The organism is Achromobacter sp. ES-001, assembly GCF_019448355.1.
In the GTDB taxonomy this organism is placed as follows: Bacteria; Pseudomonadota; Gammaproteobacteria; order Burkholderiales; family Burkholderiaceae_B; genus Achromobacter; species Achromobacter spanius_B.
On record NZ_CP079940.1, the window covers coordinates 113,413 to 169,683 of the forward strand.

Consider the following 56,271-nt stretch of genomic DNA (forward strand, 5'->3'; position numbering starts at 1 on the left):
AACATCGCCGCCGCGCACGGCTGCGAGGCCGACGTGTTCTTCGAACGCCGCTACCCGGCGCTGGTCAACACCGTGGCCGAAACGGAATTCTGCATGCAGGTCATGCGCGATGTGGTCGGCGACGAACGCGCGCTGACGATCGAACCCGCCATGGCATCGGAAGACTTCGCGTTCCTGTTGCAGGAAAAGCCGGGTTGCTATGTCTTCCTGGGCAACGGCGACGGCGAACACCGCATGGCCGGCCACGGGCTGGGCCCGTGCATGTTGCACAACGCCAGCTATGACTTCAATGATTCGTTGATTCCGGCGGGCGCGTCGTACTGGGTTCGCCTGGCGCAACGCTATCTGACGGCCTGACGGGCCTGTTCGCCCGACGCTTTACCTCACGCAGTGCTACGCAACATCACCAGGACAATATGAAAAAGAAGACTTTGCTGATCAAGGCCGCGGGGGCGGCTCTGGCAATCGTGGCAAGCGGCGCCATGGCCCAAGGCTGGCCCGCCAAACCCATCACGCTGGTGGTGCCGTACACGGCGGGCGGTAGCGCGGACGCCATCGGTCGCCGTTTGGGCGACGTGCTGCGCAAGGAAGCCAACGTTACGGTCATCGTTGAAAACAAGCCGGGCGCGGGCGCTTCGGTGGGCACTGACTTCGTTGCGCGTTCGCAGCCGGACGGCACGACGCTGCTGCTGGCGTCGACCAGCCCGCTGACGATCTTCCCGCATCTGGCCAAGACCAACTACGACCCGATGAAGGACCTGACGCCGGTGGCCAGCGTGGCCGTCGCGCCGGTGGCCATCGTTGCCACCAAGGCCCTGCCGGTCAAGGACTTTGCGGGCTTGATCGACTACGCCAAGTCGCATCCGGAAGGCGTGCGTTACGGCACGCCGGGCCAGGGCACCGTGGCGCATATCGGCATGGCCGCCGTCACCAGGCAGACCGGCACGCAGATGCTGCACGTGCCCTATCGGGGCAACAGTCAGGCGCTGACCGACGGGCTGGGCGGCGTGGTGGAATTGCTGGTGGTCAATAGCGACGTGGTCTTGCCGCACGTGGCTAACGGCGCGTTAAAGCCGCTGGCGGTGATGGCGCCGCAACGCCTGGCCGCATGGCCCGACGTGCCGACGATGGCCGAACTGAAGTTGCCGCAGGCGCAGTACTACTCGAACTTCGGCGTGTTTGCGCCCGCCAACTTGCCGCCCACCGTGTCCCAGCCGCTGCTGGCGGCGCTGACGCGCGCGGTGGCCAGCGCTGATTTCCAGGACCTGCTGGCCAAGTCGTATCTGCAACCGGGCACCGCGACCGGCGAGGCGTTTGCCAAGCAGGTGCAGGCGGAATTCACCAACAACGCCCGCCTGATCAAAGAAGGCAATATCAAGGCCGATTAAGCCTGGGCTTGTGGGGCAGCCCGCGGTCATCCACCGGCAGCCCCATGACCCGATAACGCATGGCGGCCAACGATTTGGCATTGGTGATGCGGGCCATGTGGGCGCACTGCGCGCACCAATGGCCCGCGCGAATCGACGCGAACGGCGCATGCCAATCGTGACCGCGATGACACAGCCAGTGCATTTTTCGGGTGGTGTTCAAGTACACGGACGTCAGGCATTCGCCACCGCGATCGCGGGCCGCCTGATGCGCGGCCTCGATGCCCAGCCGCTTGTTCAAGTTGGCGCAAACGCCGCACCAACTGCCCAGCAGAATTTTGCCGCCGGTGGTCAGCCATTCGTGGCCGTCGGCGCAGCGGAATCGATACCGCACGCCCAGCCCGCGATACGCGTCCGACAGGCACAGGCCGCCCCGCTCTTTGGCCTTGCGTTGCAGGCGGGCCAGGCCGTCGGGATGCCGATAGCCTTCGACCTTGCGCAGGCGCGCGCATTCCGGGCACCAGGTTCGACGCAGCACATCCGCACCCGCCGCTTCCCATTCGTGCCCCGCGCCGCAGCGGAACTGAAAGCTCTTTTGCCCGCGCGGGCTGGCGGTATCCAGGCACTGCCCGCCGCGCGCGATGGCGGTCTTCTGGATACGCACCAGCAGGTCGTCGCGCCGACGCCGGTAGCCCGCGTCGCGCCCACACACGGCGCAACCGATACGTTGCAGCGCCTTGTTGCCCTTGCGGTTCCAGGCGTGGCCGGCGTCGCATTGAAAGCGATGCGGTACATCCCAGCCCAGCCAGTGCGGCTCCAGGCAGGTGACCCCGTTCTTCTGCGCCAGTTCGCCCAGGCGTGTGAAGTTGGCCTCGGCCGCGCATAACGGGCATTTGACTTGCAGCGCGCGGCCGAAAGTTTGCAGCGTGCGCTGGAATTGGTGCCCTGCGGTGCATTGGAAACGGTACATCGCCGACAAGCCCCGCCAATGCGTATCCAGGCATTCAAAGCCGGCCGCGTCGGCGGCGATGCGCAATTGCGGTTGGCGGTCGAGGATGGGGTGTTGGGGCTTCGTGTGCATGAGGAATCCTGTTGCCAGAGACACCGCCATTGACCACCGTGCGCCGCCGCAAGAACCCGGCAAGACAGAAGCAAAGCCGAAGGAAGGCGCGCAAGGGCTTCGGGCAATCACGGCCGCGATGCAGCGGGGATGGCGATTGCCGATCTTGCCTTCCTGTCGGACGCAAAGATATTGGATAAGTCTTATTTTTGATCGGAACTTTCTGAGGCGCCGACGGGGGGAGGTCGGGCCGCGCAGGCTGGGCCGCGTCAGGCCGGGCCGCGCAGGCCGCGCCGCGTCAGGTCGGGCCGCGTCAGGTCGGGCGGGTTCCGAACATGATCACGAGCATGCCGGCCAGGCACAGGCCCACGCCCAGCCAGTCGCTTGCGCTGGGCCGCACGCCGTCAACCGCCCACAACCACATCAACGCCATGCCGATGTACACGCCGCCGTAAGCGGCGTAGACGCGGCCGGAGGCGGCGGGATGCAAAGTCAGCAGCCACGCGAAAAGCGCCAGGCTGGCCCCCGCCGGGGCAAGTAGCCAGATGGAATGGCCCTTGCGCAACCACAGGTATGGAAGGTAGCAGCCGATGATTTCGGCCAGCGCCGTCAGGACGAACAGCGCAAGGGTTTGCAGGGCCGCCACGTGCGCGCCCTCAGGGTTTTTGCGCCAGCAGCGCGCGGCATTCGCGTTCCTGCTGCGCAATTTCCTGCAAGGTGTCTTCGATGTCGCGGCGCTGTTGTTCCAGCGTGTCGCGGTGCTGCTCCAGCACGCTGAGGTACTGGCGCAATTGCACTTCGGTATCGCCGGGGCCGTCGTACATGTCGATCAGCGTCAGGATTTCAGACAGCTGCAAGCCCAGGCGTTTGCCGCGTAGCGCCAGTTTCAGGCGCGTGCGGTCGCGCGGGCCAAAGATGCGGTTGCGGCCCTCGCGCGCCGGGCTGACGATACCCTGGTCTTCATAGAAGCGGATCGTGCGAGGCGTGACGTCGAACTCGCGGGCGAGCTCAGAGATGGTCCAGGTTGACGAGGGCATGCGGCGTGTGGCAGTTTACGTAAACGTAAATTATGATGACTTGACGTCAACGTCAAGCGTGGAGCAAGAGGCAATGAACCCCAACGAACAGAAATTGCAGTACCCCTGGGCGGACTTCCAGCCCGAAGCCGGCCGGGCCCATGTGGTGGCGGAAGGCGTCAAGTGGATCCGGATGCCGCTGCCGTTCGCGCTGGATCATATCAACCTCTGGCTGCTGCGCGACCGCATCGACGGCCAGGACGGCTGGACCATCGTTGACTGTGGCATCTCGCGCGACGAGGTCAAGGCCTTGTGGGAAGACGTCTTCAAGAACGAACTGGAAGGCCTGCCCGTGCTGCGCGTCCTGGTCACGCATATGCACCCCGACCACATCGGCCTGGCGCATTGGCTGTGCGAACGCTGGAACGCGCGGCTGTGGATGACGATGACGGACTTCATGGTGGCCTCGTTGTGGTCGTCGCGCCGTAACGAAGCGGGCGGCGGCCCGGGCGGCCAATCCGCCGTCGAACACTTTGCGCGCCACGGCCTGACGGACCTGGACGCGCAAGAGCAGATCCGCCAGCGCGCCAACTACTACCCCAACCTGGTGCCGGCGGTGCCCGCCCGCTACACGCGCATCATGCACGGCGATCAGGTGCGCATCGGTGACCACGACTGGCGCGTGATCGTGGGTTACGGCCACGCGCCGGAACACGCCTCGCTATACAGCGCCGACCTGAACGTGCTGATCTCGGGCGACATGGTGCTGCCGCGCATTTCCACCAACATCAGCGTGTTCGATTACGAGCCCGACGCCAACCCCTTGCCGCTGTACCTGCGGTCGCTGGACGGCTACGCCGGCCTGCCCCGCGACGCGCTGGTGTTGCCCTCGCACGGGCGGCCGTTCAAGGGCCTGCACGAGCGCATTGCGCAGCAGCACGAACACCACCGCGATCGTCTGGCCGAAGTGCTTGAGGCATGCGCCGCGCAGCCGCAGTCAACGACGGACATCTTGCCGGTGCTGTTCAAGCGCAAGCTGGACCTGCATCAGCTGACCTTCGCCATGGGCGAAGCGCTGGCGCACCTGCATGCGCTGTATTTCGAGGGCAAGCTGCGTCGTGCCACCGGCGACGACGGCATTGTGCGGTTCACGGCTGCGTGATCGACAAGCGCGGCGGGTTCATGACCGGACCCGTCAGCGTGTCGCCGTGGCCAGCCTGACGGCAAGGCCCACGAACACCAGGGCGGCGATGCGATTGAGCCAACGCTTGGCCGTGACCGAGCGTTGCAGCAGTTCGCCGAACGCGCCGGAAAAGAACGCGATGGCGCCGAACACCAGCAACGTCGACACCATGAACACGGCGCCCAGCTGCATGACCTGCAAGCCGACCGGGCCCAGCGCGGGCGTGGTGAATTGCGGCAGGAAGGCGAAGAAGAACAGCAGCACCTTGGGGTTGGTCAGGTTCATGACGATGCCGCGCCGGTACAGCGCGCCGGGCTTGAGCGGTTCGGGCCGTTTGCCGTCTTCCGATTCCACGGGGGCGCGCAGGATCTGCCACGCCAGGTATGTCAGGTACGCCGCACCCGCCAGCTTAAGGGCCGTGAACGCCATGGGCGAGGCCGCGAACACGGCGGCAAGCCCGAGGGCGACGGCGGCCGTGTGGCCCAGCAGACCGGTGCACAGCCCCAGCACCACCAGCATGCCCGCCTTGCGTCCCCAGATAGCGGACTGCATCAGCACGAACACATTGTCCGGCCCGGGCGTCAGCGCCAGCAGCACGGCAATGCCGAAAAAAGCGATCAGGGTGTCGAAGGGCAGCATGGGACGTGGCCTGGTGGAGGTGGGCGCCGGGTAGCCCGGAGAATGGCATCATAAGGGCAAATTCCCCGCAGTTCAGCGCTGCCACGGAACCCCAAGGACAGAGAGAGACACGCCATGACGACAAACGCCGCGCAGGCATCGCAAGCATCGCAAGCGCCAGAAACATCGCAAGCGTCCCAAGCATCGCAAGCCGCCCCGGCCCGACATGCCTCCCACGCTGGCCCCGGCCTCGACACCGCAGCCGGCCCCGACGCCGCGCTGCACGCCCTGCTGCTGGCCCGGCACAGCTGCCGTGCCTTCCTGCCCGCGCCCGTGCCGCGCGACGTCATCGAACGCATCTTGACGCTGGCCCAGCGCACGGCGTCATGGTGCAACTGCCAGCCCTGGCGGGTCGCGGTGACCGAAGGCGCGGGTACCGATCGCTTGCGCGCCGCGCTGCTGGCGCGCGCGCAACAAGCCGATGCGGCGTCGGGCTTCACCCCCGACTTCCCCTTCCCCCGCGAATACCGCAACGAATACCTGGCGCGCCGCCGCGAATCGGGCTTTCAGCTGTACGGCGCGGTGGGCGTGGCGCGCGGTGATCGCGACGCCTATCGCCGGCAAGAGTTGCGCAACTTCCAGCTGTTCGATGCGCCGCACGTAGCCATCATCACCACCGACGAAGCGCTGGGCGAATACGGCGCGATGGATTGCGGCGGCTACGTCGCCAACTTCCTGCTGGCGGCGCAGGCCAACGGCGTGGCCACGGTGGCCCAGGCGTCGCTGGCGATGTACCCCGAGGTACTGCGCGACGTGCTGGGCATCGACGCCGACCGGCGCGTGGTCTGCGGCATTTCGTTCGGCTATGCCGACGCCGATCATCCGGCCAACAGCTACCGCACGCGCCGTGCCGACCTGCCCGAAACGGTCAGTTGGGTCACCGCCTAGGGACAGGCGCCGCCACGCCTGATATGGTTCACCCTGTTCGCCCCGAGTCCGGCCCTGTTCATTTCTCCAGCGTTCCTTCGAAGATGACCTCCAAACACATCGATACGGTTTTGCAGCACGCGGGCACCGCCCCGTTCGACCCCCAGACCGGTACCGCGCCCGTGCCGCTGCCGCCGATGCGCGCCAGCACCGTGCGGTTCCAGAACCTGGCCGCGCTGGAACAGGCGCAGCGCAGCAAGGCCGAAGGCGGTCGCGCCACCACCTATGGCCGCATGGGCATGGACACCCACGCCGCGCTGGAACAGGTCTTTACGCAGCTGGAAGGCGGCACGCATTGCTACCTGGCGCCCTCGGGCTTGTCCGCGATGACGATGGTCATGATGGCGCTGTGCTCGGCCGGCGACCACGCGCTGATCTCCGATTGCGTCTACGGCCCGATGCGGGAACTGGACGACGCCGTGCTCAAGCGCATGAACATCGACATCACCTACTTCGCGGCCGACGACGACCTGGACGCGCTGGTGCAGCCCAACACGAAGCTGCTGTACGTGGAATCGCCCGGCTCGCTGCTGTTTGAAATGCTGGACATGGGCGCCATGGCCGCCTTCGCCAAGCGCCACGGGTTGGTGCTGGCCACCGATAACACCTGGGGCTCGGGCTACATCTACCGTCCGTTGACGCTGGGGGCGCAGGTGTCGATCATTGCCGGCACGAAGTACGTGGGCGGGCACTCGGACCTGATGCTGGGCGCGGTGGTGACCAACGACGAAGGCATTGCCAAAAAGCTGAACCGCACGCAGTACGCGATGGGTTATTCCATCAGCGCCGACGACGCCTGGCTGGCGCTGCGCGGCGTGCGCACGATGCCGATCCGCATGGCGCAGCACGCGCGCCATGCCTTGCAGGTGTGCGAATTCTTCAAGAGTCGCCCCGAAACCGTGCGCCTTTTCCACCCGGCTTTGCCTGAAGATCCCGGCCACGCGCTGTGGCAGCGCGATTGCTCCGGGTCCAACGGCATGCTGTCGGTTGAGTTGCGCTTGTCCCCCGTCGCCGCGCGCGCGTTCGTGGATGCCCTGACGTTGTTCGGCATCGGCTTTTCGTGGGGCGGCTACGAAAGCCTGGTGCAGCTGGTGTCGCCCAAGGATTTGTCCAAGCACCGCTATTGGGGCGAAGGCGAGAACGCGGTGGTGCGCTTGCACATCGGCCTGGAAGCGCCCGAGGACATCATCGCGGACCTGACCCAGGCGCTGGAAAAGGCGGCGGCGGTCAGCGCATAGCGCCGCACGCTTATGTGACGCCGCCGCGGATCCACGCGCCGATGCGGGCGGCGATGTCGTCGCTGTTGTCGTCCATCATCGGCATGTGCGAATTGCCGGCGATACCCATGTCGGCCAGCCGCCACGTGTCCACCCGGGCGCCGTGGCGTGCCAACGATTCTGCATAGTCCCGCCCGCTTGCGCACAGGCGTTGCCATAGCGGCGTGGCGTCCAGATAGTCGCCATAGACGAACAGGAACGGCTTGTTCGCCACGGCGGCGGCCGTGACGTCGGCGGAGTAGCCTGACGGTTCGATGCCGATCACACCACGCACCAGATCGGGCCGCGCATGAAGCGCCCGGTAAGCGACCTCGCCGCCATGGCTGTGCGCCACGACCACGCAGGGTCCGATGCGATCCAGCGCCGCGCAGAAACCGTGCAACGCCGCCTCGTTGTTGCTCAGCCAGCGCGGCACCGCGTGCCGGATGAAATCGTCGAACGCACCCACCGGAAAGCGCTGCCCCGCGAAGGGGCGGCGCATCCCGAAATCCTCGGCGCGGCCCAGGCGGAACAACGACCAGCTTTCTTCGGCGGTACGCATGATGGGCGCCTCGGGCCACACCTGCTCAAACGGCGCCCAGCCGGCGCGCCCGCGCTCGACGTTGTCCACCACATACACCGCGTGGCCCTGGCGCAGAAAGTGCTGCATCCAGCCCGCGCGACCGTCCGGCGTCTGTTCCCACATCGCGCCCGTCATGCCGCCGCCGTGCAGCAGCACGATGGGCAGCGGATGCGCCAAGCGCGCCGGGATGAAGTACTGCACATACGCCTGCTCGAAGTGGTACAGGCCATTCGGGTCATACGCCAGCGACGCGCTTTTTGTGAAAGCAATCTCGCGCTGCGGCAGCCCGGCCATGCGCACCGGCCTGCCGCCCGCGTAGAAGCTGCCGAAGTCCGCCAGCGTGACGGCATCGCCCCGGGGCTGCGCGCGCGGGGCAGCCCCGGCGTCAGGCTTGGGCCGCGTCATCGCTTGACCAGCGGGCATTGGCTGTCCGACAGCGGCCAGGCCAGCGTGTCGCCGGGAATGCTGCGCACGATGTTGTAGTAGTCCCACGGGGCCTTGGACTGCGCGGGGGTCTTCACTTGCGCCAGCATCATGTCGCGCACCACCAGGCCGTCTTCGCGGATGCGTGCGTTCATGCTGAACGGGTCATCGATGGGCAGCGATTTCATCTTGGCCATCACTGCGTCCGAGTCCGCCGTGCCGGCCGCCTTCACCGCTTGCAGGTAGTGCCGCACCTGGCCGTACACACCGGCTTGCAGGAAGGTGGGCGGGCGGCCGACGCGCGCTTCGAACTTCTTGGTGAAGGCGCGCGTGCCCTCGTTCATGTCCCAGTACGACGGCACCGTCAGGTAGGTTTTCTGCGCCGCTTGCAGCCCCAGGCTGTGCACGTCCGTGATCAGCAGCAGCATCGCCGCCAGCTGTTGTGCGCCGCCAATGCCGAATTCCGCCGCCTGCTTGATGGCCGAAATCGTGTCGCCGCCCGCATTCGCAATGGCAATGATCTGCGCCTTGGAGCCCTGCGCCTGCAACAGGAACGACGCAAAGTCCGACGCGTTCAGGGGGTGGAACACGGTGCCTGCGACTTCGCCGCCATTGGCTTTCACGACGGTTTCCGTGTCCGCCGCCAGCTGCTTGCCGAAGGCGTAGTCCGACGCCAGGATGAACCAGCGCTTGTTGCCCTCGTTCACTACAGCGGTGGCGGTGCCGCGCGACAAGGCGTAGGTGGTGTACGTCCACTGCACGCCGTAAGGCGAGCACTGCGCCTGCGACAGCGCCGTGGTGCCGGGGCTGGAGAACAGCACCAGTTTTTTCTTTTCACGCGCGATGCCCTGCACCGCCAGCGCGACCGAGGAATTGGGCACGTCCACCACAACGTCCACGCCGTCGGTGTCGTACCACTTGCGGACCATGCTGCTGCCGATGTCGGGGCGGTGTTGGTGGTCGCCCGAGACCAGCGAGATGGGTTTGCCCAGCACCGTGCCGCCCATTTCTTCGATAGCCAGTCGGGCGGCTTCCACCGAGCCCTTGCCGGTGGCGTCGGCGGTAACGCCCGCCATGTCCGTCAGTACGCCGATCTTCACGCCGTCCGCCGTGTTGGCGTGCGTGGCGATGGCGGTCAATGCCAGGCACAGGCCCAGCGCTTGTGCCGCGCGTTTACGCAGGAATTGCTGCTTCATTTGTCTTCCACCCTTTTGATGCCGTCGTCGCGGCGAATTCTTGTGGCAAAAGTGTAGCCCCGGCAAATCAGAAAGAGGGAAGACTTTCTCAACGATTTCCCAAAGAAAAACGCCCCGGCCATGTGGCCGAGGCGTTTTGCACGATGAAGCGAAGGGGGGCGCGTGACTTACTTGTTGCGCGCCATCGGGACCAGCTTGTCGACTTCCTTCAGGGCGCCTTCATAGCTGTTGCCCGCCATGACCGGCGAGGTCATGAACTTGCCGCCAACGGCAAACGACGGGGTGCCGTCGATGCGGTAGGCGTCGGCCAGCTGCGTGGCGCGCTGCACTTGGGTCTGCACGCTGAACGAGTCAAACACGGAATCGAACTTGGCGCGGTCCACGCCTTGCGAGGCGGCCCATTCGCCCATCGACTTCTTGTCGAACAGGCGCTTGTTTTCGCCGTGGATGGCGGTGAAGAACTTGGCGTGCAGGTCGGGGCGTTCCAGGGCCATGAACGTGTAGTAGACCTGTTGCAGCGGTTTCATGCCGGCATTGAAGGCGATGGGCACTTGCTTGAGGACGACGTCCGACGGCGCGGTCTTGGCCCAGGCTTCGACCATGGGTTCCATGGCGGCGCAGTGCGGGCAGGTGTAGGCGAAGAATTCCAGCACTTCCACTTTGCCCGGGGTATCGGAGGGCAGCGGCGGGTTGATGGCCACGTAGGCTTGGGTGCCTTGGGCGTGGCTAACCGGGCTGAAGAACGCGGAGGCGGTCAGCGCGGCCGCGGCCATGATGCGAACGATCTTGGGGGACAACATGGATGAGAGGTTCCTGAGTAAAAAGTTACAGACAGGCCCGGGGCCGGATTAGTTCAATGAAAAAAATGGCGCCGCATCGCGCTACTGGCGCACCACGGCGGTTTCGATCTTGTTTTCGCCCAGGCGGCCGCGCGCCCGGTTCATGTCGTCCAGCCGCGCAAACGGGCCGACGCGCACGCGGTTCAGCGGCTTGCCGTTCACTTCGGCCTTTTGCACGGCAACCGGCAAGCCCAGCAGAATAATGCGGGCTTTGAGCGATTCCGCGTCGTTTTCGCCTCGGAACGCGCCGGCTTGCAGGTAGTACGTGCCGGTTGCGGCCGGCGCGGCGGCCTTGGCGGCAGGAGCCGGCGTGGGCGCTGGCGCGGGCTTGGACAGCGGCGTGGGGGCGGTGCCGGGGGCGCTGGCCGCAGGCGCGGCGGCTTGCGGTTTGGCGGTGGAAGGTAGCGTGGCGATCAGCGCGCCCAGATCGTCCAGCCGGGACGGGGTTTCGTCAGGCTTGGACGCGGCGCCCGAGCCCGTGCCGGCGCCCGGCAGCGGCGCCGGAGCGGTGGCGGTGGGGCCGGTGGGTGGCGCGCCCGCCGCGCCGTCGCGCCCGTACAGGCCGGCGTTTGGGTCCGGCGCCTGGCGCGGATCGGGCAGCTTGCCGGGGTCGCCCTGGCGAGTGGCCCGGTCCACGAAGGGGATCGGGGCCTTGGTGACGTAGAAGGCCACGACGGCGGCCACGATCAGACCGATGAGCAGGCCGGCGAGCGCCCCGTAAAGGGTGCTGCCGCTTTCGCCGGAGGAACGGCGGGTGGTTTTGCGCTTTGTTGCCATGAACCGATGTTACATCCGCTCGGGCGCGGATACGCCCATCAGTTCCAGGCCGTTGGCCAGGACCTGACGCGTGGTGGCGGCCAGGCGCAGGCGGGCCAGCTTCAGGGCCACGTCGTCCACCAGCACGCGTTCGGCGCTGTACCAGGCGTGGAAGTCCGAGGCGCAGTCGCGCAGCCAGAACGCGATGTGGTGCGGCGACAGGTCTTGCGCCGCCAACGCCACCACGTTGGGGAATTCGGCCAGGCGCTGCATCAGCGCGAATTCGGACGGCGCGGTCAGCAAGGACGTATCGGCGGCGGCCACGTCAGCGGCGGGCATGCCGGCGTTGTTGATCATCGTGCAGATGCGAGCGTGCGCGTACTGGATGTAATAGACCGGGTTCTCGTCGCTTTTCGACAAGGCCAGGTCCACATCAAATACAAATTCGGTGTCGGCGCGGCGCTGGATCAGGAAGTAGCGCACGGCGTCGCGGCCCACCCAGTCGATCAGGTCGCGCATGGTGACGTAGCTGCCGGCGCGCTTGGAGATCTTGACCTCTTCGCCGCCGCGCATCACCTTGACCATCTTGTGCAGCACGTACGACGGGTAATCCTTGGGGATGCCCTCTTCCAGCGCCTGCAAGCCGGCGCGCACGCGGGCCACGGTGCCGTGGTGGTCGCTGCCCTGGATGTTCACGGCGCGGTGAAAGCCGCGTTCCCATTTGGCCTTGTGATACGCCACGTCCGGCACGAAGTAGGTGTAGCCGCCTTCGCTTTTGCGCATGACGCGGTCTTTGTCGTCGCCCGTGCCCAGTTCGGTGGTGCGCAGCCACAGCGCGCCGCCTTCTTCATAGGTATGACCGCCGGCAACCAGCGCCTTGACGGTGGCTTCGACGCGGCCCGACGTGTACAGCGAGCTTTCCAGGTAGTAGTTGTCGAACGCCAGGCCGAACGCCTGCAAGTCCAGGTCTTGTTCGCGGCGCAGGTACGCTACGGCGAAAACGCGGATGTCGTCCAGGTTGTCGATGTTGCCGGTGGCGGTGACGGGTTCGCCGTCGGACGGCTGGATGGTCTTGCCGGCCTGGAAGTCGCGCGCGATGTCGGCGATGTAGTCGCCCTTGTAGCCGTCTTCCGGCCAGTCGGGGGATTCGGTGGTCAGGCCACGGGCACGCGCCTGCACGCTGATGGCCAGGTTGTGGATCTGGTTGCCGGCGTCGTTGTAGTAGAACTCGCGGGTGACGTCCCAGCCGATGGCGTCGTACAGGCGGCACAGGGCGTCGCCCAGCGCGGCTTGGCGCGCGTGGCCCACGTGCAGCGGGCCGGTGGGGTTGGCCGATACGAATTCAACCAGGATCTTCTCGCCGCTGCGCGGGGCGCGGCCAAAGCTTGCGCCCTGCTCGGCCACGGCGGCGATGACGGCCTGGCGCGCGGCGGCGGTGATACGCAGGTTGATGAAGCCGGGGCCGGCGATTTCAGCGCTGTCGACCAGATCTCGGGCACCGGGGGCGGCCATCAGCGCGTCCACGATGGCCTGGGCCAGTTCGCGCGGGTTGCGGCGGGCCGGCTTGGCCAGTTGCATGGCTACGTTGGTGGCGACGTCGCCGTGGGCGGCGACCTTGGGGCGCTCAAGCAGCACATTGGCCTGGGCGTCGGGAAGGCTCTGCGCAACGGCGGCCTGGATCAGGGAGATAAGCTGTTTTTGTTGCTCGGGGAGCATGGGCGTCTGAAGAAGTTCTGGGTGAGTGACCAAGGCGGGGATCAAACGGACGGTGTCCGGGCCGGCAGTGTCACGGGAATCATCCGGAATGATAGTTGATTTGGCGGCCCAATCGGGCGGATCGGGCGTGCAAACCGTCCGGCAAGCGTTCGCGCGGCGGGCGGAACTCTGAACAAAATCAAATGCCTAGCCAGCGGCGCGGGTGCCCGGTGTCCGGGCCGTGTCGCGCGCGCGAGGGCGCCAGTTGGCATCCCTGGGGCGTTGCGGTAGTGTATGTAACGTATTCAATAAGGGAGACCGCAATATGCTGATTACCTTTCACTCCAAGGTCGTGGCCGAGGTCCTGATGCTGTCCGACCACGCCGGTCCCATTCTGCAGGCAGCGGGCAAACCCATCGGCGACAAGATCCCCGAACGCGGCGTTTTCACGGTGGAGCAACTGGGCCCCGCCATCGCCGGCATCGAACACGCCATCGAGGTCGCCGAACGCCCGCTTGACGACGAAGACGACGAAGACAAGGCGCCCCGTGCGGCCATGGCGCGCACGGTGGGCCTGAAGGAACGCGCGTTTCCGTTGCTGGACATGCTGCGGCAATCGCAGGCAGCGGGCGTCGAAGTCACCTGGGAAGCCTCGCGCGGGTGGTAAGCAATGTCGCCGGGCGGACAATCCGACCGGTGTTTTTTGCCTTACCCTTGCGGCCTGACGCCCTTTCAAGGAAACCCTTATGCGCAGCGACATCACCATTGTTTTCGACCCCCGCCGGTCGCTGGACCTGACCGCCACGGTAGAGCCGTCCCCGCAGCGCCAGAGCGATGCGCGCGATTGGTTCGACGGCGCCTGGGAAACCCTGGGCTGCGAACCCTTGCGGCCCAGCGGCAAAGTGCTGTTGCTGGATAAGGTGCTGGGCGTGGCCGATGCCCTGGGTTACGACACCCTGTCCACCGACACCAAGGAAGCCCGCGAGTTCGCCGAGCACCTGGCGTTGGCGCTGGAACGCCCGCGCATCACGGTGGACCTGCCGGGGCTGACCGTCGGCTACTGACGGCGCGGCTCTCGGCAAGCGCCACAAAACAAATCCCCGCTCAAGGCGGGGATTTTTTCGGGTGCGCGGCGCCAGCCGCACAGACCGCAGACCACAGGCTAGCGGATCCCCGCCCGCATGAACGACTGCACGAATTGCCGTTGGAACAGCAGGAAGGCAATCAGCAACGGCGCCGCCGACATCAGCGTGGCGGCGGTAATGACCGACCAGTCGATGCCCTGGTCCGTGGACGAGAACACCTGCAAGCCCACCGTCAGCGGCCGGGATTCCACCGAGTTGGTGATGATGAGCGGCCACAGGAAATTGTTCCAGTGGTGGCTGACCGACACCAGCCCGTACGCCACGTAGATCGGCTTGGCCAACGGTACATACACCTTCCACAGAATCTGCATGGGGCCCGCGCCTTCCATGCGCGCCGCCTCTTCCAGTTCGCGCGGCACCGTCTTGAAGGTCTGGCGCAACAGGAAAATGCCGAACGCCGACGCGAAGTACGGCAGGCCGATGGCGAACACGGTGTCGCGGACGCCCAGCTGGCTCATGGACCGGTAGTTCTCTACCAGCAGCACGTCGGGCATGATCATCAGCTGTAGCAGCACCAGCATGAAGACGAAATCGCGGCCCCGGAATTCGAAGCGCGCGAACGCGTAGCCCGCCAGTGTGGACAGCACCAACTGCGCTGCCAACACCATCGTCACCAGCAGGAAGGTGTTCAGGAAATAGCGCGGAAACGGCGCCGCGTGCCAGGCACGCACGAAGTTATCCAGCGTCAACGGCGCGAACAGCTCGAAGCGGGTTGCGTAGGCGGGCGGGTGGAATGCCGCCCACATCGCGTAGGCCAGCGGCAGGATCCACAGCAGGCCAAGCGCCCAGGCGCCCAGGGTATCTAGCTTGTCTTTCATTGATAGTGCGTCCTGCGATCCAGCCAGCGGAACTTGAACAGCGCGGTCAGCGCCAGCACCACCAGCAACACGACGGTCAGCGTGGCGGCGTAAGCCGTGTCCCAGAAACTGAAACCCACCTGGTAGATGTAGTACAGCAGCAGGGTGCTGGCGTTATCCGGCCCGCCGCGCGTCATGACGACCACATGGTCCACCAGGCGGAAGGCGTTGATCAGCGCATTGATCAGCACGAACAGCGTGGTGGGCATCAACAGCGGCCACAGGATGCGGCGGAAATACTGCCAGCGCGAAGCGCCTTCCAGCATCGCGGCCTCGCGCAGCGACGGCGACACGGTCTGCAAGGCGGCCAGATAGAAGATCATGAAGAAGCCGGATTCTTTCCACACCGTGACCAACATCAGCGCGGGCAAGGCGGTTTCGCGGTTGCCCAGCCAGTTCGGGCCGGGCGAACCGAACCACCCCATCACCTGCGCGATCAGCCCGTACTGCGGCGTGTAGAAGAACAGCCAGATGTTGGCCACCGCCACCATCGGCAGCACGGTGGGCGTGAAGTACGCCATGCGCAAAAAGCCGCGGCCGCTCAGGTTGCGGTTCACCCACAACGCCATGATCAGCGCGATGCCGATGGACGTGGGGATCGTGCCCAGCGCAAACCACAGGTTGTTCCACAGCGACTGCCAGAACACCGGGTCGTCACGCATGACGGCGTAGTTCTCCAGGCCCACGAAACGCGCCGGACGCGCGCCCTTGGGCGTGGAAAAAAAGCTGTGCCAAAGCGTCGCCACCGCCGGGTAATGCGTGAAGGCGGCGAGCAGCACGATGGCTGGCAGCAACAGCAGCCAGCCATAAAGCGCATGTAAAGAGCGGCTCATCGTGCTTGTCGGTTTATTTGTAGGAACGCAGGATGCGGTCGGCCTCGCGCTGTGCGTCGGTCAGCGCCTGCTGCGGCGTCTTCGAACCCGTCAACGCCGCTTGCAGCGCGTCGTTCAGGGTCTTGGTGACGCGCTGGTTTTCATGCGTGGAAAATTCCGCCACGCTGACTTCCAGCTGGTCGCGCGCGACCGTGGCGGCCGGCACTTCCTGCGCGTACTTCTTCATCTTTTCGGTTTGCCAGGCGGCCGGCGTCACGGCCACGTAGCCCGTGGCGATGCTCCAGTCGGCCGCGCGTTCCGGCGTGGTGACCCACTGCGCGAACTTCAGCGCGGCCTGCTGCTGCGCCGGCGTGCCGCTCTTGAAGATATAGAAGTTGCCGCCGCCCGTCGGGCTGCCGCCGCGCTTTTGCTGCGGCATCATCGCCACGCCGAACGGGAAGTCGGCGTTCTTGCGGATGTTGGTCAGGTTGCCGGTGGTGGTCCAGACCATGGCGGCCTTCTTTTCCAGGAAGTCCTTGGGCGTGGTGCCCCAGTCAATGGTGCCGGTGGGCATGATCTTGTGCTTGGCCGACAGGTCGCGCCAGAACTGCGCGGCTTCCACCACCGCCGGCTTGTCCAGGTAGACCTCGTTACCGGCTTCGTTCATCAGGATCGCGCCGTTGGGCGTGGTCAGCGCCTGGAACAGCCAGTACGCAAACGCGCCGCCCGACGGGATCTCGATGCCCCACTGCGTGGTGTTGCCCGAGGCGTCCTGCTTGGTCAGCTTCTTGCCGTAATCGACCAGCTCGGCCCAGGTGGCGGGCGCGCGTTCGGGGTCCAGGCCCGCTGCCTTGAACAGGTCCTTGTTGTAGTACATCACGATGGTCGAACGCTGGAACGGCACGCCCCAGGTGTGGCCGCCCGAGCGGCTGTTCTGCATGAACGCGTCGTAGAAGCCGCCCAGCCACTTCTTGTCGGCATCGCTTTTCGCCAGCGAATCGATCGGCACGATGGCGTCTTCATCGATCAGCGTGAACATGTCGGTGGACAGCAGCACGGCCAGTTGCGGCGGCGTGCCGCCCTTGAGCGCCGTCAGCGCCTTGGCGATCGAATCCTGATACGAGCCGGCGTAGATCGGCTTGATCTTGATGTCGGGATTTTCCTTCTGGAAGTCCGCGACCATGTCGTCGACGATCTTGGTGATCGGGCCGCCGACGGCAACCGGATAATAGAACTCGACCTCGACGGGTTTGTTTTGCGCCTGTGCCGGCAGGGACAGGCAAGCGGCGGCCAGGCTGGCGGCCAGGGTCTTCAGTACGATGCGTCGCATGGTGGCGTTTCCTTTCCTGTGCAATGGGCGTCTTCTAGCGCCCGACGGTGTTGATCACCGCCGAATCGGCGGCAAAGAAATGCTGTTGCCCGTCCTGCCAGGACAGGTTCAGGGCCTCGCCGGCGCGGGCGCGCAAATGGCCGCCCACTCGCACGGCCACGCCGCTGGTGTCGCCTACCCGGCACACCACGATGGAATCCGCGCCGAAGTATTCAACGCTTTCGACAATGGCCGGTATGCCGGTGCTGTCGATGCGGATGTGTTCCGGGCGCACGCCCAGCTTGATGGCGCCGGCCGGTGCGTTGGCGATCACGGGGCCTTGCGTGCCGGCGATAACGGCGGCGCCGTTCGCGGCGGCAAGCCCGATCAGATTCATGGGCGGCGTGCCGATGAAACGCGCGGCGAACTCGGTGGCCGGCCGTGCGTACAGGCCGTCGGGCGTGTCGTGCTGTTCGATCTGACCGCCGCGCAACAGCACCACCTGATCGGCCATGCTCATCGCCTCGGTCTGGTCGTGCGTGACGTACACCATCGTGATGCCCAGGTCCTGCTGCAAGGCGCGGATCTCGCGGCGCATCTCGTGGCGCAGCTGCGCATCCAGGTTGGATAGCGGCTCGTCCATCAGGCACACCGGCGCTTCGGAAATCACCGCGCGCCCCAGCGCCACGCGCTGCTGCTGGCCGCCCGACAACTGCGACGGCTTGCGGTCCAGCAGATGCTCCAGGCCCAGCAGCCCGGCCACACGCTGCAAGCGGCGGTCGAAGTCGCGCGCGGGTTCCTTGCGGACCTTGAGGCCGAACAGGATGTTCTCGCGCACCGACAAATGCGGGAACAGCGCGTATGACTGGAACACCATGGATATGCGGCGCTTGGCCGGCGGCAGTTGCGTAACGTCGCGATCGCCGATGCGGATGGTGCCCGATGTGGGCGTGTCCAGGCCGGCGATCATGCGCAGGGTGGTCGACTTGCCGCAGCCGGATGGGCCCAGCAGCACCGTGAAGCTGCCCGCCGGCACCGTGAAGCTCACGCCGTGGATGGCGGCGGCGCCGCCGTACTGTTTGGTGAGGTTATCCAGAACGATGGATGACATGCTGTCTCGACGATCTAATTGTTAGATCCGCATTGTTGCCTGTTATGAAAACCTTTTCATTGTGCAGCGCAAACATGACGGATTCGTGGCAAGCCAAACGGCTACAAACAACGCTGCGCGCCCCTTCGGCGCAGCGCTCAGGCAAACGGATAAGGCCCGGGATATTCCCCAAGCACCGCGTGGTGCGTAACCAGGTTCGTGCCTTGCCACCAATGCAGCTGGTAGCCCGGCGGTTCCATGATGTATTGCAGCGTGGGACGCGGCCCCAGCTCCAGCGCCAACTGGTGTGCCGTGCCCGGGCAGGTTGACGCGATCGTGCCGCCGAAGCGCTGGAAGATGGTGCGATGCAAATGCCCGCACAGCACCCGTTCTACATTGGGAAAGCGCGACACCACGCGTTCCAGCTCTGGCGCGCCGGCCAGAAGGCCGATGGCATCCATGTGTTCGATGCCGGTCAGGAACGGCGGGTGGTGCATCAACACCAGCGTCGGCCGGTCCGGCTGTTCGGCCAGGCGCGCGGCTAGCCAGTCCAGGCGGTCCTGGCAAAGTTCGCCATGGCTTTTCATCGGCACCACCGTGTCCAGCGCCAACAGGCGCAGCGGATAGGTTTCGATGGCGTACTGAATGAACGGCCCGCCGCCTTGCAGGTAATCGTGGTCGGGAAAGGCGGCGCGCAGTTGCGCGCGGTCGTCATGGTTGCCGGGCAGCAGAAAGTACGGAATCTCCAGCGCTTGCAGATGGTCGCGCAGCACCTGGTATTCGTGCGGGCGGCCCAGGTCGGTCAAGTCGCCTGTGATCAGTACGCAGTCGGGGCGCGGCGTCAGCGCGTTCAGCGCGCGCACGGCCGGCGCCAGGAATGCGGCCGGGTCGATGATGCCGTAGGCCTTGTCGCCCGGGGTGCGCATGTGCAGGTCGGTGATTTGGGCAATGAGCATGATGCGTGCGTTGTCGTAATTGAAGAGATCAGCGGCGTACGGACGCCGCGGTACCGCCCACCACGATGCAATGCGGCAAGCGGTTCGATTGGGCAGGTCGGCCATGGATCTGCGCCAGCAGGTTCGAGCACGCCGTCTGGCCGATGCCGTCGCTGGGTTGCGCCACGGTCGTCAGCGGCGGCGTCAGCAAGGCGCCGAAGCGCATGCCGTCAAAGCCGCACACCGAAATGTCGGTGGGCACGCGCAGGCCCAGCGCCACCAGATCGGCGATGACGGCAGTGGCCAGCAAGTCGTTCGAGCAGAACAGGGCGGTAGGCGCCTGTTTGCCGCGCAGCGCGGCCTTGAGCACGTCGGCATCGCTGCCGGTGTGCGAGCTCATGGCGATGTGCTGCACGGTGTCCAGGTTCAGCTTCTTGGCGCAGGCGCGGGCGCCGGTCAAACGGCGGCGGGCGCGATCCGAGGCGGTCAGCGGCCCGGTCACCAGCGCAATGCGGCGGTGCCCCAGCGCGGCCAGATGCGCGACCATGTCGCTGGCAGCGGCGCGGTTGTCCACCGACGCAAACGGGTGCGTGGACGACTCGTTGTAGACCAGCACATATGGCATGCCGGCGCTGTCCAGATCGTCCAGCGTGGCGCTTTTGTTGACGTCGGCCACGGTCAGGATCAGGCCGTCGACTTGATGGTCGATCAGGCCTTGGACCGCGGCGGATTCAACGGCGGGGTCATACCCGGTGGCGGTCAGCATGACGCTGTAGCCCGATTCGCGCGCACGGCGCTCGGCGCCTTCAAAGCACTCGGCGAACACGGGATTGGACAGGGTGGGCAGAATCAACCCGATGGTGCGGGTGCTGCCGGAGCGCAGGCTGCGGCCAACGCGGTTCGGCCGGAACCCCGCGCGCTTGGCCACGTTGCGGATGTGCGCCAACGTGTCGGGATGGACGATCTCGGGTTGATTGAATGCGCGCGAAACCGTCGCCGGCGATACGCCTGCCTTGCGGGCCACTTCAATGATGGAAAAGCGGGGCGACGGGCGCGTAGCCATACCGGGATTACTGTCGATTTGCTGAAAACGTTTTCATCTTACAAGACAAATATGACCTTTGTGTTGCACGGGTTTGCGCTATGCTGGTGTGAACGCAACAACATAAAGCCTAGGCGCGGCGCAGTCGTTTTACCCGGGAAAACACGGTGTTTTTGGTGTTTTTCCTAATTGACGCGGCGCGCACAATGGCAGGGATCGGTCCGCATTGCCCCACGGCGCAACAACGCCGCCGGCAACGCAAGGGCAGACCCCTCGGTCAAGGGGACCGGGTGCGTAATCAGCTGCCACGCCTTGCGCGGCGCCGGTAAAGAGGAAAGGAAAATGTCTACTGCCTTAAACAGCCTTGGCGCGGTTCAAGCCGCGCGCAAGCTGCAACGGCGCGAGTTAACCGCGGTGCAATTGGTACGAGCCTGTTTTGCCCGTATCGAGCAGCGCGAAAATACCATCCACGCCTGGACCGCCCTGCAAAAACAGGCGGCGCTGGACGTTGCACAGGCCCTGGACGATGGCCCTTTGCAGGGTCCGCTGCATGGCCTGCCGATCGGCGTGAAAGACCTGTTCGACACCGTCGATCTGCCTACCCGCTACGGCTCGCCTATTTATGAGCGCCACCGCCCCGGCCTGGACGCCGCCGCCGTGGCGCTTTGCCGTGGCGCGGGCGCCATCGTGGTGGGCAAGACGGTCACCACTGAATTTGCGACCTATCAAGCCGGCCCGACCCGCAATCCGCGCAACGAGGCCTACACGCCTGGGGGCTCCTCCAGTGGCTCGGCCGCCGCGGTCGCGGACGACATGGTGCCCTTCGCATTGGGCTCGCAAACGGCGGGTTCCATCATCCGCCCGGCGTCTTATTGCGGCATCGTCGGCTTCAAGCCCACGTTCGGCGCCATTCCCCGCGCGGGCGTAAAAAGCCTGGCCGAATCGCTGGACACGGTGGGCGGCTTTGCCCGTTCGGTGCCCGACGTGGCCTTGTTTGCGTCCGTGATGATGCGCGATGCCCGCATGCAGGACCTGTCCTACGACGCCAAGCCGCGCGTGGGCATGTGCCGCACGTTGCAGTGGCGGCACGCGCAGGCCGAAACGAAGGAAGCGTTCGCCCAGGCGGCGGCGACCTTGTCGCGCGCGGGCGCCACCGTGAAAGAGGTGCCGCTGCCTTCGCAGGATTGCATGCTGGTGCAGCTGCACGCCGACATCATGGCGTACGAGGCGTCGCAGTCGCTGGCTTTCGAGCGCCTGCAACACGCCGGCCAACTTAGCCCGAAGATCCAGGCGGTGCTGGAAGCGGGCGCGCAGATATCGGCCGAGCAACACATCAAGAACCTGGCGCGCGCCGAAGAGTCGCGCATTCGGGTGAACAGCTGGTTTGACGACTGCGACGTGTTGCTGGCGCCCAGCGCCGCCGGCGAGGCGCCATTTGCCGACCTGGGCACGGGCGATCCGCAGTTCTCGCGGCCCTGGACGCTGTTCGGCCTGCCCTGCCTGAATCTGCCCTTCGCCACGGGCCCGCAAGGGCTGCCCGTGGGGTTGCAGCTGATCGGGCAGCGCTATGACGACTACCGCACGCTGGCGATTGGGGCGTGGGTGCATGAGCGCCTGCTTGAGGCCAATGCGCCGGATATTGGCGCGTCGGATATGTGGCCGCGAGGCTGAACGCGGCACGCGTTCAATCAAATGCCGAAAGCAGAAAGCAGAAAGCAGAAAGCCCGCCGATAAGGCGGGCTTTTTTGTGCCGGTCGCGCCAGGAAGAGGTGTGTTCCTGGTTGTTGGCCGGCCCATGTTTCGGGCCGGCTTCGGGCGTTCAGTTCAGAAGGCGAGCGCGGATCACGCGGCCTCGGCGGCTTCCTGCTCGGCGGACGCCACGGCGCCCGCGTTGATGTGGCGGTTCACGGCGCTAAGGACGGCCTGGAACGAGGCCGTCACGATGTCGCGGTCGATGCCTACGCCAAAGCCCGTGGAGGACTCGCCCACGCGCAGTTCGACATAGGAGGCGGCGCGCGTGTCGGTGCCGGTGCCGATGGCGTGCTCGTGGTAGTCCATGATGCGCACGGGCACGTCCAGCGCCGCCACGAATGCCGAGATGGCGCCATCGCCCTTGCCCGTCACGATGCGGCGTTCGCCGTTGTATTCGAGTTCGGCTTCGATGCTGAAATGCTGGCCTTCGCCGGCCGACGGGTTGCCGTCGATGCGGTGGCGGATCAACTTCCAGGGCGCCTTCTGTTCCAGGTATTCGCGATTGAAGATGGTGTGCACGTCGTCGGCGGTGACTTCGCTGCCCGTCTCGTCCGTCACGCGCTGGATGGCGCGGCTGAATTCGATTTGCAGGCGGCGCGGCAAGACCAGGCCGTGTTCCTGCTCAAGCAGGTACGACACGCCGCCCTTGCCCGACTGGCTGTTCACGCGGATCACGGCATCGTAGCTGCGGCCCAGGTCGGCCGGGTCGATCGGCAAGTACGGCACTTCCCAGACGGCGTCGGCCTGTTGCAGCGCGAAGCCCTTCTTGATGGCGTCCTGGTGCGAGCCGGAGAACGCGGTGAAAACGAGGTCGCCGGCATACGGATGGCGCGGGTGCACCGGCAACTGGTTGCAGTATTCCGCGCAGCGGCGCACTTCGTCGATGTCGGAGAAGTCCAAACCGGGATGCACGCCTTGCGTGTACAGGTTCAAGGCAAGCGTGACGAGGTCGACGTTGCCGGTGCGTTCGCCACTGCCGAACAGGCAGCCTTCGATACGGTCGGCGCCGGCCATCACGGCAAATTCAGCGGCGGCCACGGCGGTGCCGCGATCGTTGTGCGGGTGCACGCTAAGCACGATGCTGTCGCGGCGCGCCAGGTTCTTGTGCATCCATTCGATCTGGTCGGCGTACAGGTTGGGGCTGGTGGCCTCGATCGTGGCGGGCAGGTTCAACACCATCTTGTGGTCGGGCGTGGGCTGCCAGACATCGGCGACGGCGTTGGACACTTCCAAGGCAAATTCGGGCTCGGTGGTGCTGAACACTTCGGGCGAATACTCGTAGCTCCATTTGGTTTCGGGGCGCTGCGAGGTGTATTGCTTGATGAGGCGCGTGCCGGTCGTGGCGATGCCCTTGATTTCGTCCTTGGACATGTTGAACACCACCTTGCGGAAGGCCGGTGCGCAAGCGTTGTACATGTGGACGATGGCTTGCTTGGCGCCCGCCGCGGCTTCCACCGTGCGGCTGATCAGGTCTTCACGCGACTGCGTCAACACGATGATGGTGACGTCATCGGGGATGCGCTTTTCGTCGATGAGCTTGCGCACGAAATCGAAGTCGGTCTGCGACGCGGACGGGAAGCCGACTTCGATTTCCTTGAAGCCGATCTTCACCAGTTGTTCAAAAAAGCGGAGCTTGCGCTCGACGCTCATGGGTTCGATCAACGCCTGGTTGCCGTCACGCAGGTCGGTGCTCATCCAGATCGGCGCCTTGGTGATGCGGCGGCTGGGCCACGTGCGTTCGGAGAAGTCGCGGGTGAACGGCGCGAAGGGGACGTATTTGGTGGCGGGGTTGGCAAGCATCATGACTACACCTCGATCAATCGGTTTCTTTTGAATCCCGTGAGCACTGAGTCTCGGCGGCGCGATGACCGGATGACGGTTTTGCGCCAGGGGTTGCCGTGATTAACCGGCAGGATTCACAAATAAAAGGGGGAAATCGCGTGTGGCAAACGTGGCTGCCGAGCTACCACGGGGACACTAGGCCCGGCAACCGATCGGTAGGTATAGCGATAGCGCGGCAGCGAAGAAGGAACGAGCGCGCAGGCCGGCGACCGGAGCGACGAAGCGTCCGGTGGCAATCGCGGGGAGGGTGCGGTGAGCGGCCATAGGGTGCTAGTCAAACATATTTTCTTTGCCAGCGCAAACGAAAACGTTGAAAAAAACCGGGGGCAGAGCGCGCCGCGATCTTTGATCGACAGCGGCGCGAGACCGAAAATCCGGCCCGCGCCCGAGGTCGCAGCATGCCGCTGCGGCATCGGGCGGTGGCGTGCGTCTACTGCGTTTGCATGTGGCCGTTTTTCACGATCTTGCCCAGGCGTTCGCGTTCACTGGCTGCGAATTCCACAAAGCTCGCGCGCGAGCCGCCACCCGGTTCGATGCTGCTCTGGCGCAACGCGTCCTGCACTTCTTTGGTCTGGAGCGACTGCTCGACCGCAGCGTTCATTTTGTCCAACACGTCCGCCGGCGTGCCGGCGGGCGCGTACAAGCCCGCCCAGTGCCCGATGCGCACGGCGGGAAAGCCGGCTTCGGCGGTGGTGGGAATGTCCGGCGCGCTGGCCATGCGCTTGTCCCACGTGGTGGCCAGCGCCTTCAACTTGCCGCTTTGGATCAGCGGCAACGTCACGATGCTGGCTTCCGACGTGGCGTCGACCTGGTTGCCGATCACCGCCGTCACGCCTTCCGAGCCGCTCTTGTAGGCGATGGGCTCGATGGGCAGGCCCGTGGCTTCCTTGACCATTTCCGCCACAAAATGCGGCGTGCTGCCGTTGCCGGCGGTGGAAAAGGTGATGCGGTCGGTCTTGGCTTTCTTGGCGCGCTCGACGAAGTCCTTCAGGTCCTTGGCCGGGTTGGACGGGTTGGCCACGATCACCGAGGGCGTGATGGTCAACAGCGCGACGGGGGTCAGCTCGTCGTCCTTGTAGGGCTGGTCCGAGCGGATCAGGCTGTTGGTAACGGTGCCATTGCTACCCACCAGATAGGTGTAGCCATCTGCCGCGCTGCGAGCGACGTGCGCGGCGCCCACGACCCCGCCGGCGCCGGGTCGGTTTTCCACAATGACGGATTGCTTCAGCGTCGTGCCCACTGCCTTGGCGATGATGCGGGCGACCAGGTCGTTGGCGCCGCCGGCGCTGAACGGCGCGACGAAGGTGATGGGTTTGTCTGGCCACGCGGCCATGGCGGGCGTGGCGGCGAACGCGGCCGAACAGGCCACGAGCAAACCGGCGGCATACCGGATGGGGGTGCGGAACATGGTTTTCTCTCCAGGGGCCGGCCGCGCATCGGCAGGTCTCGGCTGCCGTTATGGTTTTGCTGGGTCTGTTGCGCGGCCTGCGGTTGCGCGAGCCTGGACGGGTCAGTATAGAAGGCGGAGCTGGCGCCGGACTGAAACAAAAAAGGCCGCCAGATCGGCGGCCTGTGTGGCAAAAAAGTCCGCGCCGCGTTAGCGGGCCGGGCCGATGCGAGGTTCGACGTAGCGGTCGCCGCGGGTCTCGCCCCGGACTTCGGTACGCGGGGCTCGGCGGCCGTCATCGCGCGGATCGCGCGACGGCGGGATGGCCGTGCCTTCCAAAATTTGCGCCTGTTCGGCCACCATGGCGATCTTGCCGCTGCGATTGTGGCGAATTTCAGACAGTGCGCGTCGCAAGTCGCCTACAGTGAAGGGTTCTTGGCGGTCGCCCCAGGTCCAGCGCAGCACGCCCAACGATTCTTCCGACAGGTTCGGCGCCAGATCGGCCAGCGTATCCGTGCCCACCGGGGTTGCCGCGCCCGAGGCCAGGCTGGCTGCAAACCAGGCGCGGACCGAGAAGAAGACGATCAGCGTCCAGATGCCGGCAACGACCCACCAGATATAGGGATTGACCTTCTGCGCCATATCCTGGGTTGGCTGGCCCAGCGTATGCAGGAAGTCATAGTTCATGCGTTTGCCGAAATCCAGTATCCACGAGGCAACGAGATACCAAAGGACGACGGCGACGGCGATGACTATCGCGCGCACAACGATTCGGGGTAGCGCCAGTTTGAGCAGGGTCTGGCCGATAAGTCGGCTGTCCTGGCGAACGCTTGCGGGCGAAGTCAGATTCATCATGCAAAATATTGTACCTATGACCCGTCCAATTTTAGAACTGCGACCTGGCCAGCACCTGACGCTGACCCCTCAATTGCAGCAATCGATACGATTGTTGCAGTTGTCCACGCTCGACCTGGAAGCCGAGATCTCGCAAGTGCTCGCGGACAACCCCCTGCTGGAACGGGAAGACGACACCCCCGCCGCCGAGGCGCAAGCCGAATCCGAACGCGAATCCTCGGTCGATGACGACACCCCCGCAGCGGAACGCGATGCCCCCGTCGAAGAAATGCCTGGCTCGGGCGGCGTGTATTCGGATGATGACTCCGGGCTGCCCGAAGCGGCGCGCCCGGACACGTTGCGCGAACACCTGCTAGGCCAGCTGATGCTGACGCGGGCGGCGCCGCGCGATGCCGCCTTGGCGGCCTTGTTGATCGACGAGCTGGATGAAAACGGCTACCTGGGCTCGCCGCTTGAGGAAATCCTGACCTGGCTGCCGGCCGAAATGGAACCCGACCTGGATGAGCTGCGGGCGGCGCTGTCGCTGCTGCAATCGTTCGACCCCGTCGGCATCGGCGCGCGCGACATGGCGGATTGCCTGGTGTTGCAATTGCGCCACCCCGACCTCTCCCGTTTGCCCGAAGCGGCCGATCCGGCCGTCCTGGCCTGCGCCCGCGAAATCTGTGCGCGCCATCTGCCCTTGCTGGCCACCGGTAACGCTGCGCGCCTGTGCGCTGCCGTGGGCTGCGACGAGGCAATTTTCCGCGCGGCCCACACGCTGATCCTGCGGCTGGAGCCCCGGCCCGGACGCGCCTGGACCGTGCCTGCGGCGGACTACGCTGTGCCCGACGTCATCGTGCGCAAGGCGCGGCGCGGCTGGCAGGTCACGCTGAACAGCGCCGCCGTTCCCCGGCTGCAAATCAACGGGCTGTATGCACAGATGCTGGGCAACCAAAAGGAATCCGCGCACGCGGGCCTGCAAACCCAGTTGCAGCAAGCCAAATGGATGATACGTAACGTAGAGCAGCGCTTCGACACGATCCTGCGCGTCGCCCAGGCCATTGTTGAACGCCAGACGGCGTTTTTCAGCCAGGGGCCGTCGGCCATGCGTCCGCTGATCCTGAAAGACATCGCCGGCGAGCTCGGGCTGCACGAATCGACCATTTCGCGCGCCACAACGCAGAAGTACATGCTTACTCCGTTTGGCACGCTGGAGCTCAAGCGCTTCTTCGGGACGGGGGTCTCCACCGACGGCGGTGACGCCACGTCGGCCACGGCGGTGCAGACTTTCATCCGCCAAATGGTCGCGGAAGAGAACCGGGCCAAGCCCTTGTCGGACAGCCAGATCATGCAGAAACTGGCCGATCAGGGGATAGTTATCGCCCGTCGGACGGTGGCAAAGTACCGAGAAGCGCTGCGAATTGCCCCGGCTACGCTGCGCAAGGCGCAAGCCTCGGCGCGTTGAAATAGGGGACGAATCTTTGAGGATTCGTCCTTTGTTTCAAGGGGTTGCGTGACAATTGCGCTACAAATTTTTTTGCGTTCAGGGCTTGTCATCCGCCGAATAATTTTCGATAATCATTCGCATGTACATTTGCGTATGTAATGCCATCACCGAACGCCAAGTCCGCGCCAGCGTGGACGGTGGCGCGACGACGCTGTCCGACCTGCAATTCGAGCTGGGCGTGGCCACGTGCTGCGGCTGCTGCGCGGCAACCGCCGCCGAATACCTGCCAGGCGGCCGCTGCTCCAGCGTGTGCGACGTTCGCTCCATCGCCGTTCCGGTCAATGCGCCCGCCACCCTGGTTGAATCGGGTTCGGCTGCCAACAACAGCAGCTTCCCGATTCCGCTGGTCGCTGCCGGCTAACGCATTGCCGTCCCCTCCGGCTCGCTGAGTTCTTCGGCGGGCCGCGCTGCTTTCCGGACGCAGCCTTTCCCAAACTATTTGTCATTGCGCCAGGGCGCGAGCAGAATGCTTGATCCCTGCGCCATGCGTGGCGTGCCGTTCTCATGGACTCCCGATGAAGGCCACGCCCGCCACCTGCCCCCCGAACGCTCCTGCCGCCTCGGGCATCAGTTGGGTGCCGATTGCCGCGTTCTGTTTTCTGTGGAGTTCGGCCTTTGCGGCGGCCAAGATCGCGGTGCGCGATTGCCCCCCGTTGACCCTGTTGACCATCCGCTTCCTGATTGCCGGCGTGTTGATGCTGGGCATCGCCGCCTTCAGCCGCCGGGGCCGGCCACTGCAAGGGCGCGACCTCGCGTCCCTCATCCTGCTGGGCGTCTTGAACAACGCGCTGTACCTGGGCCTGAGCTGGTCCGGCATGACGACCGTGTCGTCGGCATTCACCGCCGTGCTGATCAGCACCAACCCGCTGCTGATCGGCGTATTGGCCGGCCCTGTACTGGGCGAGCGGCTGACGTGGCGCAAGTTGCTGGGCCTGTGCCTGGGGCTGGTCGGGGTGGCCGTGGTGCTGCGATCACGCCTGACAGGCATGCAGGAAGACATGCACGGCACGCTGCTGGTCACGGGTGGCCTGGTGGCGCTGGTGGCCGGCACGCTGCTCTACAAGCGGCTCAAGCCGGCGGCAGGGCTATGGACGTCGACCGGCATCCAATCCCTGGCAGCGGCTGCCGCGTTGCTGCCGTTCGCGCTGATGAACGAAAGCCTGAGTGATGCGCGCCTGACGGCGAGCCTGCTGGCCAGCATGGCCTACATGATCGTGGCCGTGTCGATGGGCGGCTACTACCTGTGGTTCATGATCCTGAGCCGGGCCAGCGCCACGTCGGCCAGTGCGTTGCATTTCTTGATGCCGCCGCTGGGCCTGTTGTTTGGCTGGCTGGTCCTGCGCGAGCCGGTATCGTGGCTGGATCTTTTGGGCATCGTGCCAATCGCCTTTGGGATCTGGTTGACGACGCGCAAAGCGCGTTGAACCACTGAATAAGCAAAATAGCGCTGATAAGGTTGCGGATATGCAACCTGACGGCATCAGTGGGATTTCGATGGAATGTCAGCCGTTTATCACGGGCTTATCGACACCATTAAAGAAAAGTACCGGACGAATACGCCAGCTGACTCAGCGCTACGCCGCATAGGGCCTGCGTTGTGCACGCAAAGCATCACGCACGCATACTCATTCTCATTGGCTTGTCGCTTTCTGGTAGCGGTTCTAAAGCCGTTTACCAAATGCGGCGCAAGGCTAGGCGCGCCCCGCCGGCAGGTGGTAGTCTGCCGGGGTTGCGTACGCGCGGCATCGTGCGCTCCTTTGTCGCGATGCACTCGCGTCGCGCCTGACTGCAAGGAGTCCATTATGAAAGGCGACAAAACCGTCATCCAGTTCTTGAACAAGCAACTGACCAACGAACTGACGGCCATCAACCAATATTTCCTGCATGCGCGCATGCTGAACCATTGGGGCTTCGACAAGCTGGGCAAGCACGAATACGAAGAATCCATCGGTGAAATGAAGCACGCGGATCGCCTGATCGCACGCATCTTCATGCTGGACGGCCTGCCCAACCTGCAAGACCTGCACAAGCTGCTGATCGGTGAAGACGTGCCCGAGCTGCTTGCCTGTGACCTGAAGCTGGAACAAGCCGCGCACACCACCGTCGTGGAAGCCATCGCCTATTGCGAATCGGTGCGTGACTATGTCTCGCGCGATCTGTTCCAGGACATCCTGGACGACACCGAAGAGCACATCGATTATCTGGAAACCCAGATCGATCTGATCGACAAGGTCGGCATCCAGAATTACCTGCAAAGCCAGATGTCCGTGCCCGAGTAATCGGCTGGGCCGCAAGGCAATAAAAAGGCGCCCCTTGAACTGACCCCCGAAAGTTGGACGTAGATCCAACCTTCGGGGGTTTTTACATGGCGAAGTACGACGAGCAGTTCAAGAAAAAGGTGGTGAGGGAGTGTCTGGGAGGCGCAGAGGGTGTTAAATCGGTGGCGGCTCGACATGAGCTGGCACATTCAATGGTGCGTCGGTGGGTCGGGAGCTATCGCGAGCACGGCGTTGCAGGCCTGCGCCGGAAATCGGGTTCGTACAGTGCGTCCTTCAAACAAGCCGTGCTGCTGAGGATTCGGCGCGAAGGACTCTCTGATACGCAGGCAGCAGTGCTGCACGGGATTCGAAGTGCGTGCCACATTGCGAAGTGGCGCGCCCAGTATGATTCCGGGGGTATAGAGGCGTTGGCGCGCAAGCGCCCAGGAGCGACCATGCCGCATAAGTATCCCCCAGAGCCGGTGTCCAAGGACATGACCAAGGAAGAACTCGAGCAAGAGCTGGCCTATCTGCGCGCGGAGAACGATTACCTAAAAAAAATGAAGGCCTTAATCGAAGCGGAGAAGACCCGGGCGCTCGTTGGAAAGCGCAAGTGGTCCAAGGATTGAGGTCTAAGCATCCGCTCGCGCTATTGTTACGCGCAGCCAACCTATCGCGCAGCACGTTCTACTACCACCTGAAGACGTTGGGTGCCATGGATCCGTATGCCGAGCTCAAGCAGCGCATCGGCGCGGTCTACGCACGTCATAAGGGCCGCTATGGCTACCGCCGGATCACGGCGGTGCTGCGCCAGGCAGGTGAACGGGTGAACCACAAAACGGTTCAGAAGCTGATGCAGACGCTGGGCTTGAGGTCGCTGGTGCGCGCTAAGAAGTACCGCTCGTACCGGGGGCAGTCGCATCACGTGGCCGCCAACGTGCTGGCGCGCGACTTCGAAGCCGCACGCCCGAACGAGAAGTGGGTCACTGACGTGACCGAGTTCAACGTGCGCGGCCAGAAGCTGTATCTGTCGCCGGTCATGGACCTGTACAACGGCGAGATCGTGGCCTACGAGACCAGCCGCCGGCCGGTGTTCCAGATGGTGGGCAGCATGTTGAAGAAAGCGCTGGCGCGGCTGCTGCCCGATGATCGGCCTGTCTTGCACTCCGACCAGGGTTGGCAATACCAGCAGCAGAACTACCGGCGAATGCTGGCAGATCGATCGGTCACGCAGAGTATGTCACGCAAGGGCAACTGCCTGGACAATGCCGCCATGGAAAGCTTCTTCGGCACGCTCAAGGCTGAGTTCTTCCACCTGAACCGCTTCGAAAGCATCGACCAGTTGCAGGCCGGCATCCGGCGGTACATCCATTACTACAATCACGACCGCATCAAGCTCAAGCTAAAAGGCCTGAGTCCGGTGCAATACCGAGCTCAGGCCTTCGGGCTTTAGCTGACCGTCCAACTTCTGGGGGTCAGTTCACCTTGGGGCGCCTTTGTCATATCCGCGTAAACAACGCGCGGCGTATTGATTGTTATCTGAGACGGTTATTGCGGGCGGGCCGGACATTCGGCCATCGTGCCCCAGGCGCGGTTCGGCGCACAGTATTTGTTGCGCGCGTTCCATGAGCACGAAGGCCGTTCAAAGAAGCCTTGCGTGGCGCACTGCGCCAGTTCGCGCTTGAGCGCGTCTTGCCAGCCCGGAGCGCCAGGCGCCGGCGACGTATTGGGCGGGGGCGGAGGCGCTTGCACCATCTGCGGCGTACCGTAGCCGTTGGCCTGCATCTGGCCGCCGTTGATGGCGGTGGATGTGCCGGGCACTTGCAAGTCCATGGTGGTGACGTCCGAGGTGCCGGAAGGCAGCGGCACTTCCGAGGCGGCCGCGATTTCGCGGGCTTGCTCGGGCGTGATGCGTTCGCGCGAAAGCTTCACGGCGGGATCGCTGACGGTGTCAAACAGTGACACCGTATTGACCTGCCATTGGCGGTCGGCCGGTTTGTCGGGAACGCCCAGGGTACCGTCGATGCGCGGCTGCGGCGGTTGCGCCACGTAAGGGCGTCCGTTGGCGTCCAGAACGGGCTGCTGCGAAGCTGCCGCGTCCTGACCAGGAGCCGGTGCCGCGGGCGGCGCATGCGCCACCAGCCAGTCACCCAATTGAATACCGCCCCAGGCCGACGCGCCAAGCGCGATCAGGAGCGTTGCGAATAATAAACGCCAAGACATTGCTACCCTCATCTGCCGTGCGGAACCCGAACGGGTCTACGCCTTGTCCCCGAAAACCTTGCCGCCGTGTTCGCGCATGGCATGGAATTTCACCTCGGGATACAGGTCCTCGGCTACGCGCAACTGCGCAGGGGAACTGATCAAAAACGCCGCCGCATCGACGACATCATAGGCGATATGAGCCGCATTGGCATCCATGAACTTGCGCAGCGCCTTGGGGTTTTCAGACGTAATCCAACGTGCCATTGTGTAGCGCGAAGGCAGCATTCTGGCGTCCGCGCCGTACTCGGTTTTCAGGCGGTGAGCCACCACTTCAAACTGCAACTGGCCGATCGCGCCCAGCAGCAAAGAGCCGCCCGCAGCCTCCGGACGGAACACCTGAATCGCGCCCTCTTCGCCCAATTGGGTCAGGCCGGTACGCAGCTGTTTGGTGCGCAGCGGGTCCTTCACTTCAACCGCCTGGAACAGCTCCGGCGCGAAGAACGGCAGGCCGGTGAATTGCAGCGTTTCGCCTTCGGTCAGCACGTCGCCCAATTGCAGCACGCCGTGGTTCGGGATACCGATCACGTCGCCGGCATACGCCTCGTCCAGAAGCTCGCGCCGCTGCGACAGGAAAGACACCACGTTGTTGGGGCGCATCTCTTTGTTGGTGCGGGCCACCTTCAAACGCATGCCGCGTTCAAAGCGGCCCGAGCTGACGCGCACGAACGCCACGCGGTCACGGTGGGCAGGGTCCATGTTGGCCTGCACCTTGAACACGACGCCGGTGAACTTGGGTTCTTCGGGCAGCACTTCGCGTTGCAGGGCGACGCGCGGGCCCGGGGGCGGCGCGTGGTCGACCAGCGCGTCCAGCACTTCCTGCACGCCGAAGTTGTTGATGGCGGAGCCGAAGAACACGGGCGTCTGCTTGCCGGCCAGGAATTGTTCACGGTCGAACGCGGGCGCGGCTTCGTTGATGAGTTCGATCTCGCCGCTGGCCTGTTCGAACGCCGAGCCGAAACGGCGGGCGATTTCAGGATTGCTCAGCCCTTCGATCACGTCATCATTGTCCGAGCGGCGTTCCTGCCCGGGGCGGAACACGCGCATGCGGTCGCGGCGGATATCGAACACTCCGCCGAACGACTTGCCCATGCCCACGGGCCAAGAGAACGGCACGGCGTCCATGCCCAGGTGGCCTTCGATCTCGGACAGCAATTCCAGCGGCTCGCGCACTTCGCGGTCCATCTTGTTGATGAACGTGATGATGGGCGTGTTGCGCGCGCGGCAAACCTGTAGCAGGCGGATCGTCTGCGGCTCGACGCCATTGGCGGCGTCGATGACCATCAGCGCGGCATCCACCGCCGTCAGCACCCGGTAGGTGTCTTCAGAGAAGTCCTGGTGGCCCGGGGTGTCGAGCAGGTTGATGACGCAGTCGCGGTATTCCATCTGCATGACCGACGAGGCCACGGAAATGCCGCGTTGCTTTTCGATTTCCATCCAGTCGGACGACGCATGGCGCGTGGCCTTGCGCGCCTTGACGCTGCCGGCGATCTGAATCGCGCCTGCGAACAGCAACAGCTTTTCGGTCAGCGTGGTCTTGCCCGCGTCAGGGTGGGAAATGATCGCGAACGTTCGGCGCCGCGCTACTTCGTGAGGGATGTTCATGGTCGGGGGATTGTACTTAACGCCGCTTTTGGAGCCGGCGCGGTACGGCATCGTGCATGAAAAAGCCGTGGGGCACCCGCCGTCGCCAGCGAGCGCCCCAAGGCCGGAAAATTCAGGAATGGCGGCGGAACGACGCCAGGAAAACGCCCGCCAGGATGAACAGCGACCCGAAGGTGCGGTTCATCCAGCGGATGTGCTTGGCGTCGCGCAGCAAGCGCAACACGCGGGCCGCCAGCAGCGTGTACACGCCCATGGCGACCAGATCGGTAAACGCCAGCGTGCCGGCCAGCGCCATGTACTGCGGCGTCAACGCCATCGCCGGGTCCACGAACTGCGGCACAACGGCCAGCAGGAACACGGTGCCCTTCGGATTCATGGTGTTGATCAGAAAGCCACGCATGACCAGATCGCGGATCGACGCCTGCTTCGGGTCGCCCGCGTCCACCGCCACGGGTGCGGCGTCAGTACGAATCTGGCGCACGCCCAGGTAGATCAGGTAGGCCACGCCCAGGTACTTGACCACATTGAAGGCCATTTCGGACGTGGCCAGCACGGCGCCCAAGCCCACGGCCACCACGACGAACTGGAACAGGATGCCCATGATGAGGCCGGCCGTGTTCCAGTAGCCGCGTGCAAAGCCGTATTTCAATCCAGAGGACATCGCGGAAATCGCGCCCGCCCCGGGTGAGAACGAAATGGCCCAGGAGGCCAGGAAGAACGTCAACCAGGTGGATAAGGGCATGATGGCGCGGGTCCTAGGATCGCAGTATGGGGGTGCCGGGATATTACTCGCTTGGCTTTACTTGCCCAGCAACGCCGCGCGCGGACGGCCCGAACCGCCGTTGCCCGCCGGGCGCTGCGCGCCTTCGGGACGGCGCGGGGCCTGCTGCGGACGGCCATCGCCACGACCGGCGTGAGCCGGGCGGTCGGCGGGCTTGGCGTCGCGTTGGCCACCATTGCCACGGCCTTCGCCGCCGGCGCGAGCCGGTGCGGGGGCACGGCCGCCGGTAGCGGCGCGCGCCGGGCCTTGGGCCGGACGCGAACGGCCGGCGCCAGCGTTGCCGCCACGGCCGGCGTTACCGCCATTGCCACCACGACCGCCATTGCGATTGCCACCGCGCGGGCTGCGCGCGTCTTCATCGCGTTCCTGGCGTTCGAAGGCGGCGGCGCTGGTGGGCGACGGGGTCCAGCCTTCAACGGGCTTGCGCTCGATCGTCTTCTTGATCAGGCGCTCGATGTCCTTCAGCAGCTTGATTTCGCTGTTGTCGACCAGCGAGACGGCAGCACCCGTGGCGCCCGCGCGGCCCGTGCGGCCGATACGGTGCACGTAGTCTTCCGGCACGTTCGGCAGTTCAAAGTTCACCACTTGCGGCAGTTGGTCGATGTCCAGGCCACGGGCGGCGATGTCGGTCGCCACCAGCACCGTCACGGTGCTGTCCTTGAAGCCGGCCAGCGCGCGGGTGCGAGCCGATTGGCTCTTGTTGCCGTGAATGGCGGCGGCGGTCAGGCCGTCCTTGACCAGCTTTTCAGCCAGGCGGTTGGCGCCGTGCTTGGTGCGCGTGAACACCAGCACCTGGTGCCAGCCGCTTTCACGGATGATGTGGCTGATCAGGTCGCGCTTGTGATGCTGTTCCACCATGTGCACCGTCTGGGTGACCAGTTCGGTGGCGGTGTTGCGCGGGGTGACGGACACTTCGCCCGGGTTGTTCAGGACGCCGCGCGCCAGCGTGCGGATTTCGTCCGAGAACGTGGCCGAGAACAGCAGGTTCTGGCGTTGCTTGGGCAGCAGGGCAAGAATCTTGCGGATGTCGCGGATGAAGCCCATGTCCAGCATGCGGTCGGCTTCGTCCAGCACCAGGATTTCAACGCCCGACAGGTCAACCGTCTTCTGGCCGCAGTGGTCCAGCAGGCGACCCGGCGTTGCCACCAGGATGTCCAGCGGCTTGCGCAGCGCGGAAATCTGGGGGTTGATGTTGACGCCGCCGAACATCACCATGGACGTCAACGAGGTGTACTTGCCGTACGTCTGCACCGATTCGGCCACCTGCGCGGTCAGTTCGCGCGTGGGGGTCAGGATCAGGCAACGGGGGCGGCCGGGCTTGCGCACTTCGGGCTTTTGCTGCATCAGCAGATGCAGGATCGGCAGCGTGAAGCCGGCGGTCTTGCCGGTACCCGTCTGCGCGGCGGCGAGCAGGTCGCCGCCTTTCAAAACTTGGGGAATCGCCTGGGCTTGAATAGGCGTGGGTGCGGTGTAGCCGGTATCGGCAATGGCGCGCAACAGGGAATCGGCCAGCCCGAGGTCGGCGAAAGGGGAAGAGGTAGTCAAAACAACTCCAGCGGCAGCCCGTCGCTCAAGTTGAGAGACTCCAATCCAGGCGGACGAATAAGGAGAAAAGGGAAGCGCCCTGATGGGCGAAGCTTGGCAGCGAAGGGCCATAGCGGACGTGTGCAGATTGGCAAAGCACACTCGGCGATTGTAGCTGATGTGGCGGTGCAGCAGCGGACTGGATTCAGCCGTGCTGTATCGCCAAGTAACAACTTGCAGCGCTTATGAACCAAATACGTGTTTTCCCTAGTGCGGTCTCCCTATAATCGCTGCGCATCTATCCATTTGAAGAATAAAGGGTCGCTATGAAGAAATCGGCAATCGTGGGCCTCGTGGTCGTTCTGGGCGCGGCGTGGACCGGCACCGCCTGGTACACGGGCCAAAAGGCCGAGGCTTTCGTCAACCAGTCCATTGGCGAGGCCAATGTTGAACTGAAGAAGTTCAGCGATCAGTGGGGCATCGCCTCGTCCGTGGAGTTGGTTTCGTTCGAGCGCGGTGTGTTTTCGTCCACCGCCCGCTACCGCGTGAAGTTCACCACGCCGGCTGAACAAGGCAAGCCCGCGCAAGATCGCGACGTGCTGTTTGTGGAACACCTGTCGCACGGCCCCCTGCCGCTGTCGAACCTGAAGTCCGGCTCTTTCGCGCCGGCCATGGTCGCCAGCGACTTCGTGCTGGAAGAAACCCCGACCGTCAAGGAATGGTTTGCCGCCACCAAGGGCGCAACGCCGCTGTCGGGTCACTACAGCGTCAGCTACGCCAAGAACATCACCGGCAAGTTCAACCTGGCCCCCGCCGACGTCACCAAGGGCGACACCAGCCTGTCGTTCTCGGGCATGACCGGCAACGTTGACTACACGACGTCGAACAAGCACGGCATCTTCGACCTGAAGACCGACAAGCTGGTGCTGTCCGGCCAGAGCGAAAACAGCGACATCGTCAGCATGGCCCTGCAAGGCATTTCGCTGACCAGCGACATGACGCCAGCGTCCAATGACATGTACGTGGGCAGCCAGAAGCTGACGCTCAAGGACTGGACCATCACGTCCAAGGAAAAGCCGCCGGTTCAATTCAAGGACACCTCGATCGCCGTCGACATGACCGAAAACGGCCCCGCCATGGGCGCCAAGATGGCCCTGGACTTCGGCATGATCAACGTGCAAGCCAAGGACGTTGCCGGCCTGAAGCTGGCGCTGGATGTGCAGAAGCTGGACTCCAAGGCGTTCAAGGCGCTGAACGACGTCTACGAAGCCGCCTCGCGCCGCATGATGCAAAGCAACGGCCAGGAACAACTGCCGCAGTTCACCGCTGAAGAGCAGCAGGTCATCAAGACCAACGTGGCGCAGATCCTGGCAGGCAACCCCACGCTGGCCGTGTCGCCGCTGGAAGTGCGCACCGCCAACGGCACGTCCACGTTCAACCTGAACCTGGACTTTGCCAAGCCGGCCTCGATGGACGGCGAAGTGGCCGACACGCTGACCGAAGCCGTGAAGAAGCTGGATGCCAAGCTGGTGCTGTCCAAGGGCAACCTGAGCGACTTGATGGCCGTTGAACCGCAAATGCGTGGCGTGCCGGCCGAACAAGCCGTGCAAACCGCCAAGGGCCAGGCCGAAATGGTTGGCACCATGGCTGCCGCGATGGGCGTTGCCAAGGTCGAAAACAACAACATCGTTACCTACGTGAACTACGCCGACGGCCAAGTCGACTTCAACGGCAAGAAGATGCCGGTTGAACAGTTCCTGATGATGGTGATGAGCGGCGCGATGGGTGGCGCGCGCTAAGGCGCACACCACGAAGCACGCGACCCCGGTCGTTGCCAAAGTAAAAAGCCGCCGCGCCGTTAGGCGCGGCGGCTTTTTTATCGTTGTATCCCTGCCAGGATCAGAACGGCAACGCACCCGCCGCCAGCTCGCCGTTGCGCAGCACCGCCACGTGGAAGCGCTTGTCGGCCGCTTTCAGGATGTCTTCGGTCGGGTCGCCTTGCACCAGCAGCAGGTCGGCCACCTTGCCCTCGGCGATAACGCCGTGCTGGGTCAAGCCCATCAGGTCGTGGCCGCGCGACGTGCCGGCTATCAGCGCATCGACAGGCGTCATGCCGAATTCGACCATGTACGCCAGCTCCATGGCGTTTTCGCCGTGCAGGTTGAATGGCGTGCCCGCGTCCGTGCCCATCGCGATGCGGCCGCCGGCCTTGTAGTACATCTGGAACGATTCCCGATGGCGTTGTTCCACCGCCCGCGCCTTCTCCACCGCGTACGCCGGGATGCCGTTGTCGGCGTTGGCGATGATGTTGCGCACCGCGGCGATGGTGGGCACCAGATAGGTTTCGGCTTCCAGCATTTCGCGCAGGCAATCATCGTCCATGAAGATGCCATGTTCGATTGAATCGATGCCCGCGCGCACGGCGTTCAGAATGCCCTGGGTGCCTTGCGCATGGCTGGCCGTGCTTTTGCGAAAGCGCTTGGCTTCGTGCACGCCCGCCTTCAGTTCATCGAAGCTGTAGTGCGCGTCCATCGGGCTGACGCCGGGCGTCATGACGCCGCCGGTGGCCATGATCTTCACCAGGTCGCAGCCTGCGTGGACTTGCTCGCGCACTGCCTTGACGACGTCATCGACGCCATCCGCAACGCGGCCGATGCGGTTGCCGTGTCCGCCCGTCATGCAGATGATGCGGCCGGACGCCTTGATGGTGGGGCCGGGAAACACGCCGCGCGCAATCGCGTCGCGCACGCCAAATTCCAGGTAGTCCTTGCCGCCGCAGTCGCGCAAAGCGGTCACGCCACCGCGCAGGCTGGCCTGGGCATTTTCCAGCGCGGTCAACGTGATCTGCGCGGGACCCTGCTTGCTGAGCAAGGCGTTGGGGTCGGCGCCGCCGGTGTAGACCAGGTGCACATGGCAGTCGGCCAGACTGGGCATCAGCGTCATGCCGGTGGTGTTGACCTGTAGCCCCGCATAGCCTTCAAACGCGCCGGCCGGCGCCACGCGCGCCACCTGCTTGTCTTCAACCAGCACGCCGTGATCGCGCAATACCTTGCCCTCGCCATCGAATACCAGGCCGCCGATAAAGAGAGTCTGTCGTGTCGCCGTCATGTCTTGCTCCGGTTGCGCTTCGCTGTCAGCCTTCGACCACATCCAGCCCCTCGCGGGACATGGTTTGCAGGCGCGGCATCAGGCCAAGCAGGTGCTGGCTGTAGGGGTGTTGCGGCTGCTGGAACAGCGTTTCGGTTTCCGCCACTTCCAGCAATTCGCCATAGCGCATCACGCCGACGCGGTCGCACATCTGGCGAATCACCGGCAGGTCGTGGCTGATGAACAGCATGGTCAGGCCCAGTTCTTCTTGCAGGTCTTTCAGCAGATTCAGGATCTGCGCCTGAATCGATACGTCCAGCGCGGACGTGGGTTCGTCGCAGATCAAAAAACGCGGGCGCGTGGCCAGCGCGCGGGCGATGCAGATGCGCTGGCGTTGGCCGCCCGAGAACTCGTGCGGAAAGCGCTCGGCGGCGCGATCGCCCAAGCCCACGACGTCCAGCAGATCCGCCACGATGCGGCGCGCTTCGGCCTCTGATGCCGCCAGCTTATGAAAGCGGATGGGCTCGGCAATGATGTCCAGCACGCGCATGCGCGGGTTCAGCGACGAAAACGGATCCTGGAAAATCATCTGGATCTGGCGTCGGAACGGGTTGAGTTGTTTCTCGCCCTTTAGCGCCGTCAGGTCGGTGCCGCCGAACGTGACCGAGCCTTCCGACGGCGTGTACAAGCCCGAGATCAACCTGGCGACCGTGGACTTGCCGGAGCCCGATTCGCCCACCAGCCCGAAGACCTCGCCTTCGCCAATGGAAAAGTTCACGCGCTTGACGGCGTCCAGCGTGCGTTGGTTGCGCTTGAGCAGCGCGCTCTTGAGCACGAAGCGCATCGACAGGTCACGCACCTGCACCAAGGGGCCATCCGTTTGCGCGCCAAAGTCGCGCCGTTGCCCCAGCCAATGCGTGGCCAGGTCCAGCGGTTGCGACGGCGTCTTGATGTCTTCGATGTAGGTGACCAGCGGAAAGCGCTTGAGCTTGATGTCCGGGCGCGGCACGGCCGATATCAGGCTGCGCGTGTAGGGATGGTCGGGGTCGCCCAGGATCTTGGCGGTGGGCCCTTGTTCGACCAGCTTGCCGTGATACAGCACCGCCACCCGATCGGTCACGTCCGCAATCACGCCCATGTCATGCGTGATGATGATCATGCCGACCTGCTCTTCCCGGCACAGCTTCTTCAACAGCTCAAGAATCTGCGCCTGGATGGACACGTCCAGCGCGGTGGTGGGTTCGTCGGCGATGATGACTTCGGGTTCGCAGCACAAGGCCAGTGCAATCACCACGCGCTGGCGCATGCCGCCCGAGAACTGATGCGGGTATTGCTTGACGCGCAGTTCCGGCTGGTCGATGCCGACTTGCACCAGCAGTTGCACCGCACGTTTCCTGGCTTCGGCGTGCGTCAGGTTCAGGTGCACCTGCATGGTTTCCACCAGCTGGCTTTCGACCGTTTGCAGCGGGTCCAGCGACGTCAGCGGGTCTTGGAAAATCATGCCGATGCGGCGGCCGCGCACCTTGCGCTTTTGCGCGGGCGTCAGCGTGTCGATGCGTTCGCCGTTCAACAGCACCGAGCCGCCGGCCAAGCGACCGGGCGCTTCCAGCAGGCCGATCACCGCGTTGCCGATGGTGGACTTGCCCGCGCCGGACTCGCCCACCACGCCCAGGATCTCGCCTTTTTCCAGCGATAGCGATACGCCGTCCACCGCCACCAGCGTGCCACGGCGGCTGGGGAATTCGATGCGGATGTCTTCAATGTTCAACAGGGCCATGACGTCCTCAGCGCAGCTTGGGGTTGAGCGCGTCGCGCAGCCAGTCGCCCAGCAGGTTGACCGATAGCACCAGCGCCACCAGCGCAATGCCCGGGAAGATCGAGATCCACCACATGCCCGAAAACAGATAGCTGTTGCCGATACGAATCAACGTGCCCAGCGACGGCGCCGTCGGCGGCACGCCCACGCCCAGGAACGACAGCGTGGCTTCCGTAATGATGGCGATCGCCAAATGGATGGTGGCAATGACCAGCACGGGGCCCATGACGTTGGGCAGGATGTGGCGGCGCAGGATGGTGATCGGGCCGATGCCGATCAGCCGTGCCGCCTGCACATATTCCTTGTTGCGTTCGACCAGCGTGGAGCCGCGCACGGTGCGCGCGTACTGCACCCAGCCCGAGATCCCGATGGCGAAGATCAGCACGTACAGCGCCAGTTGATCGTGCATGTCGCGCGGCAAGACGCCACGCGCCACGCCGTCGATCAGCAGCGCCACCAGGATGGCGGGAAACGACAACTGCACGTCAGCGATGCGCATGATGAAGCTGTCGATGCGGCCGCCGGCGTAACCGCTGATAAGACCCAGCGTCACGCCCAGCACCATCGAGAACAGCACCGATGCAAACCCCACCAGCAATGACACGCGCGAGCCATACAACACGGCTGAAAGAATGTCGCGGCCCTGGTCGTCAGTGCCCAGCATGAAGTCCGGGCTACCGCCCTCTTCCCAGGCGGGCGGCGTGTTGGCGTCCATGATGGACAGCGACGCCAGGTCGAAGGGGTTGTGGGGCGCGATGATGGGCGCGAACAGCGCGCCCAGCAAGATGGCCAGCGTCACGATGGCGGCGATGATGGCGCCGGGCGAACGCTTGAAGCTGTGCCAGATATCGCTGTCGGCCGCGCGGGCAAACAGGGGAGCGATGCGAGCAATCATGTTGATTCCTTTACTTGCTCTGCACGCGCAGACGCGGGTCCACGGCGAAATACAGCAGGTCGACGACCAGGTTGATGACCACGAACATGAAGGCGATCAGCACCAGATAGGCCGCCATCACCGGAATGTCCACCATGCTGATGGCCTGGATGAACAACAGCCCCATGCCGGGCCACTGGAATACGGTTTCGGTGATGATGGCGAACGCGATGATGGAGCCCAGTTGCAGGCCGGTGATCGTGATGACCGGCACCATCGTGTTCTTCAAGGCGTGGCGAAAGTTGATCAGTCGTTCAGGCAGGCCGCGCGCCCGCGCGAACTTGATGAAATCGGCGCGCAGCACTTCCAGCATTTCCGCGCGCACCAGCCGCATGATCAACGTCATCTGAAACAGCGCCAGTGTGATGGCCGGCATGATCAGCGCCAGCCATCCGGACTTGGTCAGAAAGCCGGTGGTCCACCACCCCAGGCTGACCACGTCGCCGCGCCCGAAGCTGGGCAGCCATCGCAGCTGCACGCCAAAGACAAGAATGAGCAGGATGCCGATCAGGAAGGTGGGCAGCGAGATGCCGGCCAGCGACAACGCCATGAACGCCTTGGACAGCACGCCGTGGCGGCGCAGCGCGGTGTAGATGCCCATCGGAATACCCAACGCCAGCGCCATCACGGCAGACACGAACGACAGTTCCAGCGTAGCGGGCATGCGCTCTTCAAGCAGCTCGCTGACGGGGCGGCGCTGCCGATACGAAATGCCGAAGTCGCCATGCGCGGCGTTGCCGACAAAGCGCGCAAACTGCACGACGAAGGGGTCGTCCAGGCCCAGCTGTTCGCGCAACTGCGCGCGTTGTTCAGGGGTGGTGTCCTGGCCGACCATGCTGGCGATCGGGTCGCCCACATAGCGGAACATGGAGAACGCGATCAGCGCCACCGTCAACATCACCAGCACCGACTGGATAAGCCGTTGCGCAATAAAGGAAAGCATTATCGGGTGCCCTCGTTTGCAGATAACGCCGGGCCGCGTTTCCGTTGTCAGCCGGAACCGGGGCTGGGCCGGGCGCGCCCGGATGGCTTGCGCCATCCGGGGCTCAACTAGTCAGACAAGTGCTGAACAGACGTGTTGTTCAGGCGGTCAGGGCAACACCACGTCACGCAGGTCAAGCACGTCGTCGGCGCGCTGGATGACCTTGATGTTGTCCTTCACGCCCCAGGACATCGGCTGCTGGTGCAAGGGCAGATAGCCGTAGTCCTTGCGCACGATCTCGAAGGCTTCCTTGATCATGGCGTTGCGCTTGGTCTGATCGGTTTCGACGCCGATCTTGTTGGTCAGCTCGTCCACCTTCTTGTTGCAGTAGCCGCCCAGGTTGAACTGGCCGGCCGCCGTCTTCGCATCGCGGCACGCCGCCAGGTTCAGCAGCGCGTTGTGCGCGTCGGTGGAACTGGGTGTCCAACCCAGCATGTACATGCTGGTCTGGTTGCCCGCTTGCAGCAGGATCTTGCCGAAGTACTTGGACTTGGTCTGCGCCAGCAGATTGATCTTGATGCCCACGCGCGCCAACATGCCGGCCACTGCCTGGCAGACCTTTTCGTCGTTGACGTAGCGGTCGTTCGGGCAGTCCATGGTGACGGTGAAGCCCTTCGGATAGCCCGCTTCGGCCAACAGCTTCTTGGCGCGTTCGGGGTCGGGCTTGTACGGTGCGCCGTAGGAATCCGCGTAGCCGTTGATGGCGGTGGCCACCAGCGAACCCAGCGGCTTGGCCGCGCCGCGCATGATCTTGTCGTTGATGGCCTTGGTGTCCACGGCCAGCACAACGGCTTCGCGCACCCTGGCGTCCTTGAACGGGTTCTTGCCCTTGACGTCCGAGAACAGCAGTTCGTCGCGGTCCTGGTCCATGCCGATGAAGATGGCGCGCGCTTCGGGCGCCGTCAGCGGCTTGACGCCCTTGGCGTCTTCCAGACGCTTCCAGTCTTGCACGGGCACGGGCTGCACCAGGTCCATTTCGCCCGAGATCAGCGCGGCCACGCGGGTGGCTTCCTGGGTGATCGGCTGGAAGATGACTTCGTCGACGTTGGTCTTGATGTCTTTGTTCCAGTAGCCGTCATAACGCTTGAGCACCGTCTTCACATCGGGCTGGCGCGACACCAGCATGAAGGGGCCGGTGCCATTGGCGTTCAGGTTGGCATAGTTGCCCTGGTTGTCGCCCTTGACGTTGGTGGCCTCGGTGGTCTTGTTCTTTTCCGCCCACGTCTTGCTCATGATGTACAGGAACACCCATTCGCGCGGCAGGATGGGGTTGGGCGTGGGGGTGGTGACCTCGACGGTGTAGTCGTCAACCTTCTTGATGTCGGAGGCCTTGGCGCCGTAGCCCTTCATGTCCGAGCCGGGCGTCAGGCTGCGCTTCCACGAGAAGATCACGTCGTCGGCGGTGAACGGCGAGCCGTCGTGAAACTTCACCCCTTTGCGCAGCTTGAAGACCCATTTGGTGGGCTCGGGGTTTTCCCAGCTTTCGGCCAGCAGCGGCGTCAGCTTCAAGTTGCCGTCATAGCCGGCCAGCGTTTCGTAGATGTTGCCTTGGAAGCCTAGCGTGAAGGTCTCGTTCAGCGCCATCGGGTCCATCGAGGTGGCGTCGCCCTGGTACGCCCAGTGAAAGGTCTTGGCGGTCGCGCCGGCGCTGAACGCCAACGACGCGGCAATGGCGGTCGCCAGCGCAGCTTGCTTCAAGTGAGGAAAAGTACGCATAGCCCTCATGCTCCGTGTGGTGCGCGGATTGCGCGACAGAAGTGACAGGGCCCCAGCCCCAACGGGTTCCGGGGCATGGCGTTGCTGCTTACGACGAAAGGCGGTGCGGGGTGGCGCGGCACGCGGGGTGTACCGCGCGCAGGCCGTGAAAGGCGATGCCGGGAATCACTGCAGAGGACTTCGACTTCACGATAGATCCAACCCCTTGTGATTGTCATGGCGGGGGCGAGCCCGCGCCGATGCAGATCGAATCTTATAGACGCATTCGTTTAAGCGTCAATCGGTTTGGATTGGGGTTAGTCCGCGCTTGCCGTCCGCCTGGAATGGTGCATTTTCGCGGCTAAAAAGGGGGCATTGCGCGCTGCGCAATCACGGGCTATTCGATGGCCGGGCCGGGCGATGCGGCAGAGGCGGCAAGCGTTCGAGCCAGCTCATGGACAGTGCGTTTGCGCCGGTCGCTGTCTTCGTAGTGTTTACCCAGTGCCGACCATTCCGGGCGGCTGCGCGCTTCTTTCAGGGCCTCCGGCAAGGGGCCTTTGCGCCAGGCGTCATCATCCGGAAGGGCTAGTTTCAATGGTTCTCGTGCGGCGTGTCCGCGACGCTCCAACGCATCGATCAACTGGCGCTGGCGCAGCGCCAGCAAGCGCAGTACGGCGTCGTCAACGCTGATCTCGCGCCAACCGCGCAGCTTGCCGGCCACGCGCTTGCCCAGCTTTTCAACGCCTTGCCACAAACCGCCCGCCGCCGCGCCGATCAGCATGCCGGTGCCCAGGCTCAGGCCCGCGCTAAGCAGGTCGACGGCCGCGCCTGCCATGGCGCCGGCCGCGGCGCCCATGCCCACCTGCACGCCCATGTCCTTGAGCGCCTGCGGGTGGAACAGGTCCATGCCCCAACGTTCGCCTTGCAAAGGCAGTGCATCGTCGGTGAAGTCGGCCGCGCGAAAGTTGTAGAGCGCCAGCAGCGCGTTCACGCAGGTTTGTTCGCGTTGGCGCACGTGGTCGCGCAACTGCGCCGAGGCGGCGGCTAACGCGGTGTCGTCGCTGGGGCTGGCCAGGCGCAGCGCCGCCACGTCGATCAGCAGATCGGCCAGCAACTCGTAGGCGGCGGCGTGACGTTCGCGGCGTTGCGCGGACAGGCTGTCGGACAGGCGCGCCAGCGCACCGGCATGGCGGTCCAGCAGCACGCCCAGCTTGGCGTACAGCTGCTGCTCGCCGTCCAGCGGCGGGGCTACCGTGTCGAATTCCACCACCGCGTGCAGGCCCAGCCGCGCCATGGCGCCGCGCCATTCGTTGGCGCGATGCGCGGGGGCGTTCACAAAATTAAGCACGGGCAGCAAGGGCCGCCCGCAGGCCGCAAGAATGGAGAGTTCGTCGCGATGCTTGCCCAGCACGGGGTCGCGCGCGTCGATCACGTACAACGCCGCGTCGCACTCCAGCATCTTCGTCAGCACGCGCGCTTCCTGCTCGAAGCGGCCGTGCGCCTCGGGCGTATCCAGAAAGCGCCGGATACGCGCCGGGCCGTCCAGCCGTTCGGCTGGTTGGTCCAGGCGTTCCAGGTATTCCAGCAGCGCGATGCTGTCTTCCATGCCGGGGGTGTCGAACCATTCCAGCACGGCGCGGCCGTCCAGCCGCAGCCGCGCGCCTTCTACGTGGCGGGTTGTGCCGGGGCTGTCGGCCACTTCGCCAAAAGTCGTGTCGCGCGTCAGGGTGCGCAGCAGCGATGTCTTGCCGGTGTTGGTGTGGCCGACCAGCGCGATCTTGATGATGTCGTCAGCCATGGTCGGCCTGTAGCCACGTCAGCGGCGCGTTGGGCGTTTGCAGGATGGCGTCGGCAGGCAGGCCCAACGCCAGCAGGCGTTCGCGCCACAGCGCGGCGCGGGTGTTGTGATTGCTGCTGCTGCTGCTGCTGCTGCCGCTGTTGCGGCTGGCGTCGCTGCGGCCGTTCCCGCCGCCGTCGGTATCGTGTTCGCCATCACCGCCCTCTTCATCACCGCCTGCACGCGAAGCAATGAGCCAGACGGCCGTATGACCTGCGTGGGCGGACAGTTCGGCGATCAGCGACAAGGTGCCGCGATCCGGCGTTTGACGCGCGTCGCACGCAATCAGCAAACGCGAAGCGGCCGCTTGCGCCAGCGCGTCCAGCACGCGGTTGCGCTCTTCGCGCGTGTCCAGGTTGCCCGCCATCTGCACGGTGTCGGGCAGGTTGGCGGGCGGCCACGCCAGGTCGGCCGGCAGCTCCAGCCCCAACAGCACGGGCTGCCCCGCCAGGCCGGACAGCGGCGCGGATTGCACGCGCGGCTGGTGCAGCGCATCCACCGGACGGTCGATGCCGGTGGACTGCGCGGCGGGCTCCAGGCGGTCTCGCAACGGCGAAAAGCCTGCCAGCAAGGGGTCGATGCGCAAGCGGCGCAGCGCCCGCAGCGTGGCCGCCACGCAAAGCGCGGCGGCAAGCAGCCGGGGCAGGATGCCGTAAACCACCACGACGCCGATCAGCCACAACGACCATTGCACCTGCGCGTCGGCGGACAGCGTCTGGCTGCCGTCGCTGGCGCGGATGACCGCCGCGTCCGGCATCGCAAAGCCCAGGTGCGCCGGCAACCAGCCGATGGCTTGCGTCAGCCAGACGAAGGTGTCGGGCGCCAGCAGCGTGGTGGCCCAGACGAAGCGGTAACTGGCGGTGGACAGCACCACCAGCAAGGCGGCCAGCGCGGCGCATAGCGCGGTCAGCCACAGCAGATGGCTGACCGCGCCAAACAGCCAGCGCAAGGCGCCCGCGCGCGCCAGCAGATTCAGAAAGGCCTGCGGCACCAGCGCGCTGTCGGGGCCGCGCGCCAGCTTGCGGGTGGCCCACAGCCATAGCCGCCCCAGCCCGGTGGCGGCGGTGGGCTTGAGCAGAAAACTGCCCAGCCACAGCAGAAAGGTCAGCGCATGCAAGCCCAGCAATGCGCCCAGCGCCCACAGCACGTTGACCGGGCGCGAGCCGTCGCCCAGCGCGCCCAGCGCCACGGCGATGCCCGACATCAGGGCCAGCACGAACAACGCCGCCAGGATGGCCTGTGCGCTGCGGCGCCAGCCATCTACCAGCGGGCCAAGATTCTCGCGCTGCGCCAGCAGGTCGGCGCGGGCCAGGATGCGCGAAGGCAGATCGGTGTCCAGCTGCCGCACGCGGCGCACGGCATCGGCGTCGTCCAGCGGACCCCAATGGGTTTCGCGCAGGCGAATGAGTTCGGCCAGCCAGTGCGCGCGCAACGGGCGGGGGCTGGCAGAGCCGGTCGGCAGGTCAAAAGCGCGAGAGGTCGAAGGCGGCATCGCGTTGGTAGGCAGCGCGGACGGGCCGCAGCGTAAGGCCGCAAAGGGCGATGCGACATTGTAGACCTGCGCATTTGGCGAACGTGGCGAACTTCGCCCGCGCGCGGGGGCCGGGGCAACGCCTGTTCAGTGCTGACGTCGGGCGTGCCGGTATTGGCCCGGGGTGACGCCCACGGCCTCGCGAAACACGCGGGACAAGTGGCTGGCGTTGCCAAAGCCGCTGGCCTGGGCAACGCCGGCCAGGTCGCCCTTGCCCGCTGCCAGCAGCCCGCGTGCGTGCGCGAGCCGCCGCGCGCGCACCCAGGCATGCGGCGGTTCGCCGAACGAGGTGTGGAACATGCGGGCGAAATGGTAGGTGGACAAGGCGGCGACGCCCGCCAGCTCGTCCAGCGTCAAGGGGGCATGCAGGTGCGCGTCGACGTAATCCATGATGCGCCGGCGTACCGCCGGGGCCAGGCCGCCGCGCGAAGGCTGCACCGTCTTGCGCACCACGCCTTGTTGCAGCAGATGGTGCAACACCGTTTCGGCCGCGCTGCTGGCGGCCAGGCGGTCGGCGGGCTGCGCCCAGTCGGTGCCCAGCAGTTGCCGGCAGACGTCGATCAGCGATTCGTCCTGGATGTAGGTGCGGTCGCGCAATTCCAGCGTGCGCGGCTCGCAATCCAGGCGCATGACGGCTTCGCGGGCCAGGCGTTCGGGGGCAATGTACAGGTGCAGGAAATGCACGGTGTCGTTCATGCACCAGCGCGAATAGTGTTCGGCCGGCAGTACGCAGAATTTGCCCGCGCCACCGTGCAGCGTGTCGCGGCCCACACGAAACGATTTGTCGCCGCCATGCAGGTAGAGCGACAGCGTGTGGTGGCCGGGGGTGTCGTAGCCCAGCGTCTCGCGTGCGCTGCGGGCCCATTGCGAAATGGCGATGCCTTCGCCCAAGGCGGCGGCGCGTTCCAGCGTGGCGGTGGAACGCGACAAGGTGCGAAAGACGGAGAAGTCGGCCGGGGCCGAAGCGACGATTCCCATAGAGGCGAAATGCTACTGCGATCTCGCGCGCGCCGCGCGCGAGGCGGCATAAAAACCGCAAGATCCGGCAATCGTGTCGTCCGCCGGCGGCGCACACTGGCGGCCAGGCAAGCGGCCACTGCCGCCCGCGTCGTCTCCGCCTTCATCGCGCCCCTTTTCCCTTGCTGGTTGCACCGTGAATCTCTTCCTGTATTTCCTGACCGTCGTTATCTGGGGCACCACCTGGATCGCCATCAAGCTGCAACTGGGCGCGGTGGCCATTCCGGTATCTATCTTCTACCGCTTCGCGCTGGCGGCGCTGGTGCTGTTTGCCATCCTGCTGCTGACCCGCAAGCTACAAAAATTGGATCGGCGTGGGCATTGGCTGTGCGTGGGCCAGGGGCTGTGCCTGTTCTGCTTGAATTTTCTGTGCTTCTACACGGCGACGCAGTGGATTCCCAGCGGCCTGGTGTCGGTGGTGTTTTCGGCGGCAACCTTGTGGAACGCGTTGAACGCCCGTCTGTGGTTCGGCACCCGTATCGCGCCGCGCGTGATGTTGGCCGGCGCCGTCGGCTTTTCCGGGCTGGTGCTGCTGTTCTGGCCCGAGCTTGCCGGCCAGGAGGCCAGCCACGAAACGCTGTTGGGGTTGGGCTTTGCGCTGTTGGGCACGTTCTGCTTTTCAACGGGCAACATGCTGTCGTCGCTGCAACAACGCGCGGGCGTGCGGCCGTTGACCGGCAACGCCTACAGCATGTTCTACGGGGCGGCGATCCTGCTGGTGGGCTGCTTGTTGGCCGGCCTGCCATTCCAGTTCGACACGTCCGAGCAGTACGTCGGCGCCCTGCTTTACCTGGCGATCCCGGGGTCGGTGATCGGCTTTACGGCGTACCTGACGCTGGTGGGGCGCATGGGGCCCGCGCGCGCCGCGTACTGCACGGTGCTGTTTCCGGTGGTGGCGCTGGCCGTGTCCACGGTGGCCGAGGGCTACCAGTGGACGCCGCCCGCGCTGCTGGGATTGGCGCTGGTGATGGTGGGCAACCTGCTTGTATTCACCAAGTGGTCGCCGTTCATGCGGCGCGTGGCGGGTTGAAGGGTGAGGGGTAATCGTGGGGTATCCAAGTCCAAGTCCAGGTCCTGGCCCAGCCCCAGGCGCTACGGCGCCGCGCGCGCCACGTCGCGCAGGGCGTCCAGCAAGCGATCAATCTCGTTGTCGCTGGTCAACGGGCTGACCGATACCCGGGCAATGTGGGTCAGGCCGCGCGCCTGCATATCCAGCGGCGTGTACGGTACGCCATTGCTGCCGATCGTTACCCCCACGGCCGCCAGCGCGCGCTGAACGTCGGCGGCGTTTCGCCCTTGCAGGTTGAACGAGATCAGGCTTGATTTTTCGCGCCCCTGGTCCAGCACCGTCAGCCCCGGGATGGCGGCTAGTTCGGTGCGCACGCGCTGGGCGGTGGCATCCAGCGTGGCGCGGATCGAGCCCAAGCCCAGTGCCAGTGCCTCTTGCAGCGCATTGGCCAGGCCGCAACGCAGCGCCAATGAGTTTTCGGCCGATTCCAGGCGGCCGGCGTCGGCGCGCAGCACGGGGCGGCCGTCGGCGTCCAGCGGCGCGGAATAGGTGTCGACGAAGGCGGGCGTCAACTGGTCCAGGAAGCTGCGCCGCACATACAGCAGGCCCGTGCCGCGCGGGCCGCGCAACGCCTTGCGTCCCACGCCGCTCAAGACGTCACAACCCACCTCGGCGACATCGATGGGCAATTGCCCGACGGCTTGCGCGGCGTCCACGAAGTAAGGAATGCCATGCCGGCGTGCCACGCGGCCGATGGCGGCGGCCGGGTTGATGAGGCCGCCATTGGCGGGCATCCAGGTCAGCGCGATCAGGCGCACCCGGTCGTCCACCATGTCGGCCAGCGCGTCGGGGTCCACGCAACCGCTGTCATCCGACGCGATGGTTTCCAACACGGCGCCCGCGCGTTCGGCGTGCAGGCGCATGGCGGCCAGGTTGCCCCCCCATTCGTGGCGGCCAACCAGGATGCGGTCGCCGGGCCGCCACGGGGCAAGCGCCGCGAAGGCCGCGCCCCAACCGGCGGAATTGCCGGTGGTCAATGCAATTTCATCGGGCTGCGCGTTCAGCAGCTGGGCGGCAAGCGTGCGCGCGTTTTCGGTCAACGCGCGGGACGCCACGCCGGCTTCCATGGGGCCAAGCATGGCCTCGCGTTGCAGATGCGCGTGGATCGCCTCTAGCGTGCCGGAGGATGGCAGCGACGAACCGGCGTGATTGAAATGGACGCTGGTTTGGGCGCCGGGCGTCTGGGCGCGCAGGGTCTGGATGGTGGCGGCGGTCAGAGGGGCGGCGGTCAGGGAGGCAGACATGATCGATTCCGTTGGGGTGCGCGCGGCACGCAGCCAGGGCGTGTCGCGCGGCAAGGCGCTGGCAAAAGGGCCAAGACCCGGCGTGGAACTCAGGCGGGGGTCAGTGCGACGACGGCTTCGATTTCCACCGACACGCCCTGCGGCAGGGATGCCACGCCTACCGCGCTGCGCGCATGGCGGCCGGCATCACCGAACACCTCCACCATCAGGTCGGAGGCGCCGTTGGCGATGGCGCTTTGGCGGTTGAAATCCGGCGTGCTGGCCACGAACACACCCAGACGCACGACGCGAGCCACGCGGTCCAGGCGGTCGCCGGTGGCGGCGGCGATCTGCGCCAGCAGCCCCAGGGCAGACAAACGGGCCGCTTCGACACCGTCGGCATCCGACACCTGGTTGCCCAGCTGGCCCAGGTATTGCGGCTTGCCACCCTTGCGTGAAATTTGGCCCGAGATGGTCAGCAGATTGCCCTCAAGGACGAAAGGCACATAGTTGGCGGCGGGCGCGGCGGCGGCTTCCAGGGTGTAGCCCAGTTCGGCCACACGGCCGGAGATCGTACGGGTCATAGCGGATGTCCTGTGAAATGTCAGAGTGTCAAAAGCGGAGAGCCCAAAACCGATGGACGCCGAGGCCGCTTTAAAAGCGTAACGCAGGGCTTGATGCTATCGGCCGCGCCGCCGCCTGACCAATCAATTCTTGTCGACGACACATGAGTAAAACTAATGTGTCGCGTGGGAAGTCGGCTCGTCCGTTTGCGCCGCGTCCGCCAGCCAATCGCGCAACGCGGCAGCAGCAGGCTGCAACGCGCCACGTGGCGCGACAAACCACCAGCCGATGCGCGGATCTTCCAACATCGCGCCGGGCAGCGCTTGCACCAGCGCGCCGCTGGCCAGGTGCGGCGCGATCAGCCGGTGCCGACCCATGGCCAGCCCCTGCCCGGCCAACGCGGCTTCCACCACGATGTTGTAGTCGTGCAGACGCACCGTCTGGGCGCGGCCCAGGTCCATGCCGAAGCGGCGCGCCCAGGCATCCCATTCAAAGGGCTGTTTGGCGTGCGAGGTCAGCAGCGGATGGCGCAACAGGTCTTCGGGTGTGCGCGGCCGCTTGCGTCCGGCGATGCGCTCGGGCGCGCCAACTACCGACAGTTGCTCGGTCATGAGCAGGCGCGAGGCCACGCCGGGCCAGGAGCCACGGCCATAGCGGATGGCCACGTCCACGTCGCCGCCCGCCACGTCGGCCAGGCCGATGTCGGGCAGCAGCTGCAATTCAATGTCGGGATGCGCGGCGGCAAAGGCCGGCAGGCGCGGCGCCAGCCAACGCGTGGCGAACGAGGCCAGCAAGCCCACCTTCAGCGTTACGCGCGCGGCGGCGGGTGCGCGCAGCTTGTCCGTGCCCTGCCGCAAGAGCTCGAAGGCCGCGTGCACGTGTTCAAAATAGGCCTGGCCAGCGGGCGTCAATGCGACGGCCCGCGTGCGCCGCTCAAACAGCGCCACGCCTAGCTCGCTTTCCAGCCGCTGGATGTGATGGCTGACCGCACTTTGCGTGACGAACAGTTCCTGCGCGGCCAGCGAAAAGCTCAAGCGGCGCGCGGCCGCTTCAAAAGCGCGCAGGGAAACCAGGGCAGGCAGGGATCGCGTGGATCGCATGGTGGGGCAAGACGAGGCCGTCGACAGGGATGCGCGATTATCCTACGCGCTCTTGGCGCAGGCACGCAGACGGCGCGCCCCAATGCAAAAAGCCCGCAAACAAGTTGCGGGCTTTTTTAGGGGTACTGCAAGCGGTGCGGATACGGCATGCACTGCTGAAATTTTGGCTCCCCGAGCTGGGCTCGAACCAGCGACCTGCGGATTAACAGTCCGTCGCTCTACCGACTGAGCTATCGGGGAACAGGTAGAGGGGCCGAATTATGCACAAAAAATTGAAAGAATGCAAAGCGGCCGCGGAAATTCTGTTCACGCGTGCTGGATCGCGTGGGCGGTGCGGAACAGTTGCGGCACGATATCGCGCAGCAAGCGATCGCCGGGGTAGTCGTGGCGCGGCGCGCTGACGCTGATCGCGGCCAGCGGCACGTCACGCGCATCGCGTAACAGCACGGCCGCCCCAACCTGGTTTTGCAGTACCTGGTCTTCGGTCAGCGCATAGCCGTCGTCGCGCGCCTGGCGGATCAAACCCAGCAAGGCGGCGGGGTCTGTCACCGTGCGCGGCGTGAACGCGCGCGGCGGCGCCTGGTGCAATGCCTGCAAGATGGCGTCGTCGTCCTGCTGGGTCAGCAGCATGCGCCCGCCGCTGTTGCACCAGGCGGGCATGCGGCGCCCCGGCAGCATCTCGGCCAGTGTCAGCTGCCGGCTGGGCAGGCGCAGCAGATAAATCATGTCGGTGGCGACCAGCACGCTCATGTGCACGGCCAGCCCACAGCGGTCGCGCAGCGCGACCAGATGCGGCGCCGCCATCGATACCAGCCGGTCGTTGCGCAGGAAGAAGTAGCCCAGCTCCACCACGCGCGGACCCAGGCGATAGCGCCGCGATACCGGGTCCTTGGCCAGATAGCCCAGGCGCTCCCAGGTGTGCACGAAGCGCTGAGCGGCGCTTTTTCCCAAGCCGGTCAACGTGGCGATATCGGTCAACCCGAGGGAATCCGTGGCGTCGCGAAAGGCGTCCAGCACGCGCATTCCTTTTTCCAACGATGCGACAAACAGCGGGTCGTCCGCGTCGGGCGTGGCGGTGTCGGTCGGGGAAGCGGTGCGTGTCGTCATGGCTGAAAGCGGAGGGAGTACGCGGGAAGAACGCGAGGAAGGGCGCGGGAAAGAACCGGTGGTGGCGCACGGGCTTGGCGAGGACCAAAGACGGGTCCGACGCTAGTTTCCCCGAATTGTCCGGGGGACCAATAGCCACTATAAAGTTGATTATTCAATACTTTGTATCGCATAGCAATACACATGACGCCCCACCATTTTCCCGGTTTTCCCTCCCCATGACGCCTTCTTCATCGCTCTGTGACCTGAGTGCCGTCGCGCTGCGTGCCGAGATCGTCGCCGGCAAGGCCAGCGCGCGTGACGTCATGGCGGGCCACCTGGCGCGTATCGATGCGTGCAACCCGCAGGTCAACGCCATCGTGACCCTGGACGCTGAAGGAGCCATGGCGCGTGCCGCGCTGGCCGACGAACACCAGGCCCATGGAGGCGCGCTGGGTTTGCTGCACGGCTTGCCGATCGTGCACAAGGATTCGTTTCTGACGGCCGGCATGCGCACCACTTACGGCTCGCCGCTGTATCGCGATTTCGTACCCGAGCGCGATAGCCTGATCGTCACGCGGGAACGCGCCGCTGGGGCCATCACGCTGGGCAAGAGCAATCTGCCGGAATTTGGCGCGGGCTCGCAGACCTTCAACGCGGTGTTCGGCGCCACCCGCAACCCTTACGACTTGCGCATGACGGCGGGCGGCAGCAGTGGCGGCGCGGCGGCGGCCCTGGCCGCGCGCATGACGCCGTTGGCCGATGGCACTGACATGGGTGGTTCGCTGCGCAACCCCGCGTCGTTCTGCAACGTGGTCGGCCTGCGCCCGTCGCCCGGCCGCGTGCCCCAGTGGCCCACGGCCAGCCCTTACAACGCGTTAACGGTCGCGGGCCCCATGGCGCGCACGGTGGCCGATGTGGCCCTGCTCCTGGCTGCCACGGCCGGTCCGGATGCGCGCGACCCCTTGACCGTCGATCAGGACCCCGCGCGCTTCCTGGCCAGCCTGGAGCGCGATTTCAAGGACGTGCGCATCGCGTACGCGCCCACGTGGGGTGATCTGCCCGTTCAGCGCGACGTGTTGCAAGTGCTGGAAAGCCAGTTGCCGATCTTCGCGGATCTGGGTGCCAAGGTCGAGCAGGCCTGCCCGGACTTCACCGGCGCCAACGATGCCTTCCAGGCGCTGCGCGCCCAGGTGTTCGCCGTCGGCTACGAGGCCGCGTTGCGCCAGCATCGGCATCTGCTCAAGGACACGGTGATCTGGAACATCGAACTGGGGCTGACCCAAGCGCCCGCCACCGTCGTGCAGGCCGAACGCGACCGCGCGGCACTGTTCGCGCGCATGCACGCCTTCATGCAGACGCATGAATTTCTGATCGGCCCGGTCAGCCAGGTGGTGCCCTTTCCGGTGCAAGAAGAAACGGTGAGCCATATCGACGACACGCCGATGCACAACTACATCGACTGGATGCGGTCCGGCTACTACCTGTCGCTGACCGGCCACCCAGCCATTTCGGTGCCTTGCGGATTTACCGAAGACGGCTTGCCGGTAGGCATCCAGATCGTCGGACGCTATCGCCAGGAACACGCACTGCTCCAACTGGCGCACGCGTTCGAATCCGCCACACAGCATTGGCGCCGCGCGCCGGCGCTGCCTAACTGAACCATCCAACAACACAAGGGGAAATCCATGAACAAAACGATATCGCGCGCGCTGGCCCTGTGCGTCCTGGCCGCCACGCCGCTGTTGGCCACGGCCGACACGTATCCGTCCAAGCCCATCACCCTGGTGGTGCCGTTTCCGCCCGGCGGGTCCACCGATGTGATCGGGCGCCTGTTCGCGGCCAAACTCGGTGCGCGCCTGGGCCAGACGGTGGTGATCGAGAACAAGCCGGGCGCCAACACCAGCATCGGCGCGGTGGCCGTGGCGCGCGCGGCGCCCGACGGCTACACGCTGATGATTACCGGCGCGCCTACCTTCACGCTGAATTCGCTGCTGTATTCGAACCTGAACTACGACCCGGTCAAAAGCTACGAATACGTGGCCGTCGCGGGCAGCACGCCGTTTGTCATCCTGACCAATCCGCAAACCGGGATCGGCACGGTGGCGGACATCACCAGCAAGTCGGCCGCGCAGGCGCTTAGTTTCGGTTCGTTTGGCAATGGCTCCACGCCGCATATCGCCGGGGAATCCCTGGCCCAACGCACCGGCGCCAAGCTGCTGCACGTGCCCTATCGCGGCAGTGCGCCGGCCATGACGGATCTGATCGGTAACCAGATCCCGCTGTCGATCGACACGCTGGTGGCCAGCCTTCCGCAGATCAAGGCAGGCAAGGCGCGAGCGGTGGCGTTGACGGGCAGCGCGCGATCGAAGCTGGTGCCCGAGGTGCCCACCGTCGCGGAAAGCGGCG

51 protein-coding genes and 1 tRNA gene (2 of these 52 cut by a window edge) are annotated in these 56,271 nt (G+C 65.1%); 17 read left to right on the forward strand and 35 right to left on the reverse strand.

The genetic code is table 11. From position 1 onward, the window contains the following. A protein-coding gene (locus tag KYT87_RS00530) for a M20 aminoacylase family protein (RefSeq protein ID WP_219991513.1) crosses the window boundary here: on the forward strand, positions 1–357 show its 3' portion. 822 nt of this gene lie to the left of the window's left edge; the window shows 357 of its 1,179 coding nt (coding positions 823–1,179); its start codon lies beyond the left edge, outside the window; its stop codon occupies positions 355–357. 59 nt (positions 358–416) lie between these two features. Beyond that, positions 417–1,388 carry a tripartite tricarboxylate transporter substrate binding protein gene (locus KYT87_RS00535; protein WP_046803952.1) on the forward strand — a complete coding sequence of 324 codons (972 nt, stop codon included), beginning with the start codon at positions 417–419 and terminating at the stop codon, positions 1,386–1,388. On the opposite strand, the gene KYT87_RS00540 is transcribed toward KYT87_RS00535, so the two are convergent. The 3 genes from KYT87_RS00540 to KYT87_RS00550 all read right to left on the reverse strand — a co-directional run bounded on the left by KYT87_RS00540 (position 1,375) and on the right by KYT87_RS00550 (position 3,464). Beyond that, positions 1,375–2,448: a hypothetical protein gene (locus tag KYT87_RS00540; RefSeq protein ID WP_143215231.1), complete on the reverse strand. Its 1,074-nt coding sequence runs from the start codon at positions 2,446–2,448 to the stop codon at positions 1,375–1,377. The genes KYT87_RS00535 and KYT87_RS00540 overlap by 14 nt on opposite strands. A gap of 292 nt (positions 2,449–2,740) precedes the next feature. Further along, positions 2,741–3,073, reverse strand: coding sequence for a YnfA family protein (locus KYT87_RS00545; protein ID WP_219991514.1), 333 nt, complete (start codon positions 3,071–3,073; stop codon positions 2,741–2,743). Between the two features lie 10 nt (positions 3,074–3,083). Beyond that, positions 3,084–3,464, reverse strand: a complete 381-nt coding sequence (locus KYT87_RS00550) for a MerR family DNA-binding transcriptional regulator (RefSeq protein ID WP_046803951.1) — start codon at positions 3,462–3,464, stop codon at positions 3,084–3,086. Between the two features lie 73 nt (positions 3,465–3,537). On the opposite strand from KYT87_RS00550, the gene KYT87_RS00555 reads away from it, so the two are divergent. Continuing rightward, positions 3,538–4,605 carry an MBL fold metallo-hydrolase gene (locus KYT87_RS00555; protein ID WP_219991515.1) on the forward strand — a complete coding sequence of 356 codons (1,068 nt, stop codon included), beginning with the start codon at positions 3,538–3,540 and terminating at the stop codon, positions 4,603–4,605. A gap of 33 nt (positions 4,606–4,638) precedes the next feature. Here the strand turns inward: KYT87_RS00555 and KYT87_RS00560 are convergent, their stop codons facing one another. Further along, positions 4,639–5,265 (reverse strand): LysE family translocator, encoded by a 627-nt coding sequence (locus KYT87_RS00560; RefSeq protein ID WP_046803949.1) that lies wholly within the window; start codon positions 5,263–5,265, stop codon positions 4,639–4,641. A gap of 114 nt (positions 5,266–5,379) precedes the next feature. Between KYT87_RS00560 and KYT87_RS00565 the strand changes: the two genes are divergently transcribed. Next, a complete protein-coding gene (locus KYT87_RS00565) occupies positions 5,380–6,192 on the forward strand; it encodes a nitroreductase (protein WP_255593764.1) in 813 nt (270 codons plus the stop codon). A gap of 83 nt (positions 6,193–6,275) precedes the next feature. Next, on the forward strand, positions 6,276–7,469 hold the full coding sequence (gene metC, locus KYT87_RS00570; protein WP_219991516.1) for a cystathionine beta-lyase: 1,194 nt from the start codon (positions 6,276–6,278) through the stop codon (positions 7,467–7,469). Positions 7,470–7,479: 10 nt separating this feature from the next. Here metC and KYT87_RS00575 read toward each other — a convergent pair whose 3' ends face one another. From KYT87_RS00575 to argS, 5 genes are all read right to left on the reverse strand, one after another. Continuing rightward, the gene (locus KYT87_RS00575; RefSeq protein WP_223264917.1) at positions 7,480–8,493 is read right to left on the reverse strand and encodes an alpha/beta fold hydrolase; all 1,014 of its coding nucleotides are present in this window, start codon (positions 8,491–8,493) and stop codon (positions 7,480–7,482) included. Next, positions 8,472–9,689 (reverse strand): ABC transporter substrate-binding protein, encoded by a 1,218-nt coding sequence (locus KYT87_RS00580; RefSeq protein ID WP_104144675.1) that lies wholly within the window; start codon positions 9,687–9,689, stop codon positions 8,472–8,474. Before KYT87_RS00580 ends, KYT87_RS00575 begins: the two co-directional genes overlap by 22 nt. Before the next feature lie 167 nt (positions 9,690–9,856). Beyond that, on the reverse strand, positions 9,857–10,489 hold the full coding sequence (locus KYT87_RS00585; RefSeq protein ID WP_046803945.1) for a thiol:disulfide interchange protein DsbA/DsbL: 633 nt from the start codon (positions 10,487–10,489) through the stop codon (positions 9,857–9,859). Positions 10,490–10,570: 81 nt separating this feature from the next. Continuing rightward, entirely contained in the window at positions 10,571–11,305 is a 735-nt protein-coding gene (locus KYT87_RS00590) for an SPOR domain-containing protein (RefSeq protein ID WP_219991517.1), read from the reverse strand. Positions 11,306–11,314: 9 nt separating this feature from the next. Next, a complete protein-coding gene (argS, locus tag KYT87_RS00595; protein ID WP_104144676.1) occupies positions 11,315–13,000 on the reverse strand; it encodes an arginine--tRNA ligase in 1,686 nt (561 codons plus the stop codon). A 304-nt stretch (positions 13,001–13,304) separates the two neighbouring features. On the opposite strand from argS, the gene KYT87_RS00600 reads away from it, so the two are divergent. After that, complete coding sequence (locus KYT87_RS00600; protein ID WP_046803942.1) at positions 13,305–13,646, forward strand: DUF1840 domain-containing protein; 342 nt, start codon at positions 13,305–13,307, stop codon at positions 13,644–13,646. A 79-nt stretch (positions 13,647–13,725) separates the two neighbouring features. Beyond that, complete coding sequence (locus KYT87_RS00605; RefSeq protein ID WP_046803941.1) at positions 13,726–14,043, forward strand: hypothetical protein; 318 nt, start codon at positions 13,726–13,728, stop codon at positions 14,041–14,043. Between the two features lie 98 nt (positions 14,044–14,141). Here KYT87_RS00605 and KYT87_RS00610 read toward each other — a convergent pair whose 3' ends face one another. From KYT87_RS00610 to KYT87_RS00635, 6 genes are all read right to left on the reverse strand, one after another. Further along, positions 14,142–14,942: a carbohydrate ABC transporter permease gene (locus KYT87_RS00610; protein ID WP_046803940.1), complete on the reverse strand. Its 801-nt coding sequence runs from the start codon at positions 14,940–14,942 to the stop codon at positions 14,142–14,144. Next, positions 14,939–15,814: a carbohydrate ABC transporter permease gene (locus tag KYT87_RS00615; RefSeq protein ID WP_046803939.1), complete on the reverse strand. Its 876-nt coding sequence runs from the start codon at positions 15,812–15,814 to the stop codon at positions 14,939–14,941. The genes KYT87_RS00610 and KYT87_RS00615 overlap by 4 nt, the downstream gene beginning before the upstream one ends. Positions 15,815–15,827: 13 nt before the next feature. Continuing rightward, complete coding sequence (locus KYT87_RS00620; protein ID WP_219991518.1) at positions 15,828–17,123, reverse strand: ABC transporter substrate-binding protein; 1,296 nt, start codon at positions 17,121–17,123, stop codon at positions 15,828–15,830. Between the two features lie 34 nt (positions 17,124–17,157). Further along, the gene (locus KYT87_RS00625; RefSeq protein ID WP_120153402.1) at positions 17,158–18,213 is read right to left on the reverse strand and encodes an ABC transporter ATP-binding protein; all 1,056 of its coding nucleotides are present in this window, start codon (positions 18,211–18,213) and stop codon (positions 17,158–17,160) included. 137 nt (positions 18,214–18,350) lie between these two features. Next, entirely contained in the window at positions 18,351–19,148 is a 798-nt protein-coding gene (locus KYT87_RS00630) for a phosphodiesterase (protein WP_046803936.1), read from the reverse strand. Between the two features lie 28 nt (positions 19,149–19,176). After that, a complete protein-coding gene (locus KYT87_RS00635; protein WP_219991519.1) occupies positions 19,177–20,190 on the reverse strand; it encodes a substrate-binding domain-containing protein in 1,014 nt (337 codons plus the stop codon). A gap of 321 nt (positions 20,191–20,511) precedes the next feature. Between KYT87_RS00635 and KYT87_RS00640 the strand changes: the two genes are divergently transcribed. Then, complete coding sequence (locus KYT87_RS00640; protein ID WP_120153403.1) at positions 20,512–21,840, forward strand: amidase; 1,329 nt, start codon at positions 20,512–20,514, stop codon at positions 21,838–21,840. Positions 21,841–22,011: 171 nt separating this feature from the next. Here KYT87_RS00640 and leuA read toward each other — a convergent pair whose 3' ends face one another. The 3 genes from leuA to KYT87_RS00655 form a co-directional block, all read right to left on the reverse strand. Further along, positions 22,012–23,724: a 2-isopropylmalate synthase gene (gene leuA / locus KYT87_RS00645; RefSeq protein ID WP_046803933.1), complete on the reverse strand. Its 1,713-nt coding sequence runs from the start codon at positions 23,722–23,724 to the stop codon at positions 22,012–22,014. A gap of 469 nt (positions 23,725–24,193) precedes the next feature. After that, a complete protein-coding gene (locus KYT87_RS00650; protein ID WP_046803932.1) occupies positions 24,194–25,171 on the reverse strand; it encodes a tripartite tricarboxylate transporter substrate binding protein in 978 nt (325 codons plus the stop codon). Positions 25,172–25,360: 189 nt separating this feature from the next. Next, on the reverse strand, positions 25,361–26,005 hold the full coding sequence (locus KYT87_RS00655) for a hypothetical protein (RefSeq protein ID WP_046803931.1): 645 nt from the start codon (positions 26,003–26,005) through the stop codon (positions 25,361–25,363). On the opposite strand from KYT87_RS00655, the gene rpoN reads away from it, so the two are divergent. The 5 genes from rpoN (at position 26,004) to KYT87_RS00680 (ending at position 31,202) form a co-directional block, all read left to right on the forward strand. Further along, positions 26,004–27,449 (forward strand): RNA polymerase factor sigma-54, encoded by a 1,446-nt coding sequence (rpoN, locus tag KYT87_RS00660; RefSeq protein WP_104144682.1) that lies wholly within the window; start codon positions 26,004–26,006, stop codon positions 27,447–27,449. The genes KYT87_RS00655 and rpoN overlap by 2 nt on opposite strands. Before the next feature lie 121 nt (positions 27,450–27,570). Further along, positions 27,571–27,852 (forward strand): bacterioferritin-associated ferredoxin, encoded by a 282-nt coding sequence (locus KYT87_RS00665; protein WP_006216781.1) that lies wholly within the window; start codon positions 27,571–27,573, stop codon positions 27,850–27,852. A gap of 154 nt (positions 27,853–28,006) precedes the next feature. Then, positions 28,007–28,915 carry a DMT family transporter gene (locus KYT87_RS00670; RefSeq protein ID WP_120153408.1) on the forward strand — a complete coding sequence of 303 codons (909 nt, stop codon included), beginning with the start codon at positions 28,007–28,009 and terminating at the stop codon, positions 28,913–28,915. Between the two features lie 378 nt (positions 28,916–29,293). After that, a complete protein-coding gene (gene bfr / locus KYT87_RS00675) occupies positions 29,294–29,770 on the forward strand; it encodes a bacterioferritin (RefSeq protein WP_046803928.1) in 477 nt (158 codons plus the stop codon). A gap of 86 nt (positions 29,771–29,856) precedes the next feature. After that, positions 29,857–31,202, forward strand: a protein-coding gene (locus tag KYT87_RS00680; RefSeq protein ID WP_219991520.1) for an IS3 family transposase whose coding sequence is annotated in 2 segments (ribosomal slippage) — positions 29,857–30,321 and positions 30,324–31,202 — 1,344 coding nt in all. Because the reading frame shifts where the segments join, the coding sequence is not laid out codon by codon here. Between the two features lie 95 nt (positions 31,203–31,297). Here the strand turns inward: KYT87_RS00680 and KYT87_RS00685 are convergent. From KYT87_RS00685 to KYT87_RS00700, 4 genes are all read right to left on the reverse strand, one after another. Beyond that, complete coding sequence (locus tag KYT87_RS00685; RefSeq protein ID WP_104144683.1) at positions 31,298–31,984, reverse strand: hypothetical protein; 687 nt, start codon at positions 31,982–31,984, stop codon at positions 31,298–31,300. Between the two features lie 24 nt (positions 31,985–32,008). Then, positions 32,009–33,616 (reverse strand): peptide chain release factor 3, encoded by a 1,608-nt coding sequence (locus KYT87_RS00690; protein ID WP_046803926.1) that lies wholly within the window; start codon positions 33,614–33,616, stop codon positions 32,009–32,011. A 112-nt stretch (positions 33,617–33,728) separates the two neighbouring features. Further along, positions 33,729–34,358 carry a LysE family translocator gene (locus KYT87_RS00695; RefSeq protein WP_046803925.1) on the reverse strand — a complete coding sequence of 210 codons (630 nt, stop codon included), beginning with the start codon at positions 34,356–34,358 and terminating at the stop codon, positions 33,729–33,731. 57 nt (positions 34,359–34,415) lie between these two features. After that, on the reverse strand, positions 34,416–35,942 hold the full coding sequence (locus KYT87_RS00700; RefSeq protein WP_046803924.1) for a DEAD/DEAH box helicase: 1,527 nt from the start codon (positions 35,940–35,942) through the stop codon (positions 34,416–34,418). Positions 35,943–36,247: 305 nt separating this feature from the next. Between KYT87_RS00700 and KYT87_RS00705 the strand changes: the two genes are divergently transcribed. Further along, complete coding sequence (locus KYT87_RS00705; protein ID WP_046803923.1) at positions 36,248–37,720, forward strand: YdgA family protein; 1,473 nt, start codon at positions 36,248–36,250, stop codon at positions 37,718–37,720. A 100-nt stretch (positions 37,721–37,820) separates the two neighbouring features. On the opposite strand, the gene KYT87_RS00710 is transcribed toward KYT87_RS00705, so the two are convergent. From KYT87_RS00710 to KYT87_RS00745, 8 genes are all read right to left on the reverse strand, one after another. Continuing rightward, positions 37,821–39,029: an amidohydrolase family protein gene (locus KYT87_RS00710; RefSeq protein WP_219991521.1), complete on the reverse strand. Its 1,209-nt coding sequence runs from the start codon at positions 39,027–39,029 to the stop codon at positions 37,821–37,823. A 25-nt stretch (positions 39,030–39,054) separates the two neighbouring features. Then, positions 39,055–40,785 (reverse strand): ABC transporter ATP-binding protein, encoded by a 1,731-nt coding sequence (locus KYT87_RS00715; RefSeq protein ID WP_219991522.1) that lies wholly within the window; start codon positions 40,783–40,785, stop codon positions 39,055–39,057. Between the two features lie 7 nt (positions 40,786–40,792). Further along, the gene (locus tag KYT87_RS00720; protein ID WP_219991523.1) at positions 40,793–41,719 is read right to left on the reverse strand and encodes an ABC transporter permease; all 927 of its coding nucleotides are present in this window, start codon (positions 41,717–41,719) and stop codon (positions 40,793–40,795) included. Between the two features lie 10 nt (positions 41,720–41,729). Beyond that, the gene (locus KYT87_RS00725) at positions 41,730–42,701 is read right to left on the reverse strand and encodes an ABC transporter permease (protein ID WP_046803920.1); all 972 of its coding nucleotides are present in this window, start codon (positions 42,699–42,701) and stop codon (positions 41,730–41,732) included. 147 nt (positions 42,702–42,848) lie between these two features. Further along, positions 42,849–44,456, reverse strand: a complete 1,608-nt coding sequence (locus tag KYT87_RS00730) for an ABC transporter substrate-binding protein (RefSeq protein WP_046803919.1) — start codon at positions 44,454–44,456, stop codon at positions 42,849–42,851. Positions 44,457–44,832: 376 nt separating this feature from the next. Further along, positions 44,833–46,233: a GTPase/DUF3482 domain-containing protein gene (locus KYT87_RS00735; protein ID WP_046803918.1), complete on the reverse strand. Its 1,401-nt coding sequence runs from the start codon at positions 46,231–46,233 to the stop codon at positions 44,833–44,835. After that, a complete protein-coding gene (locus KYT87_RS00740) occupies positions 46,226–47,764 on the reverse strand; it encodes a DUF2868 domain-containing protein (RefSeq protein ID WP_255593767.1) in 1,539 nt (512 codons plus the stop codon). Before KYT87_RS00740 ends, KYT87_RS00735 begins: the two co-directional genes overlap by 8 nt. 126 nt (positions 47,765–47,890) lie before the next feature. Further along, the gene (locus KYT87_RS00745) at positions 47,891–48,781 is read right to left on the reverse strand and encodes an AraC family transcriptional regulator (RefSeq protein ID WP_219991524.1); all 891 of its coding nucleotides are present in this window, start codon (positions 48,779–48,781) and stop codon (positions 47,891–47,893) included. A 175-nt stretch (positions 48,782–48,956) separates the two neighbouring features. On the opposite strand from KYT87_RS00745, the gene KYT87_RS00750 reads away from it, so the two are divergent. Beyond that, positions 48,957–49,850 carry a DMT family transporter gene (locus KYT87_RS00750; RefSeq protein WP_219991525.1) on the forward strand — a complete coding sequence of 298 codons (894 nt, stop codon included), beginning with the start codon at positions 48,957–48,959 and terminating at the stop codon, positions 49,848–49,850. A gap of 62 nt (positions 49,851–49,912) precedes the next feature. Here the strand turns inward: KYT87_RS00750 and KYT87_RS00755 are convergent, their stop codons facing one another. From KYT87_RS00755 to KYT87_RS00775, 5 genes are all read right to left on the reverse strand, one after another. After that, entirely contained in the window at positions 49,913–51,133 is a 1,221-nt protein-coding gene (locus KYT87_RS00755) for an aminotransferase class V-fold PLP-dependent enzyme (protein WP_219991526.1), read from the reverse strand. Between the two features lie 89 nt (positions 51,134–51,222). Continuing rightward, complete coding sequence (locus KYT87_RS00760) at positions 51,223–51,696, reverse strand: RidA family protein (protein WP_046803914.1); 474 nt, start codon at positions 51,694–51,696, stop codon at positions 51,223–51,225. 153 nt (positions 51,697–51,849) lie between these two features. Continuing rightward, positions 51,850–52,776 carry a transcriptional regulator GcvA gene (gene gcvA / locus KYT87_RS00765; protein ID WP_219991527.1) on the reverse strand — a complete coding sequence of 309 codons (927 nt, stop codon included), beginning with the start codon at positions 52,774–52,776 and terminating at the stop codon, positions 51,850–51,852. A gap of 164 nt (positions 52,777–52,940) precedes the next feature. Next, a tRNA-Asn gene (locus KYT87_RS00770) sits at positions 52,941–53,016 on the reverse strand. A 66-nt stretch (positions 53,017–53,082) separates the two neighbouring features. After that, positions 53,083–53,883, reverse strand: coding sequence for an IclR family transcriptional regulator (locus KYT87_RS00775; RefSeq protein ID WP_104144691.1), 801 nt, complete (start codon positions 53,881–53,883; stop codon positions 53,083–53,085). 218 nt (positions 53,884–54,101) lie between these two features. On the opposite strand from KYT87_RS00775, the gene KYT87_RS00780 reads away from it, so the two are divergent. Together KYT87_RS00780 and KYT87_RS00785 are read left to right on the forward strand one after the other, a co-directional pair. Continuing rightward, positions 54,102–55,523, forward strand: a complete 1,422-nt coding sequence (locus tag KYT87_RS00780; protein WP_219991528.1) for an amidase — start codon at positions 54,102–54,104, stop codon at positions 55,521–55,523. 27 nt (positions 55,524–55,550) lie between these two features. After that, on the forward strand, positions 55,551–56,271 hold the 5' portion of the coding sequence (locus KYT87_RS00785; protein WP_219991529.1) for a tripartite tricarboxylate transporter substrate binding protein. It continues 245 nt past the right edge of the window; only the first 721 of its 966 coding nucleotides appear in the window; its start codon is at positions 55,551–55,553; its stop codon lies beyond the right edge, outside the window.

Coding starts and splice junctions, on each gene's coding strand:
- KYT87_RS00535 (WP_046803952.1), top strand. CDS start 417: ATGAAAAAGAAGACTTTGCTGATCAAGGCCGCGGGGGCGGCTCTGGCA.
- KYT87_RS00540 (WP_143215231.1), bottom strand. CDS start 2,448: ATGCACACGAAGCCCCAACACCCCATCCTCGACCGCCAACCGCAATTG.
- KYT87_RS00550 (WP_046803951.1), bottom strand. CDS start 3,464: ATGCCCTCGTCAACCTGGACCATCTCTGAGCTCGCCCGCGAGTTCGAC.
- KYT87_RS00555 (WP_219991515.1), top strand. CDS start 3,538: ATGAACCCCAACGAACAGAAATTGCAGTACCCCTGGGCGGACTTCCAG.
- KYT87_RS00560 (WP_046803949.1), bottom strand. CDS start 5,265: ATGCTGCCCTTCGACACCCTGATCGCTTTTTTCGGCATTGCCGTGCTG.
- KYT87_RS00565 (WP_255593764.1), top strand. CDS start 5,380: ATGACGACAAACGCCGCGCAGGCATCGCAAGCATCGCAAGCGCCAGAA.
- metC (WP_219991516.1), top strand. CDS start 6,276: ATGACCTCCAAACACATCGATACGGTTTTGCAGCACGCGGGCACCGCC.
- KYT87_RS00575 (WP_223264917.1), bottom strand. CDS start 8,493: ATGCCCGCTGGTCAAGCGATGACGCGGCCCAAGCCTGACGCCGGGGCT.
- KYT87_RS00580 (WP_104144675.1), bottom strand. CDS start 9,689: ATGAAGCAGCAATTCCTGCGTAAACGCGCGGCACAAGCGCTGGGCCTG.
- KYT87_RS00585 (WP_046803945.1), bottom strand. CDS start 10,489: ATGTTGTCCCCCAAGATCGTTCGCATCATGGCCGCGGCCGCGCTGACC.
- KYT87_RS00590 (WP_219991517.1), bottom strand. CDS start 11,305: ATGGCAACAAAGCGCAAAACCACCCGCCGTTCCTCCGGCGAAAGCGGC.
- argS (WP_104144676.1), bottom strand. CDS start 13,000: ATGCTCCCCGAGCAACAAAAACAGCTTATCTCCCTGATCCAGGCCGCC.
- KYT87_RS00600 (WP_046803942.1), top strand. CDS start 13,305: ATGCTGATTACCTTTCACTCCAAGGTCGTGGCCGAGGTCCTGATGCTG.
- KYT87_RS00605 (WP_046803941.1), top strand. CDS start 13,726: ATGCGCAGCGACATCACCATTGTTTTCGACCCCCGCCGGTCGCTGGAC.
- KYT87_RS00610 (WP_046803940.1), bottom strand. CDS start 14,942: ATGAAAGACAAGCTAGATACCCTGGGCGCCTGGGCGCTTGGCCTGCTG.
- KYT87_RS00615 (WP_046803939.1), bottom strand. CDS start 15,814: ATGAGCCGCTCTTTACATGCGCTTTATGGCTGGCTGCTGTTGCTGCCA.
- KYT87_RS00620 (WP_219991518.1), bottom strand. CDS start 17,123: ATGCGACGCATCGTACTGAAGACCCTGGCCGCCAGCCTGGCCGCCGCT.
- KYT87_RS00625 (WP_120153402.1), bottom strand. CDS start 18,213: ATGTCATCCATCGTTCTGGATAACCTCACCAAACAGTACGGCGGCGCC.
- KYT87_RS00630 (WP_046803936.1), bottom strand. CDS start 19,148: ATGCTCATTGCCCAAATCACCGACCTGCACATGCGCACCCCGGGCGAC.
- KYT87_RS00635 (WP_219991519.1), bottom strand. CDS start 20,190: ATGGCTACGCGCCCGTCGCCCCGCTTTTCCATCATTGAAGTGGCCCGC.
- KYT87_RS00640 (WP_120153403.1), top strand. CDS start 20,512: ATGTCTACTGCCTTAAACAGCCTTGGCGCGGTTCAAGCCGCGCGCAAG.
- leuA (WP_046803933.1), bottom strand. CDS start 23,724: ATGATGCTTGCCAACCCCGCCACCAAATACGTCCCCTTCGCGCCGTTC.
- KYT87_RS00650 (WP_046803932.1), bottom strand. CDS start 25,171: ATGTTCCGCACCCCCATCCGGTATGCCGCCGGTTTGCTCGTGGCCTGT.
- rpoN (WP_104144682.1), top strand. CDS start 26,004: ATGCAAAATATTGTACCTATGACCCGTCCAATTTTAGAACTGCGACCT.
- KYT87_RS00655 (WP_046803931.1), bottom strand. CDS start 26,005: ATGATGAATCTGACTTCGCCCGCAAGCGTTCGCCAGGACAGCCGACTT.
- KYT87_RS00665 (WP_006216781.1), top strand. CDS start 27,571: ATGTACATTTGCGTATGTAATGCCATCACCGAACGCCAAGTCCGCGCC.
- KYT87_RS00670 (WP_120153408.1), top strand. CDS start 28,007: ATGAAGGCCACGCCCGCCACCTGCCCCCCGAACGCTCCTGCCGCCTCG.
- bfr (WP_046803928.1), top strand. CDS start 29,294: ATGAAAGGCGACAAAACCGTCATCCAGTTCTTGAACAAGCAACTGACC.
- KYT87_RS00685 (WP_104144683.1), bottom strand. CDS start 31,984: ATGAGGGTAGCAATGTCTTGGCGTTTATTATTCGCAACGCTCCTGATC.
- KYT87_RS00690 (WP_046803926.1), bottom strand. CDS start 33,616: ATGAACATCCCTCACGAAGTAGCGCGGCGCCGAACGTTCGCGATCATT.
- KYT87_RS00695 (WP_046803925.1), bottom strand. CDS start 34,358: ATGCCCTTATCCACCTGGTTGACGTTCTTCCTGGCCTCCTGGGCCATT.
- KYT87_RS00705 (WP_046803923.1), top strand. CDS start 36,248: ATGAAGAAATCGGCAATCGTGGGCCTCGTGGTCGTTCTGGGCGCGGCG.
- KYT87_RS00710 (WP_219991521.1), bottom strand. CDS start 39,029: ATGACGGCGACACGACAGACTCTCTTTATCGGCGGCCTGGTATTCGAT.
- KYT87_RS00715 (WP_219991522.1), bottom strand. CDS start 40,785: ATGGCCCTGTTGAACATTGAAGACATCCGCATCGAATTCCCCAGCCGC.
- KYT87_RS00720 (WP_219991523.1), bottom strand. CDS start 41,719: ATGATTGCTCGCATCGCTCCCCTGTTTGCCCGCGCGGCCGACAGCGAT.
- KYT87_RS00725 (WP_046803920.1), bottom strand. CDS start 42,701: ATGCTTTCCTTTATTGCGCAACGGCTTATCCAGTCGGTGCTGGTGATG.
- KYT87_RS00730 (WP_046803919.1), bottom strand. CDS start 44,456: ATGCGTACTTTTCCTCACTTGAAGCAAGCTGCGCTGGCGACCGCCATT.
- KYT87_RS00735 (WP_046803918.1), bottom strand. CDS start 46,233: ATGGCTGACGACATCATCAAGATCGCGCTGGTCGGCCACACCAACACC.
- KYT87_RS00740 (WP_255593767.1), bottom strand. CDS start 47,764: ATGCCGCCTTCGACCTCTCGCGCTTTTGACCTGCCGACCGGCTCTGCC.
- KYT87_RS00745 (WP_219991524.1), bottom strand. CDS start 48,781: ATGGGAATCGTCGCTTCGGCCCCGGCCGACTTCTCCGTCTTTCGCACC.
- KYT87_RS00755 (WP_219991526.1), bottom strand. CDS start 51,133: ATGTCTGCCTCCCTGACCGCCGCCCCTCTGACCGCCGCCACCATCCAG.
- KYT87_RS00760 (WP_046803914.1), bottom strand. CDS start 51,696: ATGACCCGTACGATCTCCGGCCGTGTGGCCGAACTGGGCTACACCCTG.
- gcvA (WP_219991527.1), bottom strand. CDS start 52,776: ATGCGATCCACGCGATCCCTGCCTGCCCTGGTTTCCCTGCGCGCTTTT.
- KYT87_RS00775 (WP_104144691.1), bottom strand. CDS start 53,883: ATGACGACACGCACCGCTTCCCCGACCGACACCGCCACGCCCGACGCG.
- KYT87_RS00780 (WP_219991528.1), top strand. CDS start 54,102: ATGACGCCTTCTTCATCGCTCTGTGACCTGAGTGCCGTCGCGCTGCGT.